This window comes from Methylobacterium sp. D54C (genome assembly GCF_053345595.1).
In genome coordinates this window covers 55,694-111,201 of the sequence record NZ_JBKFAK010000003.1, presented here as the reverse complement: position 1 = coordinate 111,201, position 55,508 = coordinate 55,694, and the positions used below count along the sequence as shown (strand labels likewise).

Below are 55,508 nucleotides of genomic sequence, written 5' to 3'. Positions count from 1 at the left end.
CATCCTCAAGACCGTGGCCCAGGCCCGCGACCTCGTCAAGGACGTGGAGTGGTCGGCCATGGACGCGACCCGCACGCCGCTCGACTACCTGTGCCGCTGCGTCGAGGCGGCGATCAAGGCCGGCGCCACGACCATCAACCTCCCCGATACAGTCGGCTACGCCACGCCTTCGGAGTACCGCGACATGTTCGCGAACGTCCGCGCGCGCGTGCCGAACGCCGACAAGGCCGTGTTCTCGGTCCATTGCCACAACGACCTGGGCCTCGCGATCGCCAATTCCCTGGCGGGCATCGAGGGTGGCGCCCGGCAGGTCGAGTGCACGATCAACGGCATCGGCGAGCGGGCCGGCAACGCGGCGCTCGAGGAGATCGTGATGGCGCTGCGCACCCGCGCCGACGTGCTGCCCTACGAGACCGGCGTGGAGTCGACGATGCTGACCCGCGCCTCCAAGCTCGTGAGCCACGCCACCAACTTCCCGGTGCAGTTCAACAAGGCAATCGTCGGCCGCAACGCCTTCGCGCACGAGAGCGGGATTCACCAGGACGGCATGCTGAAGAACGCCGAGACCTACGAGATCATGACGCCGGCCTCCGTGGGGCTGACCAAGACCTCCTTGGTCATGGGCAAACATTCCGGCCGGGCGGCGTTCCGCTCCAAGCTGGAGGACCTCGGCCTGCACCTGTCGGACAACCAGTTCCAGGACGCCTTCGACCGGTTCAAGGCCTTGGCCGACCGGAAGAAGCACGTCTACGACGAGGATATCGAGGCGCTGGTCGACGAGAACCTCGCCACGGCCCACGACCGCATCCGGCTGGTCTCGCTGTCGGTCATCGCCGGCACCCGCGGACCGCAGCGCGCCACGCTGCGGATCGCCGACGAGACCGGAACGCGGATCGAGGAGGCGGACGGCAACGGGCCGGTGGACGCGGTGTTCAACGCGATCTCGGCGCTGGTCCCGCATCAGGCGCAGCTGGAACTCTATCAGGTCCATGCCGTGACCGGCGGGACGGACGCGCAGGCCGAGGTCTCGGTGCGCCTACGGGACGGCGAGCGCAGCGTCACCGCGCGCGGCGCCGATCCGGACACGCTCGTGGCATCGGCGAAGGCGTATCTGTCGGCGCTGAACAAGCTGTCGGCTCATTCCGTGCGCGTGCATGCACAGCATGCGGCGGCGGAATGAGAAAAAGCGGCGGCCGGGGGTGGACAGGCCCCGGCCGCGTTGGTATCAGCCCGCCACCCCGGACGGACTTGGTGGCCACCGGGCGGTCGCAGAAGCGATCGGGCGCATAGCTCAGTTGGTAGAGCAGCTGACTCTTAATCAGCGGGTCCTAGGTTCGAACCCTAGTGCGCCCACCAAGACTTAGCCTACTTCCTGCGGACCGGATCTCAATCCCGGTGAGCGAAGGGTAAGAAGGCGAAGCGACCAACAATCTTCATTGCAGCGTTGAACCGCTCTGCGTTCGCCGAACTGCGACGGGCGAGCCAAGTCCGCGGAAGCCTCGCTTCATGGCCGAGGGCTACGATTCGGTTCGCCAAGCCATCGCAGCGCTTCGAGATTGAGTTCTGACGGTCGGCTTCGAAAATACGCGTCGATGGAGGGGACTGGCTCACGATCGTCACCGTCGCACGATTGCGCCTCGCCCACATTCCCCTCCGTCCGCGCAAGCCGCCGAAAAAGCCCCGCGCGGCGGTGCCGGTGGGGCTGAGGGTGGGCTCCGGATGTCCCGATCGACGCTACGCGGCCAACAGCGCAATCCAAGCCCCTGCCGCATCCATCCGCTTGGCGCACATCAAGAGGCCATCGGCCGAGCGACGCACTTCGACACGATGATGAACGTGTGGAGCGAGGCGTACATGCACACCGAGGTCGAAGCCGCATCGCCCGTCGCCGAAGCCGGCCGCGGCCAGGTCCGACCGGAACTCGGCCGTCACCGCGAACGCGACGACGGCACCGTCCACCAACACGTCCAGGCACAGCGGGATGTCGGGATGCGCCTCGTCGCGCGCCCAGCCCCCGACGTGCAGCAGGCCATCGCCCGTCACGCCGCATCGGTCCAGCCACGCTCGCACCGGGCCCGGCTCTGCAGCACCGTCGAACGAGACAGCGCGGAGGGCTAAGCGCCCGCGCAGCGCGGCCAAGTCGGGGCCGAGTTCGGCGCGGGGAGCGTAGGGCATGCGCCCGGTGCCGACGTCGAGGGCCTGCGCGCCATCGAAGCCCCCGCGCACGCCGGGCGCCGCCAGGAAGCTCTCCGCCGGAGCATTCTCCGCGAGCAGCAGGTCGTGGGTGTCCAACTCGACGTGCCAGTATGTGAGATCCGCCACCGCCTCGCCACGCGTGATGCTCGAGCCGTTGACCAGATGTCCCGCGGCCGCGAGCAGCCCGTCCAGCCACAGGCAGTGATCTGGAGAGACAAACAGGTCGCGGGCGGGCACGCCCTCGCCCAGCGCGTCGGCCCGGATGCGGACGGGGCGCTCGGCCGGGGGAACCATCGATCCCCGGTACGCGCGGGTGCCGATCCAACGGATCGGGCGCGGCGTACCGGCAGCCGTGATGGCGAGATCGCCCACCGCGAGCTGCTCCACCGGCACGTCCGAGATGACCCGATCGCGCAGGACACGGATCCGCGTCCCGGTCACGTAGCAGGGTGCAGGGTTGGCCGGCTGAGATGGGTTCGTGGGGTTCGGGGCCGTAGCGGCGCGCACGATCGTGCCGCCTTGGCCGTCCGAAACCGCCGCGAAGCTGGTCGTGCGGGGGGCCGACAGCACGAAGTTCTCGCTCACCTGCCCGCCACCGGAGCGGGTGCCGGTGATGGTGATCGAGCTGTTCGCACTGTTGTAGCTGACGCTGGAGTTGGTCAGGCCGGCGAGCGCGATCTCGTTGCCCGAACCGAAATTGGAGATGGTGTTGGCGAAGGTGCCACCATTGGTCGGCTGAGCCGCCACGTTGAGCCCGAGGCGCGCTGTCGCCGTGCCCGACATCGTGCCGAAGGTGATCGTCCCCGTGCCGGCCGAGGTCGGACCGCCGAGCTGAAGGGTGCTCGACACCGCGCCGCCGTTCGAACCGATCGAGGTGTCGCCGGAGTAGGTGCTGACCCCTGTCAGCGTCTGCGTGCCACCGGTGACCGCCACGCCGCCAGTACCGGAGATCGCGCCGCTGTAGCTGGTCGAACCGTTGGTGATGGTCAGGGCCTGCGCACCGAGCGTCGTCCCGCCGGTGCCCGAGAGCGTGGTGATCGAGGCACCGGCCGTCGTCCCCGAGATGTCGAACGTGCCGGCGTTGGCTACGGACCCGAGATTGTTGGGAGCGTTGCCGAGGACGCGCAATGTCGTGGCGCCGCCGGCGATCCCGAGGCCGCCGTTCAGCGTTCCCGTGCTGGGGGTCAGGCTGTTGGTGCCGCCCGTGACGTTGATAGCGACGGCCCGGACGGTTGTGCTGCCGCCGGTGAAGCCGCCCGAGATCGTGCCGGTGTTGGTGATGGCGATGTTCGCGCCGGACAGACCGGCTCCCCCCTGGCCCGCGACGCCCGCCGTCCCGCCGTTCGCGGCTCCGCCCAGGCCGCCGTTTCCGCCCGTGATCTGGCCGGTGTTGGTGCCCGTGCTCCCGTAGAGGAAAAGTCCGATGCCGCCGTCACCGCCGGAACCGCCGGAAGCGCCGGGACCGCCGGCGGCACCGCCGGCACCGCCGTTCCCGCCGGTGATCTGAGCGCTCGCGATGAAGGATCCGGGGCCGGGCTCCACGAAGCCGTAACCACCGCTGCCGCCGCCACCACCTCCGCCCGTCCCGTTGCCGGCACCCCCCGCTCCACCGGTGCCGCCTGTCCGCGAAAAGGTGAAGCCTACGCCATTCCCGGTGTTGGAGAGGTACTGGCCGTGGCTGCCGCCGCCGCCGCCGCCGCCGCCGTCGCCGGGATTCGGACCGGCGAGGCCAGCCCCGCCAGCCCCCCCGAAAAAGCTGGAGCCCGTGTTGGTCGAGTAGGCGCCACCCGTTCCCGACGTGTTGGTGACAGTTCCACCAGCCGCCGCGCCCCCGTTGCCGCCGGCGCCTCCGACCGAGCCCGCGGCACCGCCCGCACCTCCGCCGCTCCCCTGGGCAGAAGCGCCGCCGTTTCCACCGGCCGCGCCGGTGCCGTTCGCCACCTCGTCCGCCCCGGGCTGACCGCCGGTGCCGTTGACCGGATCTGCGCCGCTCCCGCCCTGACCGCCCGACATCGCCGCGTTCCCAACCATCCGTATCGACCCGCCATCCGCAATCTTGCGCGGGCGGGTGCTTGCCGTCAGCGTGACGCCTGTAGGCCCTCGGAGTCGAGGATGCAGCGTCGCCTAATCGGTGATCGCCGGGCTCGAGACAGCGCTTTTTGATCCGTTGTGCTCTCTCCGCGACAGGAGGTCAGACTGATCTGGCACGGAAACTGATTTGATGGCCTTTCATGCCCCTCTGCTGGGAAGAATAGTTATCAACAAGTCGACAGGTTGGTTCGCACGCCACTCTTGCGCCCCAGCGCAGGGGTCGATCCAGATGTGGCCCGTCCGCAGTGCGACATATCTCAGAATGGATTCGGCGAAGCCCCGCGCGACGAATGCCGGCGGGGCTGAGGTCGGCTCAGGGTCGGGAGCTTAGTCTGCGCGCGGGCGGCGCCTCTCCTTCCTATGTCTCGATCGCGCCGATTTCCGAATTGGGCTCGGCCATGCCGTTCCCGATCAGCTACGCATAGAAGGCCAGAGCGTGGCCCGCGCCCGATTCGCCGCGTCAGGCCCGCTCGCCTTCGAGATCACCCCGAGGGGCTTGGCGACTGTCACCCGGGTCAAAGAGAGAAGCGCCTCATTGTGCAGCGGCTTCCAAGTGGCTGCTCGGTCTTCGATCCGAACGTCACGACGGCCCGCGCCTCGGCGAAATGCTCCTCGTCGTGCGGATCCTACCCGAGCTAAGCCAGCACCAACCGCTCGCTCGCCGCTCGCCGGGCATTCGTCGGCGAGAGCAGCACGCCCCGGCCGAAGGTGTCCCGTTTGGTCTGACCGATGGCGCTGCGGTACTGGACGATCCGCTGCCGCGAGCCGCCCGCGCCGGTGCGCAGGCCGAAGACAGGGAGGTCGTCGAACACCACGAGGCGATCTTTTCCGACCGCGAGTTCGCGGCGGCAGCGGTCTGTTCGGCGAGGCGACTTCCGGCAAGCAGGCAGAGCGTCTTCAGCGGTGCCCCGCGTTGGACAATCGGCGGGTCCATCGATTTCAAGAGCGCGCTCAAGCTGTCGGCGACGCCGGCAAGCAGAACATGCGCGTCTCGGCGCCCGGAGCGTCGTCCTCTTACGCAGCGGGTCCCAGGTTCGAACCCCAGCGCGCCCACCGAGCCTTCGAGGACCATGGCCGAACCGCTCGGCAGCGTGCTCCGCCAACCTTTCTTGCCTTCGGCGCGTCCTACGAAGGTGCGGCGCGTTTTCCGATCTCGACGTGGGGGCGCCGTCCCGGTTAGCTGGTGTGGCACGGATCGGAGGGTCAGGAGGGAGCTGTGACAGGAGTTCGGCTGCGCGTGTCCGCCCCAAGGTGTCGTGCCCGCGCCGGTCGCGTCGGCGTAAAGCCCTGCATGTCCGGCGGAGAGCGGGATCGGGAGGGGACATGACGTCCACCGCTCTCGCCGTGATGATGGCCGGCGTGCTGGGGGCCTTCTGCACGATCGTGTTCGCGGTCGACTGGGTACCGGGCTCCGTCGTTGGATTGCCGAACCTGCCGAGCCGGCGCGTGATCGGCCTGTGGGTCTACAACGGCGTTCTCTGCCTCGCCCTGGCTGCTTGGTTGGTGTGCACGTATTTCTGCACCGTCGACGGCTACGACGACATTCCCGCGGTGCGCGACAGCTACTGCAGGCCGCACGCGACCGTGGGCGCGTGACCGGCGCTTCTCCGGGCTCGGCGGGGCGCTGTGGCCCGCACGGGGGGGCCACCCTGAAAGTCGGGTCCGCGGCGGCGCATACGGGTCAGGGCCTGACCAACCGTCCGCCGCGCGGCACGCCGACGGCGCTGGATCGGCCGGCGACGTCCGGCCGGAATGCCCGGCGTGGATCCCTTAGCTGAGCTTGTCGTCGGGCTCCGTGGGCTCCACGCTCGTGCCCAGCGCACCGCCCGCGGGCGGATCGGTCCGACCGCGCTGGTCCCGGCCCGAGACTCCGTCCGTCTCGCCCGCCCGCTGCCCATGCGGGTGCAGCGCGTGACGGTCGGCGCGGGCCATCTCCTTGTGGGTCGGGATGGACCGCCACGGCGCCGAAGCGGTTCCCAGGCGAAGCGTTGAAGGGGACCGCGTGAGGAACACCGCGAGCAGCACCCACGGAATGACGAACACGGCGAACGCGGTGAGGCCCATGGCGACTCTCCGGAGAATTCAGCAGTAACGGTTGAAACTCCGGCAGCTCAGTACTGATCCCGCAGACCTCACTTTAATCGATACTGCACCGCAGCGCGTTCTCCGGCGCGCAAGACGCGGAACACGATCGACCCGTCAGACCGTCGGACCAGTGCCGGCAACCCGGCGCGTGACGCGTGCGCGCGGCACGCCTTCGTCCTCCGAGCCCTGTGCCGGCCGCGGTGGGTGACCTCAGCCCGGCGGCCGCGTGCGGACCGTCGCGAGTTCCTCGCGCAGATAGGGCGACGTGCGGCCGGCCGCGGCCGCGGCGACGATCTCGGGCCGGCCGGCGGCCACGACGGTGCCGCCCTGGTCGCCGCCGCCGGGGCCCATGTCGATCACGTGGTCGGCCCGGGCGACGACGCGCATGTCGTGCTCGACCATGACGACGGTGTTGCCCGCGTCGACCAGACCGTTGAGCTGGACCATGAGGCGGTCGACGTCGGTCGGGTGCAGGCCGGTCGTCGGCTCGTCGAGGACGTAGAGCGTGCCGCCGCGTTGCCCGCGCTGCAGCTCGGTGGCGAGCTTGATGCGCTGGGCCTCTCCACCGGAGAGTTCGGTCGCCGGCTGGCCGAGCCGCAGGTAGCCGAGGCCGAGATCGCGCAGCACGGTGAGCGGCCGCAGCACGGACGGCTCGTCCGCGAAGGCCGCGCAGGCCCGGTCGACGGTTAGCGCGAGCACGTCCGCGATGCTCAGCCCGTTCCACGTCACCGCCAGCGTCTCCGGCGCGTAGCGCGTGCCGTGGCAGGTCGGGCAGGGGGCGTAGACGCTCGGCATGAACAGCAGCTCGACGCTGACGAAGCCCTCGCCCTCGCAGGCCGGGCAGCGCCCCTTGGCCACGTTGAAGGAGAAGCGGCCCGCATCGTAGCGGCGCCGCCGAGCCTCCGGGGTCGCGGCGAACAGCTTGCGGACGGCGTCGAACAGTCCTGTGTAGGTGGCGAGGTTCGAGCGCGGCGTGCGCCCGATGGGCTTCTGGTCGACCTGCACCAGGCGCCCGATCCCGTCCATGCCGCCGGCGATGCGGCCCTCCGACGGGCCCGGCACCTCGTCCAGGGGATCGTCCGGCTCGTCCTCGGTCTTCACCGGCCGGCCGAGACGCTCGCCGACCAGCTCGAGCAGGGCCTGACTGACCAAGCTCGACTTCCCGGAGCCCGAGACGCCGGTCACGGCGGTGAGACACCCGATCGGGAAGGGGACCGAGACGCCCTTCAGGTTGTTGCGAACGATGCCTTCGAGGCGCAGCCACCCCGCGGGCTCCCGCGACGGCCGCGGGGGCGCCTCCACCAGCCCGAACAGGTAGAGCCGCGTCCGGGACGCCGCGACGTCACGCAGGCCCTCCGGCGGCCCGCTGTAGAGGATCGTGCCGCCGTTCTCGCCCGCTTCCGGCCCGACGTCGACCAGCCAGTCGGCGCGGCGCATGGTGCCGATGTCGTGCTCGACGACGAAGAGCGAATTGCCCGCGGCGCGCAGCTCGGCCAGCGCGTCGTGCATGGCGTCCCCGTCGGCGGGGTGCAGACCGGCCGTGGGCTCGTCGAGCACGTAGACGACGCCGAACAGCTGTGAGCGCAGCTGGGTCGCGAGGCGGAGGCGCTGCAGCTCACCCGACGACAGGGTCGTGGTGACACGGTCCAGCGAGAGGTAGCCCAGGCCCAGATCCGCGAGCGTCCCGATGCGCGCGATGAGGTCCGAGGCCAGGCGCTGGGCGGCGAGGCGCTTCTCGATCGACAGGTTCGGCGTGACGCGCACGTCCGGCGCGCCCGCATGGGCCGAGCCACCGGACGCGGCACGCTCGGCGCGGTCCTTCCGGCCCACCGCGCGGTCGAGGGTGGCGGGTGCGGCGTCGGCCTCGGGCTGCCGGTCCTCGGCCGCCGGCCTCAGGGCCTCGGCGAGCGCCGAGAGCGGCATGCGTGAGAGCGCGCCGATATCCAGCCCGGCGAACGTGACCGAGAGCGCCTCGGGCTTCAGCCGCTTGCCGTGGCAGGCCGGGCAATCCTCGCTCACGAGGTAGCGCGCGGCGCGGCGGCGCATCAGCGCGCTCTGCGAGTTGGTGAAGGTGCCGAGCACGTGGCGGCGGGCGCTGGTGAAGGTGCCCATGTAACTCGGCTCCAGGCCGCGGCGGCGGGCGAGCCGCGTCTGCTCCGGGGTGAGGCCGGCATAGACCGGCTCCTGCGGCTGCTCGTCCGTGAACAGGATCCAGTCCCGGAGCGTCCGGGGCAGCGCTTTCCAGGGCGTGTCGACGTCGACGCCCCGGCTGACAAGGATGTCCCGCAGGTTCTGGCCGCCCCAGGCCTGCGGCCAGGCCGCGACGGCCCGCTCGCGGATCGTCAGGGACGGGTCCGGCACCATCGAGGCTTCCGTCGCCTGGTAGACCCGCCCGAGGCCGCCGCAGGATGGGCAGGCGCCCTGCGGCGTGTTGGGCGAGAAGTCCTCGGCGTAGAGCATCGGCTGGCCGGGCGGGTAGGTGCCGGCGCGCGAGTACATCAGGCGCACGAGGCTCGACAGGGTCGTGACGCTGCCGACCGAGGAACGCGCGCTTGGGGTGCCGCGCTGCTGCTGGAGCGCGACAGCGGGCGGGAGGCCCTCGATCGCGTCGACGTCGGGGACGCCGACCTGGTCGATCATCCGCCGCGCGTAGGGCGCGACCGATTCGAAGTAGCGGCGCTGCGCCTCCGCGTAGAGGGTGCCGAAGGCCAGCGAGGACTTGCCGGATCCGGAGACGCCCGTGAACACGACGAGCGCGTCGCGCGGCATCTCCACGTCGATGTCGCGCAGGTTGTGCTCCCGCGCGCCCCGGACCGTGACGTAGCCCGTCCGCCCCGCACCCGCCCGCGCGATCGTCGTGTCGCGCCGGGGTTTCGCTTGGTCCATGAGCAGCCTTCTCGAAGGAGGCCGGCGCCCCCGCGGATCGTGAAATCGGGAGACCGGAGACCGGAGACCGGCGCGGGCGACGGGGCCGTCACCGCGCGGGCCGCCGTGGCGACCCGTATACCGTCCGGCCCACAAACCGAAGCCGGACCGCGCCGGGAACGCGTCAGACAGCTGGCTTCGCGGCGGAGCGACCGGGATAGCACGGTCGCAGGCGTGGACCGTCGCCGCAGCACCACCGGACCGGATCAGGTCACGGGCCTTCTCCTCGCTCCTGGCGATCGGCGGCCCGAGACGTGGGGTGCGGTCGACGGCCTGGCGATTTTCCGAAGGCGGGCGCAGAACGTGTGGGCGCCCCGTCGAGGAACCGAGCATGGTCAACGAGCACGTCGCGATCCGGACCGAGGACGGCGTATGCGGGACGCACGTCGTCGCGCCGGACGGCGCGGGGCCCTGGCCGGCCGTGATCCTGTACATGGATGCCGGCGGTATCCGACCGGCCCTCGTCGACATGGCGCGGCGGCTCGCGACCGGCGGCTATCTCGTTCTGTTACCGGACCTCTTCTACCGCTACGGGCCCTATGGCCCCTTCGTCCCCGCGGACGTGTTCAAAGGCGATTTCCGAGCGATCCTCGGCCCGCTGATGGCGACGACGGACAATCTCAAGGCCGCGACCGATACAGCGGCGCTCCTCGCCTATATCGACACGCGCGACGACGTCGCGGGGCGTGCGGTTGGGGCGGTAGGCTTCTGCATGGGCGGCCGCATGGCTATCACGGCGGCCGGCACGTATCCGGACCGGTTCGCCGCCGTCGCCAGCTTCCACGGCGGCAATCTCGCGACCGAGGAACCCGCGAGCCCGCATCATCTGGCGCCCGCGCTGAGGGCCGAGGTGTATATCGCGGCCGCCGAGAACGACGGAAGCTACCCGTCCGCGATGGCCGAGCGGCTGGAGACGGCGCTTTCGCGAGCCGGTGTCCGGTATGCGGCGGAGACCTATCCCGCCGCGCACGGCTGGATGATGCCGGACTTCCCCGTCCACGATCGCGCGGCCGCGGAGCGCGGCTTGGCGGCGATGGGCGCCTTGTTCGACCGCGCCCTGCGCAGCACGGGCTGAGCGCGGCCGCGTCGCTAAGCGGCCACCGGCAGCCGCAGCACGTCGTCCATCGTGATCGGCCGGCCGGCCTCGCAGCAGAGATGGAGCAGTGTGGACTGGCGGAACCGCAGGTCGCCGGTCACCTCCTCGCCGAGCCAAGCGGGCTTGCTGAAGGACTGATCGGCCCGCGCGAGCTCGACCTCGGCCAGGACCATCCCGGCCAGCGAACCCTGGAAGACGTCGACCTCCCAGGTCAGTCCGTCGTGCGGCACGCAGTAGCGGATCTTCTCGATCACGTTGCCGGTGCACACCTGATCGACCATGGCGGCGCCGTCGGCATGCGGGATCTCGTACTCGAACTCCGCGCGGGCGATGCCTTCGCGCGCGCCCTTGACCGTCAGCCAGGCACGCTCGCCGTCGAGCCGCACCCGGACCTTCCCGCGCGCGAAATGACCGACCAAGCCGTCCTTCAGGTGCCGAATGGATGTGGCCGCGTCGCGCCAGCCCGCGCCTGCCACGAGGAACTTCCGCTCGATCTCTAACCGCATTCACGCGTCCATTGCTTCGGCCGGACGCCTCGTAGCCCATCGGGGCCGCCGAGTCAGGCGGACTGGGGCATCCGGTGCGGACGCGCGGGAACGGGACTCGGCCTCGACGCAGATGTGCCGCTCACCGTTACGGCAGAACGATCGTCAGCCTCTCGGATCGCCGTCGATCCGGCGACGTCGTGCCCGGGCGCGAACCGTGCCGTCGGCGTGACCGAGTCGATGATCGCGGGAGCGTAAGAACAAGCGGCGGCGCCGCGAACGATGGGCCTGCAAAGGAACGCGGCCGTTCCTGCACAATATGTTCTCATCGCTGTCTAAATCGGTACCAATGCTGCAGTGCATTGTGAATTCATGACGGTAAAATTCCGGACGTGTCGTCTTCCCGCCAGAAAGCGTCGCAGAAAGGCAAGCCCGTGAGGGGCCCGCCGGTAGCTTTTCATTGTCATTGATATAAGGCTCGCTCAGCTCAGGGTAATAATCGACGACTGTAAAATGCAATAGATCGCAGAGATCGTAACCACATGGGTCGTATTACCTTAGCGGTCGTGAGCTAGATCTTCGGCTGGAGCTGCGCGAGGGCCTCGCGACCCGGGACCGAGATGATGCACGTCTTCCGGGCCGAGAAGGGCTACATCATCGTCAGTCAGGAGACGGACGGGACCGTCACCCCGGATGCTGTCGGGCTGGCCGGCATGATCGCCAAGGCGAAGACGGATTTCGTCGGCAAGCGCTCGCTCGCCCGGCCCGACGGGGTCGCCTCCGGCCGCAAGCAGCTGATCGGGCTCGTCACCGACGACCCGCGATGCGTCCTCGACGAGGGCGCCCAGGTCGTCGCCGACCCGAACCAGCCGATCCCGATGCGGATGCTCGGCCACGTCACCTCAAGCTACTGGAGCACGAATTGCGAGCGCTCCATCGCGCTGGCCCTCGTGGCGGGCGGGCGCGACCTGCTTGGCCAGACCCTCCACGTCACGACCCCGGACGGCTTCACCACCGCCACCGTGGCCGAGCCGGTGTCCTTCGATCCCAAGGGGGAGCGCATCCATGCTTGAGGCACGCTACCGCACCGCCCGGGCGCTCCCGCTCGGCCGCACCGAAGCGCCCGCGCCGGTCGGCGCCGGCCTCCTGATCCGGCCGGCCGCGGCCGAGGCGCGCTTCTCCCTGCGCCTGCGCGGTTCCCTCGGGTTGGCGGCCGGTTTCCCCCTCGACCGCCCGATCAACACCCTGTCGGGCGACGAGACCCGGTGGATCGCCCGCCTCGGCCCCGACGAGTGGCGGATCGGCGCGCCCGAGACCGATGCCGACATCCTGGCCGCCGCCGCGACCGCCGACCTCGCCGGCCGGGCGCACGCCCTCGTGGACGTGTCGCACCGCAACGTCGAAATCGACGTCCGCGGGGACGCGGCCGCGATCGCCCTCAACGCCGGATGCCCCCTCGACCTCGGCGACGCCGCCTTCCCGGCGGGCAGCGCCACCCGCACGCTCCTCGCCAAGGCCGAGATCGTGCTGATCCGTCGCCCCGGCCCGGTCCCGATATACCGGGTTGCGTGCTGGCGGTCCTTCGCGACCTACGTGTATGGCTTGCTGAAGGAAGCCGCCTTCGGGGCCGGCCCGCTGGAGAGAGCCGCCGCGCGATGATCAGCGCCTTCGATCTGTTCAAGATCGGGATCGGCCCGTCGAGTTCCCACACGATCGGGCCCATGGTGGCCGCGCGCCGCTTCCGCGACCGCATCGCCGGCCGGTCCGGCGTCGCGCGGGTGTCCGCGGAGATCTTCGGCTCCCTCGCCTGGACCGGGCGCGGCCACGGCACCGACGTGGCGATCTTCCTCGGCCTGCTCGGCCACGAGCCCGCGACCGTCGATCCGGACGCCGTGGCGGGCTACACGCGGGACCTGGCCGAGACCGGCGCCATCGGCCTGCCGAGCGTCGCCTTCGACCCGACGAAGGACCTGGTCTTCAACTTCACCGAGGTGCTGCCCCGCCACACGAACGGCATGCGCTTCCGCGCCCATGACGCCGACGGCGCCGTGCTGGACGAGGTGGTCTGCTACTCGGTCGGCGGCGGCTTCGTCGAGGAGGAGGGGGCGGGGGAGACCGGCGGCCCCGGCGCCGTCGCGGTGCCCCACCCGTTCGAGAGCGGTGCCGACCTGCTGCAGATCTGCGCCGAGACCGGCCTCACCATCCCGCAGGTCCAGATGGCCAACGAGCGTGCCCTGCGCACCGAGGCGGAGATCGAGGCCGGGCTCGACGCCGTCCGCGACGCCATGCTGGCCTGCATCAGTCGTGGCCTGCGCATGGACGGCGAGCTGCCCGGCGGCCTCAGGGTCCGGCGGCGCGCGAAGCGCCTGCACGAGACCCTCGAGGCGACCCGCCTCACGAACAGCCGGCCGGCCCACGAGATCATGGACTGGATCAGCCTGTTCGCCCTGGCGGTGAACGAGGAGAACGCGTCCGGCGGCCGGATCGTCACGGCGCCGACCAACGGCGCGGCCGGGATCGTGCCGGCGGTGCTGCGCTACATCGTCGACTTCTATCCCGGCTGGAGCGAGGCGCGCGGCCGCGATTACCTCCTCGCCGCCGCGGCGATCGGCGGCCTGATCAAGCGCCGGGCCTCGATCTCGGGCGCCGAGGTCGGCTGCCAGGGGGAGGTCGGCTCCGCGGCCGCCATGGCGGCCGCCGGGCTCGCGTCCGTCCTCGGGGGCGACGCGCGGCAGGTCGCCAACGCCGCCGAGATCGCCATGGAGCACCATCTGGGCATGACCTGCGACCCGATCGGCGGGCTCGTCCAGATCCCCTGCATCGAGCGCAACGCCTTCGGCGCCAACAAGGCGGTGGCGGCCGCATCCCTCGCCCTCCACGGCGACGGGGTGCATTTCGTCAGCCTCGATCAGGTCATCGAGACGATGCGCCAGACCGGCCACGACATGCAGGCCAAGTACAAGGAAACCTCCCTCGGCGGCCTTGCGGTCAACGTGGCCGCCTGCTGAGCGCGACGTCCCGCGCGGCCTCGCAGGGGACCGTGTCAGGCCACCTGCGACGCCCCCGGCAGCGCGAACGGCTCCGGCGCGTGACCCTCCGCGCGGAGCGCGGCCAGCAGGTCGTCGGGCGCGAGGTTGAGGGTGCGCGTGCTCACCAGGGGATGGACGTTGATCCGCGCCTCCGCGAGCAGGCTGTCCTGGACGAAGATCCGCACGCTGTCCGGCGCGGCATTCAGGGCGGCGAGCGGCGAGACCGCGCCGCTCGCGACGCCGAGCTGCTCGCCGAGCGCCTCGGCACTGGCGAAGGACAGGCCGCCCCGCGCGCCGAGGACGGCCCGGAACGCCTTCAGGTCCACCTGGGCGTCGTGACGGAGCGTGACGAGGAAGTACGTCTTCTTGCCGTCGCGAAGGAACAGGTTCTTGGTGTGCGCGCCGACGATGTCGCCGCAGGCCGCCATCATCGCCTCGACGGTCAGGACCGGCGCGTGCTCGTTGAGCTTGTAGGTGACCCCGAGCGCGCGCAGCCGGGCCAGGAGATCGTCGGAGGTCATAGCCATCGGGTTCCTCATCGGGATTCGCGGGCCGGCGGACCGAGGACGCCGATCCGGCGCAGGTGAGCCAGAATCTCCCGGGCGGCCTCTCCGGTCGCCGCCCTCAGCCGCTCCGCCGCCGAGCCGCCGGACGGCGCACCTTTCACGATTTTCGGCCGGCGGCGATAGGGGCGCTCCTCGAAGACCGGGACGGGGGCCGCCGCCGCGGCCGGGTCGCCCGCAACGGTCTCGATCACGCCGTGCGGCGCCTGCCCGTAGGCGAAGGGGAGCGGCGCGGGCGCGTCGGGATGGATCGTGGCCAGGACCGGACCGCGCAGGCGCACGCGGCGGCGGGCACCGCGGCCGAGGGTCTGGTCGAGGGACAATTCGCCCGCGTCGCCGGGCGCGAGGGCGACGATATCGGGGATCAGGAGGCAGTCGAGGGCCTCCGCGACCGCGTAGGGAACCATCCCGGTCTCGTCGCCCCCTGGCCGCGACGGCCCGCGAGGATCAGGCCGGGCGCCATCCCCGCGAGGCGCGCGGAGAGGGCCGGCACCGGATCTGCCCCCGCCGGCACGCGGACGTGGACGATCCGGGACAGGCCGTGGCCCAGCGCGTCCGCGACGGCGGCCGCGGCCGGCCCGGCGTGGAGGCCCACGGCCTCGCCGAGGCCCGTCGCGAGACGGATCGCCTGGGCCTCCAGCCGCGGCAGGGCCGTCGCGCCCGAGACCGGATGCCGTCCCGCGGAGAGGAGCACGACGCTGGTCACGGGCTGCCCACCGGGCACGCGGCTTCCTCGGCCAGGAGCCGCAGCAGGGCGGGCATGACCGCCTGCGCGTCCTGCACGATGGCGAGGCCCGCCCGCTCGATCATCGCCGCGTGCAGGTCGGTGTTGATCGCCACGACGTGCTCGCAGCCCGCGATACCCTGCAGGTGCTGCGGCGCCCCCGTGATGCCGAGGGCGAGGTAGCAGGTCGCCGCCAGGACGATGCCGGAGGCGCCGACCTGGGTTCGGCGCGGCATCTGCCCGGAATCGCACAGGACCCGGCTTGCGCCCGGGGTCGCGCGGAGCGCCGCGACGAGCTGCCGGAACGCGTCGAGGTCGGTCACCCCGTTCCCCGCGGCGGTGACGAACGCGGCGAGCGCGAGCGGCACCCTGGCCGGATCGGCCTGGACGTGCCGCACCGAGAGGACCGCCGTCCCGGCGAGCGCGGGCTTCGCCACCGCGACCGCCAGCGGCCGAGCCTCCCAGGGCGGCCCAGCATACTCGGCCACCGCGTCTGGGGCGACGGTGGCGAGCAGGCCCGGCGCGGCCCGCTGCTCGACGCTGCGGCCCCGCGCCGGGCGGACCAGCCCGGAGGCGGAGACGCCCTCGGCCTGGGTGAACAGCAGCGCGCCGAGCCGGACCGCGACCCGGCGGGCGACGTCGCCGCCGTCGATGGATTCCGGGAACAGGACGTGCCGCGGATCGAGCGCCGTCAGGGCCGCGGCGATCCGGGCGGCCCGGCCGGCGGGATCGTAGGCGCTATCGTGGAAGGCCCGCACGGCGCCGTCGTCGTCCCGGACGATCGCCACCGAGGTCTTGCCGATGTCGACGACCATGACGTCGCCGGCCTCCGGCACGTCGGGCTCGACGCCGACGTAGATCCAGTGGCGGCCGAAGATGACCGCCATGTCGGCCTTGAAGACTTCGGGGCTCAGGTAGAACTCGGCCGGCAGGCTGTAGCCGCGACGGCGCTCGCACCAGAGACGCTGCAGAGGGGTCGGCGTCACGTCGAGCATGGGACCTCCGGAGCCATTCAGGCCCCGAAACTATCGTCGCCGGACCGGCCGCCCGCTGCCACGCCAGCGACACTCGCTTGGTCAACGGCGACGTGGCGTGGACCGGCCCGTGCCGGGGGCCGGGGCGCCGCTACTCGGCGGCCGACCGCGTGACGGTCTCCGCCCCGTCGTCCACGCCGAAGCGCGCGATGCTGTCCTCCAGCCGCAGCGCGGCGTTGATCAGGGCCATGTGGGAGAAGCCCTGCGGCGTGTTCCCACGCTGCGCCCCGGTGGCCGGGTCGATCTCCTCGGCGAGCAGCCCGACATCGTTGCACCGGGCGATCAGGCGCTCGAAGGCGGCCCTGGCCTCGCTGGTCCGCCCGTCGAGGGCGAGGCAGCCGACCCGCCAGAACGCGCAGGCCGTGAACGTGCCCTCGTCGCCCTCCAGCCCGTCCTCCATGCGGTAGCGGTAGATCAGGTCGCCGACGCCCAGTTCGCGCTCGACCGCCGCCAGGGTCGCGCGCATGCGCGGCTCCCGCGGGTCGAGGGCCCCGAACAGGGCGACGCGCAGGACCGCGGCGTCGAGGTGGTGCGAATCGTAGGCGCCGACATAGGCCCGCTTCTCGGCGTTCCAGCCCTTCTCCAGGTATTCCGACCGGATCTCGGCGGCGATCCGATCCCACTCGGCGATCGTCGCCTCCGGCACGCCCGCGATGTTGCGGGCGATCCGGGCCGCGTCCCGCAGGGCGACCCAGATCATCGCCTTGGTGTGGACCTGCTGGCGCGGCCCGGTGCGCAGCTCCCAGATGCCGTTATCCGCGTCGTGGCGGTGGCGGATGGCGCGGGCGGTGAGATTGTCCAGCACCTCCGGCAGCCGATCGTTGACCTTCTCGGGCGGGTCGTAATCGACCGCCTCGAGGAAGACGCACAGCGCCCGGATCAGCTCGCCGTAGATGTCGTGCTGGTCCTGGCACTCGGCGATGTTGCCGATCACCACCGGCCCCACCCCGTTCCAGCCGGCGAGGTGGCTCAAGGCCTCCTCCGGCGGCATGTCGCCGGCGATGCCGTACATGAGCCGAGTCTCCCGCCCGAAGGTGCCGTCGCGCTCCCGCAGGAAGCGCAGGAACTCGGACGCCTCGCGGACGTAGCCCAGCATCACGAAGGCGGTGACCGTGAAGGCGGCGTCCCGCATCCAGGTGAAGCGGTAATCGTAGTTGCGGTTGCCCGGAACCGCCTCGGGCAGGCCGGCCGTGGCCGCCGCGACGATCCCGCCCGAGGGCGAGTAGGTCAGCAGCTTCAGGCACAGGGCGGACCGCATCACCGCGTCCCGGTAGGCGCCGCGATAGGTGCTCCGGGCGCACCAGCGGCGCCAGTAATCGGCGGTCGACTCCAGCCGCCTTTGAGCGCCGGCGAAATCCTCGATGCAGGCCTCGTCCTGATCCTCGCCGTGGGTCAGGACCAGGTAGGCGGTCTCGCCCTCCGCGAGGTCGAAGTGGACCTCGGCCGCGTCGCCCGCGAGGGTCGGGCACGCGTGCGCGTTGACCCGGACGCGCCAGTCCCCGGCCTCGAACAGGACCGACCCGCCCTCGACCAGCGGCGTGCAGGGGCGACGGGCGTAGTCGAAAGTCGGACGGACCCGGAACACGCCCGAGACCCGGCCCTGCTCGCAGGTCAGCAGCCGGATCAGGCGGCTCTCGCTCTCGCCGTCCGGCCCCTCGTCGGGCTCCGGGCTCGGCGGGTTGACGGGCATCAGGTCGACGAGGCGCGCCCGGCCGGTCTCCGTGGTGAAGGTCGTCTCCAGGATGTTGGTGTCGGGCAGGTAGCGGCGCGCGCTCCCGGTCGGGCCGTCGAGGGCGAGGCTGCACGATCCGCCCTTCTCGTCGTCGAGGAGCTTCACGAACAGCGCCGGCGAATCGTGGCGCGGCCAGCACAGCCAGTCGATGGAGCCGTCCCGGGCGATCAGCGCGCAGGAATGGGTGTCACCGATGAGGGCGTAATCGCTGATGGGCTTCGACACGGGGCTTCCGGATGGCGGCACCCGGTCCGCCGGGCAGGACAGAGTCCTGAGGTAGCAGGGCGGCGCCGGGCGGGGAGTCCCGATCGACGATTCGCCGCACGGCCGCGCGCGATCGCTCCCGGTCGGTCAGGCCCCGGGCCGCGGCAGCATACGGTCGCTGATGATCCGCCGCTGGATCTCGCTCGTGCCCTCGAAGATCGTCGTCAGCCGCGCGTCGCGCCAGTAGCGCTCGACCCGGCGCTCGGTGGTGTAGCCGTTGCCGCCGTGGAGTTGCATCGCCTGGTTGGTGACCCGCACCGCCATCTCGGTGGCCAAGAGCTTCACCATCGCCGACTCGCTTTCGGCGGCCTCGCCCTGGTCGAGGAGGTGGGCGACCTGATGCCAGAAGGCCCGCGCCTGCGCGACCTCGGCGGCCATGTCGGCCAGCGCGAAGCGCAGCGCCTGGAAGTCGCCGATCGGGTGTCCGAACTGGACGCGCTCCTGCAGGTAGCTCTGGCAATCCTCGACCGCCGCGCGGGCGACCCCGACGGCCCGCGCCGCCGTGTGCACCCGGGCGATGTTGAGGCCGCGCTGGACGGCGGCGAACCCGCCGGAATCCGCGTCCGCCCCCTGGTCGCCGTAGAGCCCGGTGAGCCGGTCGCTCTCGGGCACGCACACGTCCTCCAGGCTCAGCTCGAAGGTCTGGAAGCCGTGATAGCCGATCTTGTCGATCACCCGGCCGGTCACGCCGGGCGGGAAGCTGTCGCGCTCCTTGAGCACGAGGAACGGCTCGAGGCCGGCCGAGCGCGACTCGCCCGGCTCCGGGTCGCGGGTCCGGGCCAGGACCTCGATGAAGTCGGCGCCCTTGGCGAACCCCGCCCAGCGCTTGGTCCCGGTGATCCGCCACCGGTCGCCGTCGCGCACCGCCCGGGTCTGCACGCCGGCGAGGTCGGACCCGGCATCGGGTTCCGACAGCGAGATCGAGCCGATCCACTGCCCCCGGGCCGAGCGCCGGATCAGCTCCGCCCGGCGGTCCGGGTCGAGGGTCTGGGTGCCGAGGCCCTGGCCGCGGGCCAGGATGCTGCCCACCGAGAGCCAGGCCCGGGCCAGCTCCTCCGAGACGAGGCAGTACTCGAACACGCCGAGCCCGAGGCCGCCGTGCTCCGCCGGGATCGTGATGCCGAACCAGCCCTTCTCCGCCATGGCGTCGATGAGCGAACGCGGCATCTCGGCCTTGTGACGGTCGAGCTCGTCGGCGAGCGGCAGGACGGTGTCGCGGGCGAAGGCGCGGGCCTCGTCCTGCAGCGCTGCCCGCGCCTCGGTGTGCCAGGGCGAGGCGAGTTCCGGCGGCCGCGGCGCGATCAGGTCCTTCCGATCCTCGGTTCCGGTCATCGTTCCCCCCTGTGATGTGACGCCGTGCGGCAACTCAGTTCAGGTCCGTGCGGGAAACACGCGCTTACAAAATGGTTCCGTGCCCCATCTTCGAATAATCGGCGGACGGGGTCATAATAGCTTGATGATGCAGGCCGAACCGCAGACCGACTCCTTCGCGATGAGCGCACCCGCAACACCCCACATCCTCGTCGTCGAGGACGATCGGGAGATCTCGGCGCTGATCGCGCGCTACCTGCGCGGCAACGATTGTCGCGTCACGCTGGCCGGCGACGGCGCCGACATGGACCGGGTCCTGGCGGAAGCGCGGATCGACCTCATCGTGCTCGACCTGATGCTTCCCGGCGAGGACGGCCTGAGCCTGTGCAGGCGCCTGCGCGGCACCTCGCAGATCCCGATCCTGATCCTGACCGCGAAATCCGAGGACGTGGACCGGATCCTCGGCCTCGAACTCGGCGCCGACGACTACCTCGCCAAGCCGTTCAACCCGCGGGAACTGCTCGCCCGCATCCGTGCCATCCTGCGCCGGGTCGCCGCCGAGGCGCCGGACGCCGACGAGCGGCGGCGCCTGCACTTCTCGGGCTGGACGCTGGACGTCTCCCTGCGTCAGGTTCTCTCGCCCGAGGGTGCGCGGATCTCGATCACCGGTGCGGAGTTCGACCTCCTCCACGCCCTCTGCCTCCGGCCGGGGCGGGTGCTGTCGCGGGACCAGCTCCTCGACCTCACCCAGGGCCGGGCCGCGGGCCCGTTCGAGCGGAGCATCGACGTGCTGATCTCCCGGATCCGCCAGAAGATCGAGCGCGACACCCGCAACCCCGAGTTCATCCGCACGATCCGGTCCGGGGGCTACCTGTTCACGCCCGAGGTCACGCGGTCATGAGCGGTCTGGGGCGCCTCCGCGCGCGGCTGCGTCCGAAGACCATCGCGGGCCAGATCGCGCTCCTCGTGGTCGCCGGCATCGCCGTGGCGCACGTGGTCGCCACCGCGGCGTTCCTGATGCTGCACGAGTCGCAGAATCCCGACACGCTGCCGGGCGTGGCCGCGAGCCGCCTCGGCGTTCTGGTGAGACTCATGGACGCCGCCGACCCGGCGGCGCGACCGGCGCTGCTGGCGAGCGGCCGCAGCCTGCCGCTGATCCAAGTCGAGCCCTGGGACGGGACGGTGCCGTCGGGGGCGAAGCCGGCTCCTGACCTGCCGGTGATCCGCAAGCTGCGCTACGGCGCCGGCCGGCCGGTGACGATCACCGACCTCGCCGCGGCCGACCCGGCGCGCGACAAGTCGGACGGCCGCCTCCATATCGGCATCGTCACGCCGGCGGGTGTGCGGGTCCAGGCGACGCTGCCGAACGATCCTCTGCGGGGACCCCGCCAGGGGGCGCTGATCTTCACCGTGGTGTTCCTGGCGCTGACGCTGGCGCTGCTCTGCGTCTGGGCCACGCGCGCCCTCACGGCGCCGCTGAAGCGGCTCGCAGGCGCGGCGGAAGCCTTCGGCGCCCGCGACGACCACGTGGCGCTGCCGGAGGCGGGGCCGCGCGAGGTGCTCGCCGTGTCGCGGGCGCTGGACCGGATGCGGTCGCGCGTCCGCCGCCTGATCGACGACCGGACGCAGATGCTGGCGGCGATCAGCCACGACCTGCGGACGCCGATCACCCGGCTGCGCCTGCGCGCCGAGTTCATCGAGGACGAGAACGCCCGGGCCTCGACCCTGCGCGACCTCGACCAGATGAACGGCCTCGTCGAGGCGGCGCTCTCCTTCGTGCGCGACGGCCAGATCCGCGACGCGAACAGCCACAGCCTCGTGGATCTCGCCTCGGTGGTGCAGACGGTCTGCGACGACTTCTCGGATTTCGGCGCCCCGGTCAGCGTCAGCCGCAGCCGGCACGTCCTGGTCCAGGGCCGGCCCGAGGAACTCCAGCGGGCGGTGACCAACCTCGTGGACAACGCCGTGAAGTACGGCGGCCGGGCCGACGTGCAGATGGAGGCCTCCGAGCGCGGCGTCCGGGTCTGCATCCTGGACAACGGCCCGGGGATCCCGGAGGCGGAGCGCGAGGCGATGCTCCAGCCCTTCGTGCGCGGCGACCGGGCGCGCAATCTCAACGAGGCCAGCGGCTTCGGCCTGGGCCTCTCGATCGTGCAGGCCATCGTCGAGGCCCATAACGGGCGCCTGCGGCTGGAGAACCGCCCCGAGGGCGGCCTCTGCGCGGCGATCGAGCTGCCCCTGGCCGCCCAGGCCTTCGCGGGGCGCGCGGCGCAGAAGCCCGTGCCGCTCCCGGCCGAGGCGGCCTGAGGCCGCCTCGAGTCCCGTCCGCTTCTACGCCGCCCGCACGTTGCGGAGGAACTGCGCCACCTCGGCGCGCAGCTGCTCCGAGCGGGTCGCCAGCGAGTCGGACGCCTGCGCGACCGAGTCCGCGGCCTCGCCGGCATCGCCAGCGACCCGCGCGACCTCGGCGATCTCGAGGGTCATCGTGCCGGTGCCGGCCGACGCCTGCCCCATGCTGCGCACGATGTCCTGCGTGGTGACGCCCTGCTGGTCCACCGCGGCGGCGATGCTGGTCGACACTTGGTTCATCGCCTCAATTTGGGCGGTGATGCCCTGGATCGCCCCGGCCGCGTCGCCCGTGACCGTCTGGATCGAGGCGACCTGACGGCTGATCTCCTCGGTGGCGCGGGTGGTCTGGGCGGCGAGCTCCTTGACCTCGGCGGCGACCACCGCGAAGCCGCGGCCCGCCTCGCCGGCGCGGGCGGCCTCGATCGTGGCGTTGAGCGCCAGCAGGTTCGTCTGCCCGGCGATGGTCGAGACCATGCCGACCACGTCGCCGATGCGCGTCGCGGCGGCGGCGAGGTCGGTCATGGTCTGCTCGGCCCGGCGGGCCTCGCCGACGGCGGTGGCGGACATGCCGGCGGCCTGCTCGACCTGCCGGCCGATCTCCTGGACGGTCGCGCCGAGTTCCTCGGCCGCGGCCGCCACGGTGTTGACGTTGTCGGAGGTCTGCTGCGCGGCCCCGGCGACGCTGGTCGAGCGCTCGGAGGTGCTGGAGACCGCGGCGCGCATCGTGTCCGAGGCGCCCTGGAGCTCCGTGACGGCGCCGGTCAGGCCCTCGACGATGCCGCCGACCGAGTGCTCGAAGCCGTCGGCCAGCTGCTTGAGCATGGCGCGCCGGCTCTGCTCCTCGCGCAGGCGCGCGGCCTCGGTGGTCTGGAGCTGCTGGGTGGCCTCCTCCAGCGACATGTCGCGGATCGTGACCACGGCGCGGGCGATGTCGCCGATCTCGTCCCGCCGCGCGCTGCCCGGCACGTCGGTCAGCGCTTGGCGATCGGCGAGGGCCTTGAGGGCGCGGGTGAGGGCACCGAGCGGCGCCACGATCGAGCGGGCGAGCAGCAGGCCGAGCAGGGCCGTTCCGGCGAGCACGAACAGGCCGGTCAGGATCAGCGTGCGCGACAGGGCCTGGACCGCGTCGATCGCCTCCGCCTGGGTCTGCTCCGCCACCACCGTCCAGGGCGCGCCCAGGACAGTCACCGGCGAGGCGGCCGCCATGTGGGTGCCGTTCTCCGCCGCGAAGTCGACGGGACCGCCGGCCTTGACCCGGTCGGCGGCGAGGCCGATCCCGGCGAGGCCCGCGCCGGCACGCATGCCGGGGTTCAGCGGCGGGTTACTGCGCAGAAGGCCGTCCGCGCCGACCGCCAGGATCTGGCCCGTGTCGCCGAGCCCGGTCCGCTTCGACAGCGTCTGGTCGAACAGGGCCGGCGTGACCCGCATGACGATGAAGCCGATCCGCTCGGCCGCCTGCGCGGTGCCCATGGCGACGTTGGCCCGCTTGATCATGGCGCGGCCGAGGAAGGCGGCCGGGACCCCGTCCACCGGGTAGGCGGCGAAATCCTCGTACAGGACCGCGCCCGGGTCGGCGGATTTCAGGCGCTCGACGAGGCGCGCGAGCGCCGTCCCCGCCAAGCCGTCCTCCGTGACCGCTTTGCCGAAATCGGCGCCCTTCGTCGTGGTGTAGTCGATCCGGCCGTTGTCATCGATGAACATCAGGTCGGCGTAGCCCGGCTGGGCGACGAGCTTGCGCGCCACCTCCTGAACCTTGACGTGCCGGCGGGCATACATCGACGACATGCCGCTGCCGTCGAGGGCGACCCGCGCCTCGGCGGTCTGCGGCGCGCGGAACGCCGCGATGACGCTCTCGGTGTCGGGCTTCGCCGGGTCGAGGTTCTCGAGCAGGTCGGGGAAGTTCGAGACGATCTGCGGGTGGGCCGCCACCGCCAGGAAGTCGGCCTGCGCCCGATCCGCCACCAGCTCGATCGCGTCCCGGCGCGCCGCCGCGGCGAGTTCGAGGCGCTCGTGGGCCGCGGTCATCAGGCCCGCCCGCGCCGAGTACCAGCTGAATCCGCCCATGGCGGTGGCGCTCAGGAGCGCCAGGCCGACGGTCGTCGCGGGAAGGCGCGTGCTCAGCCGCGATAGCGAGATCATGATGCCCCTGTATTCTTTGGTAGATTGGTTTGACGTGAACCAATCGTCCAATCCTTATAAAAATCTCGTAAACACCGATACACCGCTCAAAACTTGAGCGCATGCGGAACATACAACTTAAAGAACAGTCTTGGCACCATGATTCCAAGTTGTGAATGGTCGAGCGCCCGTTCCGGCAAGATTTCGCCGCGCGGGTCGTCACGGACGCCCGCGCGGCATTGAGGGATGCGCGGCATCCGGCCAAGTTTCGGCCAGCCCGTTTCGGGCAGCCCGTCGTCCCGCGGCCGCCCCGGACACACCGTCACGGATCTTGCTGGCCGATCCCGTCTCGCGGTCGGCGTCATCGGCCGTTTATGAGTCCGGGTGGTAGAGCGACCGCGGAGCACGGGCGCTTCGCGACGGCGATGGAGGTGGGATGAGCGGCGAAGACCAGCCGGACCGGGCGCGCAGCATCGCGCTGATCGGGGCCCCGATCGAGGTCGGGACCAGCGAGGCCGGCGCCCTCATGGGCCCGGCGGCCCTGCGCACGGCCGGGCTGGTGCGGGCGCTCGCCGAACTCGGCCACGCGATCGCGGATCGCGGCGACGTCGCCCCGGACGGGCCCGCCGGGACGCGCGGGCTGGACGGTGTCGCCGCCTGGACGCGCGCCCTGTCCCGCGCCGTGGAGGACGCCCTCGACGCGGGGGCGCTGCCGCTGACCGCCGGCGGCGACCACAGCCTGTCCCTGGGCTCCGTCGACGGGGTGATGCGGCACTGCGCGCGGCGCGGCCAGCCCGTCTTCGTCCTCTGGCTCGACGCCCACGCCGACTTCAACACGCCGGCGACCTCGCCCTCCGGAAACGTCCACGGCATGCCGCTCGCCGCCCTGTGCGGCGAGCCGGGCTTCCCGCCGCTCTTCGCCGAGCCAGCGCCGGCGCCCCTGCCGCCCGCCGACGTCCACCTGTTCGGCCTCCGGTCGATCGATGCCGGCGAGCGCGCCCTCGTGACGGCGCGCCGGGTCGGCGTCACCGACATGCGCACGATCGACGAGTTCGGCGTCGTGGCGCCCCTGCGGCGGGTGCTCGACCGCGTCGCCGCGCGGGGCGCGCACCTCCATGTCAGCCTCGACATCGACTTCCTCGATCCGTCGATCGCCCCGGCCGTGGGCACCACCGTTCCGGGCGGCGCCACCTTCCGGGAGGCCCATCTGATCATGGAGATGCTCCACGATTCCGGTCTGGTCCGCTCCCTCGACGTGGTGGAGCTCAACCCCTTCCTCGACGAGCGCGGCCGCAGCGCCCGGGTGCTGGTCGAGCTGGTGGCCAGCCTGTTCGGCCGGCGCATCCTCGACCGGCCGACCCTGCCGATCGAGGCCGTGCCGGCAGAGCCGGCCGGGCGCGCCTGATGCACTGCCCTCTCGCGCCCTCATCCGCGCCCGAGATGACCGCGCCCGCGCGCCAGCGCTCGGACGGGCGCGTCCACCTGCGTGTCGGACTGGCCCGTCCGGGTGGCGGGACGCGCATCCTGGATCTGGCGGAAGCCGGGCCGTCGCGGCTGCGCTTCCCCCGGGGGACCGGCGCGCCGGAGGCGGTCCTCGTCAACACGGCGGGCGGCGTCGCCTGCGGCGACACCTTCGCCATCGACCTCACGCTCGAACCGGGGGCCGAGCTGGTTCTGACCACGACGGCGGCCGAGAAGATCTATCGCTCGGACGGCCCCGTGAGCCGCATCGTCAACACGCTGCATCTGGGGGAGGGGGCCGGCCTCGCCTGGTTGCCGCAGGAGACGATCCTGTTCGATCGGGCCCGGGTGCGGCGGCGCTTCGTGGCAGATCTCGCCGAGGGGGCCGCGCTGCTCGCCGTGGAGGTCGTGGCGTTCGGCCGCGCCGCCCGGGGCGAGCGGATCGCCGACGGGCTGTTCGCGGATTCCTGGCGGATCCGCCGGGGCGGGCGCCTCGCCTACGCGGACGACCTCCTGCTGGAGGGGCCGATCAGCGACCACCTCGCCCGCCCGGCCATCGGCGGCGGCGCCCGCGCCTGCGCGACGATCCTCGACCTCTCCGCCGGGGCGGAGGCGCGCCTCGAGGAGGCGCGGACCAGGCTGGCCGAGGCCGCGTCGCCCGGGACGACGGCGGCGGCGAGCGCCTGGAACGGCCATCTGGCGGTCCGCGCGCTGGGCGACGCGGTCGGGCCCCTGCGCGGGCTCGTCGCCCGCTTCCTCGCGGGCTACCGCGGCCTGCCGATGCCGCGGGTCTGGCAGAGCTGACGCGGTCCGCGCGATCCGGGCCTCGGGGCCGTTGCCTGCGACCGCCGACCTCTGCTAGAGACGCGCACCCGGAGCTGTCCGCCAAGCTCCGGACGGGACGGCAGCGCCGTTCGGGAAGGCCTCGTGGCGGAGTGGTTACGCAGAGGACTGCAAATCCTTGCACCCCGGTTCGATTCCGGGCGAGGCCTCCATCCTTCCCAGACAGATTGTGCCGGCCGTGACGGGCCGGTGCGCGCCCGTCAGGCGCCGTGGACCTCCACCATGAAGGTCTCGATCGCCCGCTGCAGGCTGTGGGTCCCGGCATTGACCCGGGCGGCACTGCCGCGCACCTGCCCGGCCTGCGCCTCGTTGGACGCGGCCGCGGCCTGAACGCCCGCCACGCTCTCGGAGACCTGCCGGGCCTCCGCGGCCGCGCCGAAGATCGCCCGCGCGATCTCCTGGCTGGCCTGCCCCTGCTGGTCGGTGGCGTCCGCGACCTCGGAGGCGATCAGGCTCATCCGGGCGATGGTCTCGCCGATCGTGCCGATGGCGCCGACCGTGCGCCCGGCGGCCCCCTGGATCGCCCCGACCTGCCCGGTGATGCGGTCGGTGGCGAGCGCCGTCTGGCCGGCCAGCGCCTTCACCTCCGCGGCGACCACCGCGAAGCCCCGCCCCGCGGCGCCCGCCCGGGCCGCCTCGATCGTGGCGTTGAGCGCGAGGAGGTTCGTCTGCTCGGCCACCTCGCGGATCAGCGTGACCACGGCGCCGATCTCCTCGGCCGCCTGCGAGAGGCTCATCACCGTCTCCTTGAGCCCCTGCGTGTCGGAGAGGGCCGAGGTGGCGATCGCGCTGGTGTGACGGACCCGCGCCTCGATCTCCCGCGCCGAGGCCGAGAGCTCCTCGGCCGCGCTGGCGATGCTGTCGACGAGGCCCGCGCTCTGCTGCGACGCTCCGGCGACGACGGCCGACTCGGCCGCCATCGCGCCCGCGTTGCCCGAGAGCGTGTCGGCCGCCGCCTGCATCGCCTCGGCCGAGTCGGCGAGATCGGTGACGGCGCGGTGCGTCTCGGCCTCGAAGGTGCGGGTGGCCGCAGCCAGGGCCTCCGCCCGGCTGCGGTCGCGGTCGCGCCGCGCCTGCGCCTCGGCGTCGAGGTCGCGCTTCTCGATCAGCGCCGTCTGGAACGCCGCGATGGCGGCGGCCATCTCGCCGATCTCGTCCCGGCGATGCGTGAACGGGATCGCGCGGCCGAGATCGTTGGCGGCGAGCGCCGTCATCCCGTCCTTGAGCCGATGCAGCGGCCGCCGCACCTGGCTCACGATGATCCAGATCGCCGCGAGGAGGCCGAACGCCAGTGCCGCGGCCGGCACGGCCACAAGGGTGATCCGCGCCCGACGGCGGTCGGCCGCGTCCGCGGCGCGGCGGGCGTTCAGGCGGTTCAGTACCTCCCGTCCGAGAATGCCGATCTCGGCGACCATGCGCTCGCGGTTCTTCACGGTCGCCTCGTCGGTCGCCTGGATCAGCGCGGCCTTGGGCGAGACCGTGAGGCCGAGTTCGGCCGTATCGGTCTGGTAGGCGATGAATTCCTTGACGAAGAGGTCGAACCGCCGCCGTCGATCGGCGGGGAGCTGATCCTCCATGGCCTTGAGGAAGGGCGCCCGCACCTGCTCCACGGTGGCGAGGGCGTCGTGGAGCGCCGACAGCCGTGTGCGCGCCTCCGTCGTGTCCTCCGCGGTGTAGAGGGCCGTGGCCTGCACCACCGCGTGCTCGATCGCCTGCCCCAGGGCGCCCGCCTGAAGGCCGGCGTTCCAGATCCGGTCGGTGGCGGCCGCCCGCTCCTGCTCCCAGTTCGATTGTCGAACCGCGAAGGCAGCGATGCCGATCGCCACCAGGGCCAGCAGCCCGATCACCGCGGAGAGCTTCAGGCCGAGTGAGATGCGCATGGCGACGAGCCGCTTCTGGCCGGAGATTCGTGTGACCGCAGCTATATCGAAGCAAATCTTTTTGAACAGGTAAATATAGCCGGCAAAAACATTTATCTTATACTCCGAAGCTCCGAGATTTTTGCCATCGCGCAGCCCGGCTCAACCTCAGCATCCAGGGGCACATCGGAGGAAGAATTCGCGGATCTCGGCCGGTGCCGGATTGTCAGTTCAGTCTCGCGAGCGCTGTCGGCAGATTCGCCGGCAGGCAGGAGGACTGTTTCGCCCGGACGAAGCTGGATCGCCGCGCGCCCGACCGCGCGGGACACGGGTCGGCGATCACGGCAGGCGGATCTCGGTCCGACCTGGGATGCACGGCTCCGGAAGCGGTAGGGCGGCCACGATCTCGCGACGGAGATCGTCGCGCTGGGCCTCCACGAGGTCGGGGAGGATATCGGCCTCGTGCTCGTCCAGGGCCGCGATCAGGCGGGGATGGTCGGCGCTCCACTCGAAGGCGACGCGCACCTCGCGTTCGGCGTAGGGGTCCTGTGGGTCGAGGCAGCGATGGGTCGGCATAGCGGCAGGGTCGTCACACCGGCGCGCCGGCAGGCGGTTCCCGTAGGAGCGGGAGACGACAGACGGATGACTTCCACCGGCCGCGGACCGGCAGAGCCGGCGACGGGCCTCGGCGACGATGTTGCCGATCAGTCACATTCCGGGCTTCCCGACCTCCGCGGGAGGCGCCACGCGCTGTGTCGGGGGGCGCAGCGCGTCGGTTTGGACGCGGATCGTGCATCGAGGCCCTTGCGTCCCGCCATCCCGGTGTGTAGAGACCCCCTCGTGATCCCCGATAGCTCAGTTGGTAGAGCAGGCGACTGTTAATCGCCTTGTCGCAGGTTCGAGTCCTGCTCGGGGAGCCATCCACTTACCAACATCTTGATCGAACTGAGTTTTCGGCTCTCTCACCCGTCTCGGGTTCTGAGGTTCGGGAACAGCGTTGCCGTTCCGGCATCCGTCAATACGTGCGACGTGCCGTGTTCGACTGGCGCGATGCGGGCGTGCCGGCGCCTCTGCCGACCGGTGCCGTCGCAGATCGATCCTCCACACTCCCCGCGGGATCCGGCGCGCGGTGGCGCCGACGGATGGCGGGATGTTTCGCGCGCTTTCGAACGTCTACGTCGTGCGCCCGCGCCGCCCGCCCCGATGCGGCGCGGCGCGCTGAGCCACGACGACAGGCAAGGCGGTGATCCCGATGTCGGGCGGCATGCTCGGTTCCCTGGCCCTGGCGGCCGTCTTCACGCTGGGGTGCTTCGGCATCCACAGCGCGCGCCGGCATCCGGACGCGGTGACCATCGGCCTGTTCCTCCTGCTCGGCCTGCTCGCGTCCCTGTATGTCGGCCGGCACGTCGGACCGGACGCGCACCATCCCACGTGGCAGCACGAGGCCCTGTACCGCGAGAGCGCGCCGACGTCGCATCCGACGATGTGACGGATGCGGCATGGCGCTGTCGGAGCGCGCGGCGACATCGACCTCGATTGACCGCGACGGCCGTCACGTGTGGCCGATGGCCTCGCGGTGACCTAGTTCCCGGAGCCCTCCTGCGAGAGACCGGCCATGGCTTTCCCCGATGCGAACGAACCCAGCGCCACGTCGATCAGCGCCCTCGAGCTGGTCAATACCCTGATCGAGCGCAAGGAGAGCGGCGAGCCGGTCGACGCCGATATCCTGTCTTTCCTGACCGACATGGAACGGCTCGGGCTCACCGACACCGATGCTTATGCGACGCTCGACGCGTATCGGCCTGGGCCCGCACTGGGTGCGACCGGTGGGGATGACGCGAGCGAGGCGGACGCCTAGCGCCGGCGATACGCCGCGCCGATCCGGCCGGTCGTGATGATGGCACCTTCATCCCCGCCGACGCCGTGGCGTCGGCGGGGATGGTCCGAGCCGGATGCGGCCGTCGTCAGGACGGTCGCGGCTCACCGGCAGCGGTGGCGACGTCCATCCCGGCCGAGATAGGTTCCGCTCTGCGGGTCGTAGGATCGGAACCGGCGCGCGCAGTAACGGTCGTCGTCCGCGACGCGGTAGGTCTCGGTGTCGGCGTAGCCGTACGTGACGGGCGCGTAACCGCCGTAGTACCCGGTGTCGTAGCCGTATCCCGGATAACCGTAGCCGCCGTACAGACCGCCCACGGCGACGCCGAGGCCGAGGCCGCCGAGCCCGTATCCGCCCCGTCCGTAGCCGTAGCCATAGGGGCGGCCGTAGTAGCCGCGGTTGTAGCCGTAATGGCGATGATGACCGTAGCCCCGGTGGGCGCCGAGTCCGTGCCCGAACCCGGGATTGGCGAATCCGCCGCCGACAGCCGGTCGGCCGAAATTGTGGTTGCCGAAGCCGTTATTGGCGAAGCTACCCCCTCCGGCACCGGCAGCCGGCCCGAAGGCGTGATTGCCGAAGCCCCGGTTGGCGAAGCCGCCGCCCGCGGCGCCAGCCCCGACACCGGGACTGCTGAAGCCGCCGCCGCCGACGGCCGCGGCTCCGAAATTGTGGTTGCCGAAGCCGTGGTTGGCGAAGCTGCCCGCCTGCGCCTGGGCTCCGGTCGGCGCCCCGAGAAGAGCGCCGGCAAGGATTGCCGACGCGATCGCTGTGACTGTCGTGTTCATGGTCGCCACTCAGGCTGTGTTGCGTCTACTGTGATCAACGTCGCGCCCGAGACGGCCAATCCCGCTTCCTTTTGTCCCGCGACAGATCGGAGAGCGGCGCGCCGCGCCGCTCGTGAGCCGGAGACCTACGAGTGCTGCTGGGCCTTGAGGCTACTCCGCGCCCCGGACTCGTCCGTCGTCGGGTTCGCGAGGCCGCTCGTGTTGCCGTCGGTGTCGGCGCCCGTCTCGGCAACCACCTGCCGGTTGCCGGCGTGGTCCCGGTACTGCTCGGTCTGGACGTTCTTGCTGTCCAGACCGCGCTCGTCGCTGTGCCGCGACTTGTCGCGGTTGCTGAGCACCATGTTCTCCGGCAGCACGCCTTCGGGCAGGTCCGACATGGCCCCGGATCCGGTTCCCTTGCCCTGAGCGCCGGGACCGACTTTGTGCCGACTGGCATTCGCCATGATCATTCTCCGATGCGGATCATCACGTCTCGGGCACGGCGGCTCGCGGTGCCCGCGCGGATCGGGCGGTCAGCGATCCTGCTGATAGCCCTGGTTGGTGGTGTTCACCTTGGAGTTTCCGGCTTGGCCGACCTTATCCGGATCCTTGGTCTGGGATCCGGCGCGCCCCTGCGTGAGCGGCGCTTCCGTGGCGCTGCCGGGGCCCTTGTCGGACCGGTTGGCCGGCGGAACGGGCGGTGGCTTGGTCGTCATGTGCACCTCGTGGTGACCAGTACGGAGCCAACCCGACAGGGTCCTCATCGTTCCGGGCGCAGTTGTTCCGGCCACGCTCGAGAGCTGAGCCGTGGCGCGCGAATAGAACAACAGACGCACCTCCGCTCATCGCGACCGCGATGGAGCAATTGGTCTACTGTTCTACTTCAGACAATCGCGCGACGACGGCGGCACGTCGCGGCTGTTCGGGAACCGCACGAGACGATGCGAACGGGCCCGGATCTCCGTGGCGGCGACGGCGACACCGCCCGAGAACCGCGCCGTCGCGACGACCGGCGCGCGACCCGACCGGATCCGTGCCGATGCGGAATCTGTCGGCCGGCGCGGCCGGCAGATTCTGCCGCTCGGCCGATCCTGCCGGCCGAGAGCCCGGACCCGCCGCTGAAATCATTGGGAAAATTCTGGAACGACCCGTGCCTGACCACCGTGAGGGCGGTCGCGGAGGCGTACCATGTCGGTCAACACGGTTTCGGGCAGTTCACTCCAGCGGGATCTCGTCAGCGCCCTCAGACAGGCGCGGGCGGCGAACGCCGCCCGCCTCGATGTCGGCACCGCCGCGACGGCGAACCAGGAGACCGGCAAGCAGGCGGCCGCGGACGATACCGCGCCGTCGACCGGGACGACCTCGACTCCGACCCTGTCGAACGACCTGATGGCGTCGCTCCTCCAGCTGCAGTCGGACTTCAGCCAGATGGGGCTGCAGAACGGCGTCACGGCGCCCGCGGAAGCCGCGGCCAACGCCGACGACACGTCGACGACCGGCACCGCCTCCGGTACGGCGCCCGGTCAGGCCGCGGGCGGCACGTCCGCCGTCCATCACCATCGCGGCCATCACGGCCACCGGCCGGTGTCGGATGCCGAGCAGAGCGAGGGTGCGGCCCAGGCCGGCACCGCGACCGACGCGTCCGCGGCCTCATCCGCGGTCTCGTCCGCGAGCACGTCCACCAGCACGTCCGCCACCGCGACCGCCGATCCCGCGACGGCGACCGGCAGCGGCAGCGGCAGCGACCTGCAATCCTTCCTGCAGCAGGTGACCAAGGCGGTGACCGCCTACGCGGCCGGCGGACCGCTCGGCATCGCGGCCGCGCTGACCAGCACCACCAAGGTCTGACGATCCCGGGCTTGGCCCGCGGCTGGAGCGGCGCGGCCGCCTCTGGCATGATCGGGGCAACCGGAGAGCGCCATGGCCCTGACCGTCCCCGTGATCCTCGGCAGCGTTCGGACCGACCGCATCGGCATCCGCGCCGCGCGCTTCCTGATCGCGCAGCTGGAGTCCCGCGGCCACGCCGCCCCCCTGGTCGATCCGGCCGAGCTGGCGCTCCCGCTCCTCGATAGGATGTACAAGGAATACCCGGCCGGGACGGCGCCGGAGCCCCTGCAGCGCTGCGCCGACCTCTTCCGCCGCGCCGACGCCTTCCTGGTCGTCACGGCGGAGTACAACCACGGTGTGCCGCCGGCACTGTCCAACACGCTCGATCACTTCCTCAAGGAGTATTTCTGGCGGCCCTCGGCCATCTGCTGCTACTCGGCCGGCCAGTTCGGCGGCGTCCGGGCCGCGATGCCGCTGCGGGCCATGCTCGCCGAGATGGGCATGTCCAGCATCCCCTCCCTTCTGCCGATCCCGCGACTCCAGAAGGTCATCGACCCGCAGGGCGTCCCCGCCGAGCCCTGGCTCTCGGCGGCGGCCGGCCGCTTCCTCGACGAGCTGGAATGGCACGCCGAGGCCCTGCGGGACCGGCGCCGGGGCGGCACGCCGTACTGACCCGCGGAACACCCTCCGGACGCCGCCGCCCCGGGTCGGACGGTGGCTCGAGCGGTGCGGCCCCCAGCATCGCCCCTGCCGGAGCGGAGGTATTCGGACGGCGAACCGGGCCTCCACGCGGGCGTTTCTGTGCGCTGAATCTGTCGAGACGGCGCATTCGATTCTGGAAATGCCCAAATACTCGGCACACGATTGTAGAACAACTGTGCCGGATCGGGCCCGCGAGACGTTGAACCCGCGGAGCGCTCATGTCGCGAGACAGTATTGCGCTGTTGCAAAAAGGTGGCTGCACACAGGTCCAAAGTATGAGAGCTTGGCCGTGTTCCCGAACCCGGACCGATTCCGATGAAGATCGACGAGAGGGCGCTCCTGCAGGAGCGCGTGCGGACGCTTGTCCTGCGCCACGCCCTGGAAGCCGTTTTGGACCGCCTCGCGTCTGTGGCGCGCGAAGCGGGGAAGGACGCCGAGACGGAGTTCCTGAGCCTGGAGCAGTCGCTCGTCACGGCCGCGCGCGGCCTCGCCGATCGGGCCACCGCCCAGAAACTGGCGGTGCTGGTCGCCGTCGAGGATGCGGGCACGACGATCCGGGCCGCGTTCGACAACGCCCATGACCGCCTCGAGGCGCTGCGGCCGGCCCACCTCACCCTCGTCGCGCCGACTGCGGCCGTCGCCGCCTAGCTGCGCGCGGTCTCGGGCTGAGCCCGGAGCGCCCGGCGCGGACGGGATGTCGGTGCGGCCGCGCCTCGGGCTGAGACGCACCGCCGCCGGATCGTCGAGGACAGCGGGGATCTGGAACGCAGAGACCGGAATCCGGGACCGAACGTCCCACCGCGCAACCGATACAGGCGGCGTCTCCTGCCGCACCGCTCGAAGATCCGGTCCCCGACTCGCCGTGGCTCACCGAACACGTCCGCGAGGCTCCGCTCCGGCACGGCCGGGGCTGGCGGAAGCCCGGATCGGGCGGGCGCGTCCGCGACGCGCCCGCCAGCTCACTGCCAGCTCACTGCTTGGCGCGGTTGATGATCGCCCAGAGCGCGTGGGCGACGGGCTCGGTGACGGTGCGACGGTACTTGCGGTGAACCAGTTGCCCGTTGTGGTAGACGTCCTGCTCCACGTAGAGCCGCTCGCCGTCCCAGCGGACGATGTTGTCGGACTCGGTGGTCTCCTCGACGCCGAGATCGCCTCGGAGAATCGAGTTGCCTGTCTGGGTCAGCATACGCGCGTCCTCGTTCACGCAGTCGGTTCTACCCGGGAAGCGCCGCCGCGGCCCGTGCAGCGCGATCCCAGGCAGCCCCCGATGTGAGCAGCATAGGAGGGCATCGGCGGACTTGCCAGCGAGGTGACGGACGCAAGCGCCCGACCGTCACGTCGTCCCCGCCGGCCCCGCGATCCGGGCACGACCTTAACGTTACCCATGTGCGCTTCGGCACGTCCAGCTCGGCCGTAAGGTGCGATCCTTCACAGGCGCACCCAGTCTGTCCGCACGACGCGGGCGGGATCGGCGGCGCGACGGAGGCGTCCATGCTCGCTCGCCCGTTCCGCCTGTTCGCCCCGGCGCTCGCGGCCCTCGGCCTCGTGGCCCTGCGCCTCGCGAGCCCGTTCATCGGGCCGGTGTCGCCCGCGCAACCGGGCGCGACCGACGACGCGGGCGTCGTCTTCCGGCACTATTTCTGACGCTCAACCCCGGCGGCTCAGCACGGGAGCGGCGGCCGGTAGCGGGCAAGACGCGCCGGCCGCGGGCCCGAGGATGATGTCGCCCTGGCGCGGGTTGTTGACGGTGAACGGGGCCGTCTCCTGGAGACCGATGAAGCCGCGCCCGATCTGCGGCACGAACAGGTCGCCCCCGAACCGGACGAAGCAGCGGTCGAGCACCGCCTCGTAATCGAAGGTCCGCTGGGTGACCGGGGTTCCGCCTGCGCCCGGCGCACCGCAATAGGCCGCGATGTCGATCTGGCCCGGCCGCGCCAGCCGCACCGGGAGCGACTGGCCGGGCAGCAGCGTGGCGGGCGGGCCGCCGTCCTGACGGGCGACCAGAACGAGGTTCGACCGGTTGTAGACCCGGCGCAGGCAATCCGCCGACGCGCCGGAGACGACCGAGACCGACCCGACGATGCCGAGCACGAGGCCGGCCCATGCGCACGCTACACGCTTCGTCACCGCAATTCCTCCGCCGGCCGGGCGCTCGACCGGCCGAGGCCGTCGATGGTGCCGTCCATGACTTGAACAGCGGCCAGCTTGGCCGCGCAAGACGAACGCGGCAAGACCCGCCGCGTTCACGCGCGCATCGTAAATTCCCGCGCGCGCCTCGGGATCAGCGGCGCTCGTAGAGGAGGCGGGCCCGGATCGTGCCCGGGATGGCGCGGATCTCGGTGAGCAGCGCCTCGGCATCCGCGTCGGTGGCGTCGGTCTCCAGCACCACGTAACCGACCTCGCCGTCGGTCTGGTAGAACTGCGCGGCGATGTTGACGTGGCCGCGGGAGAACACGTCGTTGAGCCGCCCGAGCATGCCGGGCAGGTTGCGCTGGACGTGGATGAACCGCGTCCCGGTCGGACGGGCCGGGAGCTGCACCTGCGGGAAGTTCACCGCGCCAACCGTCGAGCCGATATCGGAATAGTCCACGAGCTTGCGCGCCACTTCGGAGCCGATCCGCTCCTGCGCCTCCTCGGTGGACCCGCCGATATGCGGGGTGAGGATCACGTTCTCGAGGCCCTGGAGCGGGCTCACGAACGCTTCGGCGTTCGAGCCGGGCTCCACCGGGAAGACGTCGACGGCCGCGCCCTTGAGATGGCCGTCGCGCAGGGCCGCGGCCAGCGCCTCGAGATCGACCACGGTGCCCCGGGCGTTGTTGATCAGGAAGGCGCCGGGCTTCATCGCCCGGATCTCGGCGGCGCCGATCATGTTGGCGGTGGCGTCGGTCTCCGGCACGTGCAGCGAGACGACGTCGCTCTGCGCCAGCAGGGCGTGCAGCGTCTCGACCGGCTCGGTGTTGCCGTGGCGCAGCTTGTCGGTGTGGTCGTAGAACAGCACCCGCATGCCCATGGCCTCGGCCAGGGTCGAGAGTTGCGTGCCGATGTTGCCGTAGCCGACGATGCCCAGCGTCTTGCCGCGCACCTCCAGCGAGCCCACCGCCGACTTGTCCCAGCGGCCCGCGTGGGCGCCCACCGAGCGCGGAACGATCCGGCGCAGCAGCATCACGATCTCGCCGATCGTCAGCTCCGCCACCGAGCGGGTGTTGGAGAAGGGCGCGTTGAAGACGGGGATGCCCCGGTGGCGCGCCGCGTCCAGGTCGACCTGGTTGGTGCCGACCGAGAAGCAGCCCACGGCCAGGAGCCGGTCCGCCGCCTCGAAGGCGGCCGCGTCGAGCTGCGTGCGCGAGCGGATGCCCACCATGTGCACGCCCTGGAGCGCCTTATGCAGGGCCTCCCGGTCCAGCGCCTTCGGCAGGCGGGTCAGGTTGGTGTAGCCGGCCGCCCGCATCAGCGCCACGGCGCTGTCGTTGATGCCCTCGAGCAGCAGGACGCGGATCTTGTCCTTCGGCAGGGAAAGCTTGTCGGGCGTCATGGGCGTCGATCGTCTGGCAGCAGGCCGGGCCGGGCGGTGCCGGCAGGCCCTGGAGTCGAGCGGCCTGGGATAAGAGGGCGCCGTGTGCGTTGCAACATGACGCGGTGACGGACTGCCCCGCTTGACCGCAGCCCCGCCCGCTGCCTGCCGCATGGCTCCCGCATGGGTCATGGAATACCGGCCGGTCCAGGCGCGGCACGAACGGCGCGGGCACCACTCTGCCAAATATTCGGGCAGTTCAAACCGGCTTGAACTGACCTGATCGACGGAACTCGACCCCGGCTCGCGGCTTATTGGGCCCTGTACTGTAACGACCCGCCTGCCGCTCCATCGGCCGGCGTCCTTCCTCACGGTCCCCGACGATGCATATCCGCACCGGCTTCTCGATCGCCTTCGACACGTTCGGCCCCACGCCGATGAACCTGCTCCTCAACGTGCGCCCGGAGCGGCGGGGCGACCTCCTGACGCCGGAGGTGATCGCCTTCGATCCGCCGGTCGCGGCGTCCCAGCACGTCGACGCCTTCGGCAATGTCTGCACGCGCATCGTCGCGCCGGGCGGCCGGATCACCATGGCGGCCGATTTCACGATCGCCGACAGCGGGCTGCCGGACGATCAGGCCCCCGGCGCCCGGCAGATCGCCGTTCAGGACCTGCCCGACGAGGTCGTGCCGTACCTGCTCGGCTCCCGCTACTGCGACACCGACAAGCTGTCGGGCATCGCGTGGTCCCTGTTCGGCGGCACGCGGGAGGGCTGGGCCCGCGTCCAGGCGATCGTCGACTTCGCCCATACCCGCCTTAGCTTCGACTACCAGCAGGCCGACGCGACCCGCACCGCCTTCGACGGCTACACGCAGGGCGTCGGCGTGTGCCGGGACTTCGCGCATCTGGCGATCACCCTGTGCCGGTGCATGAACATCCCGGCGCGCTACGCCACCGGATACCTCGGCGATATCGGCGTGCCGAAGGACCCGGCGCCGATGGACTTCTCGGCGTGGTTCGAGGTCTTCCTCGAAGGGCCCGAGGGGCCGCGCTGGTACACGTTCGACGCCCGCCACAACCGGCCCCGCATCGGCCGCATCGTCATGGCCCGCGGCCGCGACGCCACCGACTGCGCCCTGACGACGAGCTTCGGTGCCGCCCATCTGGTCCGGTTCGACGTCCACACCGACGCGGTGACCGAGGCGCCGGAGACCCTGGCCCGGGCCGCCTGAGGCGCGCGCCCGCCGCGTCACCCGGCCCCACCCGCTACATCGCCTCGGCGGTCTCTCGGGCCGGCGCCGGGTTGTTCGCCAGGTGCAGGAACGTCTGGTCGAACTCGGCGACCTCCGTCAGCGCGTCCCAATCCTCGATGGTCAGGATGCCGCCGCTCAGCGTGACGAGCCCGCGTCCACGCAGAGTGCGCAGGACCCGGTTGAGATGGACGCTGGTCAGGCCGAGCGCGTCGGCGAGTTCGGACTGCTTGGGCACCAGCGGGCAGCTCAGGCCGCGCGCGAGCCCGACCGCCCTCTGCCGCAGGTACAGCTCGCAGAACAGGTGGGCCACGCGGCCCAGCGCCTGCCGCCGCCCAAGGCTGGTGATCCGCTCGCGGTAATGGGCGGCGTCGATGAGGCTGTCGCGCCAGAGGGTGCCGGCGAGCCCCGGATTGCGCAGGAGGACCGCGCGCAGGTCGTCGTGCGCGATCAGCGCTACCACGCAGGACGTCAGGGTGGCGAGGTTGTGATCCATCCGGTGCAGATGAAGGCTCTGAAGATCCGGCACGTCGCCCGCGATGTAGAACGACAGGATCTGCCGCCCGCCCTCGGCGAGGGCGGCGTAGCGGTAGACCCATCCCTGCAGGACGAGGCAGCTTTGGGTCGGCCGGTCGCCGAACCGGACGATGTCGTGGCGGGCCGGCAGGTTCCGGACCGTGTGCGGCAGATCAAGGAGCGCCGCGCGGTCGGAATCGGCGAGCCGCGCGATGCTTTCGAGCTTGCGCGCCAGCATCTCCATCGGGGTGTTGTACCCGTTCGGCATCGGGGGCTCAGGCCCCGGATCGCGCGGAGCGCGCGGTGCCGCCGCGCCGACGGCCGGCAGCCCGAGAGTCGAGATCAGGACAACCCACGCTTCATCCCCCCTTACGCCCCGGATCGCCGACCGGCGCGGACCTCGGTCGAGCGGGATTGCCCCGTCGGCCGGCGGAAGCGCGACCGCAAACGTTCGACGGCGGACAAGTTTGCCGGATCTGCGGCCAGCGGCAAGACCACCGATATCACCCGGCCCCCGCGGACCGTCCTCCGCCCCGCGAGCCTAAAACCCTAATCGGTTGAAGTCGCAAGGCCGATGCTGTAAGGGACGCGCGTCCTCCCGGATCCGCCCTCGCGCGCTCGTCTTCTGGCGCGCCCGCCGGGCCGCCGGACGGACCGCCCTCGTCATCCGTATCGACGCGTCGGCAAACCGGGTCCCGCGGGACCGGTCGCCTCTCCCGAAAGACTCCGGGAAGGCCGCGGCGAACGGGGGCGCCTGCAACGCGAGCCGCCGACGCAACGGGCCTCCGCCGGGGGCCGTTCAGGAGACAGAATGACCGCAGGTACCGCTCTGGGGCGTGGCCCGAGCCGCGAGGATTTCGCAGCCCTCCTCGAGGAGAGCTTCCTCGAACACGAGATCACCGAAGGCTCCGTCGTCAAGGGTCGCGTCGTCGCGATCGAGAAGGACGTGGCCGTCATCGACATCGGCGCCAAGACGGAAGGCCGTGTCGCGCTCAAGGAATTCACCGGTCCCGGCCGCGAGGGCGAGCTGAAGGTCGGCGACGAGGTCGAGGTCTACGTCGACCGGATCGAGAACGCGCTCGGCGAGGCCGTCATCTCGCGCGACAAGGCGCGCCGCGAGGAGAGCTGGGTCAAGCTCGAGAAGTCGTTCGAGAACAACGACCGCGTCACCGGCACGATCTTCAACCAGGTCAAGGGCGGCTACACGGTCGACCTCGACGGCGCCGTGGCGTTCCTGCCGCGCTCGCAGGTCGACATCCGCCCGGTCCGCGACGTCACCCCGCTGCTGGGCACCCCGCAGCCGTTCCAGATCCTCAAGATGGATCGCCGCCGCGGCAACATCGTCGTGTCGCGCCGGACCGTCCTCGAGGAGAGCCGCGCCGAGCAGCGCTCCGAGCTGGTGGCCAACCTCGAGGAAGGTCAGGTCATCGACGGCGTCGTCAAGAACATCACCGAGTACGGCGCGTTCGTCGACCTCGGCGGGATCGACGGCCTGCTGCACGTCACCGACATGGCGTGGCGCCGCGTGAACCACCCGTCCGAGGTGGTCACGATCGGTCAGACCGTGAAGGTCAAGATCATCAAGATCAACCACGAGACGCACCGCATCTCGCTCGGCATCAAGCAGCTGCTCGCCGATCCGTGGGAGGGCATCGCCGCCCGCTACCCGGAGGGCGCCAAGCTCAAGGGCCGCGTGACCAACATCACCGATTACGGCGCCTTCGTGGAGCTGGAGCCGGGGATCGAGGGCCTGATCCACGTCTCCGAGATGAGCTGGACCAAGAAGAACGTCCATCCGGGCAAGATCGTCTCCACCTCCCAGGAGGTCGAGGTTCAGATCCTGGAGGTCGATCCGGTCAAGCGCCGCATCTCGCTGGGCCTCAAGCAGACCCTGCAGAACCCCTGGGAGGCCTTCGCCGAGAAGCACCCGGTCGGTTCCGAGGTCGAGGGCGAGGTCAAGAACAAGACCGAGTTCGGCCTGTTCATCGGCCTCGAGGGCGACGTCGACGGCATGGTCCACCTGTCGGATCTCGACTGGAACCGTCCCGGCGAGCAGGTCATCGAGGAGTTCAAGAAGGGCGACATGGTCCGCGCCCAGGTTCTCGACGTCGACGTCGAGAAGGAGCGGATCTCGCTGGGCGTGAAGCAGCTCGGCGGTGACCCCTTCGCCGAGGCCGGCGAGATCAAGAAGGGTCAGATCGTCACCTGTGAGGTGGTCGAGGTGAAGGATGCCGGCGTCGAGGTGAAGATCGTCGACACCGACATGCAGACCTTCATCCGCCGGGCTGAACTCGCCCGCGACCGCGGCGACCAGCGCCCCGAGCGCTTCGCCACCGGCGAGAAGTTCGACGCCCGCGTCGTCCAGTTCGACCGGAAGGCCCGCCGCGTGCAGGTCTCGATCAAGGCCCTCGAGGTCGCCGAGGAGAAGGAGGCCATGGCCCAGTTCGGCTCCGCCGATTCGGGTGCCTCCCTCGGCGACATCCTCGGTGCCGCCTTCAACAAGAAGCGCTCCGACGACGAGTGAGACACCGGCTCTGCCGCCCAGCCTGTCCGGGCGGCGGAGCCGACGGTTGAGACCCGCGCGGGACCCCGGTCCCGCGCGGGTTTTTCTTTGGGCGCCGGCAATCCAAGGTTGCCAGGAGCGCGCGGCCGGTCCGGTCGTGCCGCCCGACGCGACAGCGACGGGCGGCCCCGTCATTTTCTTCGCGCGCCCCGTATCCAGGCCCGCGGAAAATGCTCTAGAACACCGGCCTCGCTCGGCTCGGGCCGGGCGAGCCGAAGGAAACCAAGGACTTGCCCGGCGCGGGGGTACGCCTCCCGCACCCCGTCGAGGGGCCGGTCGGGGTGCTTTAGGGGAAGCGACAGCATGGCAGCCGATGCCGAACTGCTGATTGACCGGCGGCGCCTGCGCCGCAGGTTGTCCCTCTGGCGCGTGCTCGGCGTCGGCGGCCTCATCGTGGCGGTCGGGGCCCTCGGGTACCGGGTGCGGACGGGCGCGGACGGCGCCTTCGCGGTGCAGCCCCAGATCGCCCGCATCTCCGTCTCGGGCTTCATCGCCGGGAGCGAGGCCACCGCCAAGCTGATGAAGCGGGTCGGCGATTCGGACGCCGTGAAGGGCGTGATCGTCTCGATCAACTCGCCGGGCGGCACGACTACGGGCTCGGAGGAGATCTTCCGCAACCTCCGAGCGCTCGCCGCCAAGAAGCCGATCGTGGCCTTCGTGGACGGCACCGCCGCGTCCGGCGCCTACATCACCGCGATCGCGGCCGATCACATCGTCGCGCGCGAGACCAGCCTGGTCGGCTCGATCGGCGTGCTGTTCCAGTACCCCGACTTCTCGGGCCTGCTGGACAAGGTCGGCGTCAAGGTCGAGTCGGTGAAGTCGTCGCCGCTCAAGGCCGAGCCCTCGGGCTTCACCCCGACCTCGCCGGAGGCGCGCGCCGCGCTGGCCTCCGTGGTGGGCGACACCTACGCGTGGTTCAAGGGCCTCGTCGCTGAGCGCCGCGGCATGGATCCGGCCCAGCTCAGCACCGTCTCGGACGGACGGGTGTTCAGCGGGCGCCAGAGCGTGCCGCTGAAGCTCGTCGACGAGCTCGGCGGCGAGCGGCAGGCGGTGGCGTGGCTGGAGAGCGCCCGCGGCGTCCAGACGAACCTGCCGATCAAGGACTGGAAGCCCGCCTCGGAGAGCCGGTTCTCCCTGTGGTCGGCCGCCGGGATCGGCGCCGACCTCCTCGGCCTGGAAGGCCTCGCGGCGCGGCTGCGGTCCGTCGGCGCCGAGGCCGAGGCCGCCCGGGGCGGGATGCTCGCCCTCTGGCGCCCGGAACCCTGAACGACCGCCGCCGCGCAGCCCGCCCCGATCCCGCGAGAAGATCCCACGCCATGATCAAGTCGGAGCTCGTCCTCAAGATCGCCGAGCAGAACCCGCATCTCTACCAGCGCGACGTGGAGATCCTGGTCAACGCGATCCTCGACACCATTTCCGACGCGCTGGCCCGCGGCGACCGGGTCGAGTTGCGCGGCTTCGGCGCCTTCTCGGTCAAGCGCCGGGAGGCGCGCCGGGGACGCAACCCGCGCACGGGTGCCGCCGTTGCCGTGTCCGAGAAGGCGATCCCCGTGTTCAAGACCGGCAAGGAGATGCGCCAGCGCCTGAACGCCGCCGGGATCGGCGAGAATGCCTCGGCCGCCGAGTAGGAAGGACCTGTGAGCGCGATGATCCGTTTCCTGAAGAGCCTCGTGCTGCTGCCGATCGCCGCCCTGGTGATCCTCCTGGCGGTGGCCAATCGCGCGCCGGTGCGGCTCTCCTTCGATCCGTTCAACGTGGACGCGCCGGTCTTCAGCGTCGATCTCCCGCTCTACGCGATCCTGTTCGGCGCGGTGGCCCTGGGCATCGTGGTGGGCGGCATCTTCACGTGGCTCGGCCAGGGCAAGACCCGCGCGCGGGCGCGCTATCACCGCCGCGAGGCCGTCCGGCACGAGCGCGAGGCGACCCGCCTGCGGGCCTACGCGCCGGAGACCGAGACCTCGGGCGTCTACACGGTCCCGAATACCGGCCGGACGGCCCTGCCGGCCCCGCGCTGAGGCGGCCCCCTCAGCGCCGGCCGCGCGCGGCCGCCACGAAGGCCGCGATCTTCGCCGGATCCTTCACCCCGGGCGCCGTCTCGACCCCCGACGAGACGTCGACGGCGCCGATCCCCGTGCGTGCGAGGGCGTCGGCCACGTTTCCGGCATCCAGTCCGCCCGACAGCATGGTCCCGGGCGGGAGCGCGGCGCCGCGCAGGATCTCCCAATCGAAGCGCCGGCCGTTGCCGCCCGGCAGGGCGGCGTCCGGCGGCGCCTTGGCGTCCAGCAGGATCCGGTCGGCGACCGCCGCGTAGGCCGGCAGGGCCGCGAGATCCGCCGACGTCGCGATGCCGAGCGCCTTCATCACCGGCCGCCCGGTCCGGGCACGGATCGCCGCGACGCGCTCCGGGCTCTCCCGGCCGTGGAGCTGGACCAGATCCGGATCCACCGCCTCGACGGACGCGGCGAGAAGCGCGTCGTCCGGATCGACGAGCAGGATGACCCGCTCGGCCCGGCCGCGGGCCAGGGCCGACAGCGCGGCGGCCCCCGCCAGCGCCACGTGCCGGGGACTGCGGGGGAAGTGCACGAGGCCGATCCAGTCCGCCCCGGCCTCCAGAGCGGCGGTCAGGGTCGCTTCGGTGCTGAGCCCGCAGATCTTCACGCGGGTCGGGGACGGGGAGGAGGCCATCGGCCTCCTATAGCCGATCCCGCACCGACGAGCAGGCCCGCGGCGCGCCGAGCGGTCATACCGGTCGCGCCCGCACCGCCCACCCGGCAGTGCCGGCCGGCAGGGCCGCTCGCCTAGTACAGGGCCGGCACGTAGACGTTCGGGATCGGGAAGCCGCTGAAGACGAGCTTGCCGTCGACGAGCCGCAGGGGCGGGAGCGCCTTCAGCGGCGTCCCGTCGGCCGGCGCGTCCGGGCCGGGGCGCTGGGCCAGCCCCAGGAGCCCGCCGACCAGCTGGCCTACCAGGGCGCCCCGGTCCGAGCCGAAGCGCTGGCCGACGATGCTGCCGACCAGCGCGTCGACGCCGGCCGCCCGCAGGTCGATCTGCCCGGCGGGCCGGTGGGCGGCGTCGAGGGCGAGCCTGCCCTTCGCCTGGACGCGCTGCGCCCCCTTGGCCAGCGACAGGGCCGTCAGGTCCAGGGCGCCGCCCGCCTGACGCCAGCGCTCCAGCTCGCGCGCCACCGTCCCGGTGCGCAGCACGGTCGCCTGCGTCAGGGTCGCGTCCAGGGCCAGATCGGCCGGATCCTGCGTTCCAGTGACGGCGTCGAGCTGCGGTACCGCCGCCTGGTTCAGGCGCAGGCTGACATCCACGGCGCCGTCGGAGTCGAAGCGGCCCGGGCTCGGCCGGGCATGCAGCTCGAGATGCCGCCCCGAGACCGCGATCGGGCCGGGCTCGGCGCCCTTCACGGTGATGTCGGGCTTGTCGACGACCAGGGACGCGCGGCTGAAGCCCCCCGCGGCGCCGTGGAAGCTGCCCTGGAACGCGGTCCAGGACGCGTCGCCGGTCAGCGGGCCCTGCTCGACGTGGAACGGGCCCGCGCTCTCGAAGACGACCAGGCGGGGCTGGTAGATCTGCGCCACCGCCGTGCTCGGGCCGAGCCGGAAGCGCCCGTCGGCGCGCTCGAGGGTCACGGCGCTGCAGCGCAGCTCCAGGCGGAACGGGTAGCCGCCGAGGGATCGGTCCGCGCAGGTCCAGGTGCGTCCGGCGGTCGCCTCGCGGGCGATCCAGCCGTCGATCTCGCTGGCCGCGCGCTCCCGCATCCACAGCCAGCCGGCCGACCAGCCCACGACCACGAGGGCGAGCAGGATGTAGGGCAGGAACAGCCCCCGCCGGGATCGCCGCGCGCCCCGTACCGGAGCTGTCTCAGCGGCACCCTCCGGCCGCGTCCGATCCTGCACCATGCGTTCCGCTCCCCGACCCGTCCCCGCGGGGACATCGTGACCCCGGCTTGTGGCCACGCAAGGGGCGAAACTGGGGCAGCACCGCCACGGGTCGACCGCCGCGGACGCGATCCGTCCGCGCGCGGCGCGTTCCCGATCAGACCTGCGCCGGCTCGACGGTGTCGACCTGCAGATCCTCGACGATCGCCGTCCGCTCGGCCTCGTTCTCGGCGAGGCGGTGGACGTGCATCTCGGTGGCGCCCCGGCGGCGGACACGGTCGAGCCAGGTCCGGCGCAGATGGTCGCGCGGGCTCTCGCTGGAACTCGCCACCGAGACCATCTCGGCGATGCCGGCGTTGTCCCGGCGGACAGCGATCACCACGGCCTGCGCCATCTCGTCGAGGTCGAAGCCGCCGGCCGGGTGGACACCGACCACGTAGCGCCGGCCGGAGCGGCCGCGCCAGGCCGAGAGCGGGAGCGCGGGGGAGCCGCGCAGACCCGCGGTCGTCTTGAGGCGTTCTTCACGCACATCCTGCCTCCGGGTGCGATCGTCCTTCAGGTCGCGGAGCGCGGCCGACCAGGACAGGGCTCTTCTGTTCGCCATTTGTTCTAACCTAACGCGCGATATCCACAGGCGTCAAGGGCGACGTTCCTAGAGCGAGATGTGGCGACGATGCCCGTTATCCACAAGCCGCCGGGCGCCGGTCCGACGCGGAAAACCGCGCTCGCGAACGGCTCAGCGTCGGGCGTCTGCGGCGGCCGGCGCCTCGTCGGCCGGCACAGCGTGCCCCTCGGCCGCGAGGCCCTGGAGGCCGCCCTCGACGAGGGCGTTCGAGGCCGTCTCGAGCCGCTCCTGGGCCAGCGCCTGGAACTCCTGGCGGGGCAGGCCCGGCGGGATGGGCGGCAGGAACTCGATCACCGCCCGGCCCGGCCGGCGCACGAGGCTGTTGCGCGACCAGAACAGGCCGGTGTTCAGCGCCACGGGCAGGCAGGGCACGTTCAGGGCAGTGTAGAGGTGCGAGAGCCCCTGCTTGTAGGCGGGCGGCGCCCCGACCGGACGCCGGGTGCCCTCGGGGAAGATGATGAGCTGGCGGCCGTCCCGGATCGCCGCGCCGGCGGCGGCGTTCATCAGGCTCATGGCCCGGCTGCCCTTCGACCGGTCGATCGCCACCATGCCGCTGCGCGACAGGTACCAGCCGATCAGCGGGATGAGCAGCAGCTCCTTCTTCAGGATGTAGGCGAAGTTCGGCAGCACCGTGCAGAGGGCCAGCGTCTCCAGGGCCGACTGGTGCTTGGCCGCCACCAGCAGGGGGCCAGCCGGGATGTTCTCCAGCCCGCGGAACTCGACCCGCGTTCCCGCGACGACCCGCAGGAGCCACAGGGTGATCCGCCCCCAGGCGCGGGCGAGCCGCAGCACCGACCGGCCGGAGACCAGCATGGGCAGGCCGGCGAAGGCCAGGACCGTCGTGACGGCGTAGAAGCAGACGTTGAAGGCGAGAGAGCGGAGGGCGAGCATCGGGAACCGTGTCGTGGCGGCTCCCCTGTAGCGCGCCCGCGTGTCCGCGGCCAAGGGCGACGTGCCGGGCGGCGTCAGGTCCCCTCGGGGCGATGCCCGCCCCGGACGAGCCCCGCGCCGCGCCCGGCGACCAGCCAGTAGACCAGGCCGGCGCTGGCACCGACCGCGAACAGGATCAGCGTCAGGCGCGCCTCGCCCGCGAGGAGGGCGGCGTCGCGGGCGCCGCCGGACCGGAGCGCGCCGCGCGCCAGCCAGGGGAGGGCGGCGGTGAGCAGCCCGCAGCCGGCGCCGTACCACAGCAGGCCGCGGCGCCCGAGGATCTCACCACCGAGGCCGATCACGGCCGGGGGCACGAACAGCAGCGCGAACAGCGCCTTGGCGAGGCCGGCGAGGAGCAGGGCGAGCCCCTCCGGCGGCAGCCCGGCCGAGAGGTCCGACAGGGCCATGTCGAGTCCGGCGAGCGCCCCGCCGGACAGCCAGGCCTGCGCGGCCGGGTCGACGAGCAGCGCCAGGACCAGGACCGCGAGACCCGTCGGGACGGCGAGCAGGAGGGCGAAGGCCCCGAGAATCAGGCGACCGAGGGCGTGCATGCCGCGAGCCTCTACACCGGGCGCCCCCGCCCGTCGCGCGGAAGCCGCGCCCGATCCTCGCGGATCCGGCGCGGCTTCCATCGTTCCGCGACCCGGGGGGCGTGTGCCGTCAGCCGTGGGCCGGGGCCGCGCCGCCGGGATCGCCGTGCGTGTGCTTCTTCCGGAACCGGCCGAGCCAGATCGAGAAGTGGCGGATCACCACGTAGAAGACCGGGGTCAGGAACAGGCCGAAGAAGGTCGCGCCGATCATCCCGAAGAACACCGCGGTGCCGAGCGCCTGGCGCATCTCGGCGCCGGGGCCGGTCGCCACGACCAGCGGCAGGGTGCCGAGGATGAACGCGAAGGCGGTCATCAGGATCGGTCGCAGGCGGAGACGGCAGGCCTCGACCGCCGCCTCGACCGGGCCGCGATGCTCCCGCTGCTCGATGTCGTGCGCGAACTCGACGATCAGGATCGCGTTCTTCGCCGCGAGGCCGATGAGCACGATCAGGCCGATCTGGGTCAGGATGTTGTTGTCCTGCCCCCGGAACTGCACGCCCGCGAGCGCGGCGAGCACGCCGGTCGGCACCACCAGCAGGATCGCGAGCGGCAGCGCCCAGGATTCGTACTGCGCGGCCAGCACGAGGAAGACCAGCAGCACGCCGAGGGCGAAGACCGCGCCGGCCGTGCCGCTCGCCGCCTTCTGCTGGTAGGCGATCTCGGTCCAGTCGTACGAGTAGCCGTCGGGCAGCGCCTTCTTGGCGATCTCCTCCATGGCGGTGAGCGCCTGTCCGGTGGAGACGCCGGGCTTGGCCACGCCCTGCACCGGGACCGAGTAGTACAGGTTGAACCGCTGCACGATCTGCGGACCGGTCACGTCCCGCACCGAGGCGAGGGTGCCCATCGGCACCAGGGCGCCGGTGGAGGAGCGCACCTTGATCTGCGAGATGTCCTGCACCGACGTGCGGAACGCCGCGTCGCCCTGCAGGCGCACCTGGTAGATGCGGCCCAGGGTGTTGAAGTCGTTGACGTAGGTGCCGCCGAGATCCGCCTGGACCGACGAGAACACGTTGGCCAGCGGCACGTTCAGCATCCGCGCGATGGTGCGGTCGATGTCGAGGAAGAGCTGCGGCGTCGAGTTGTCGAAGGTCGTGAAGACGCGCTGCACGTCCGCGCTCTGGTTCGCCTGGGCGATCACCTCGCCGGCGGCGGCCATGAGCGGGCCGATATCCGAGGACTGGCGGCTCTCGATCTGCATCTTGAAGCCGCCGCCGTTGCCGAGACCGCGCACGGGCGGGGGCGGGATGACGATGACCCGCGCCTCCTGGATGTCCGAGGTGGCCTTCAGCACGTCGCCGGTGATGACGGCCGCGCTCCGACCCACTTCCGCGCGCTCCTTCGCCCCCTTGAGGGTCAGGAACATCACGCCGGCATTGGTCGTGTTGGTGAAGGTCGCGCCGTCGAAGCCCGCGATGATCACCGCGTTGGCCACGCCGTCGACCGTCCGGGCCTGCTTGGCGGCGCGCAGGCACACCTCCGTGGTGCGGTCGAGGGAGGAGCCGGAGGGGAGCTGGACGACGCCGATCAGGTAGCCCTGGTCCTGGTCCGGGATGAAGCCCGTGGGGGTCGTCTGCGCGAGGTGGAGCGTGCCAGCGATCACCGCGGCGTAGACCAGCAGCATCACGCCCAAGCCCACGATCCCGCCGGTGAGCACCCGGATCGTCCGGCCGTAGGCGTTCGACGTGGCGTCGAAGGCGCGATTGAAGCCGTTCGCCAGCCAGTTCACGAACCGGGTCAGGAAGAACTTCGGCTCCTTGCGGGCGTGGTGGGGCACCAGCAGCAGCTTGCAGAGCGCCGGCGACAGGGTCAGCGAGTTGAAGGCCGAGATCAGGGTCGAGGCCGCGATGGTGAGCGCGAACTGCTTGTAGAACTGGCCCGAGATGCCCGGGATGAACGCCGTCGGCACGAACACCGCGGCGAGCACCAGCGCGATGGCGATGACCGCGCCGCCGACCTCGTCCATGGTCTTGTGGGCGGCGTCGCCCGGCGACAGGCCCTCGGCCATGTTGCGCTCGACGTTCTCCACCACCACGATGGCGTCGTCGACCACGATGCCGATGGCGAGCACGAGCCCGAACAGGGTCAGGTTGTTCAGCGAGAAGCCGAAGGCCGCCATCGCCGCGAAGGTGCCGATCAGCGAGACCGGGATCGCGATCACCGGGATGATCGCGGTGCGCCAGCTCTGCAGGAACACCAGGACCACGATGACGACGAGGCCGACCGCCTCGAACAGCGTCTTGTAGACCTCGTGGATCGATTCCTCGATGAACTCCGTCGGGTTGTAGGCGATGCGGTACTCGACGTCCGGCGGGAAGTTCTTCTTGACCTCCTCCATCACCTTCTTGACCGACGCCGCCGCGTCGAGGGCGTTGGTGCCTGGCCTCTGGAAGGCGCCGATACCCACCGCGGGCGTGTCGTTGAGGAACGAGTTGGTCGTGTAGTCCTTCTGGCCCATCTCGACGCGGGCGATGTCCTTGACCCGGACGAGGCGCCCGTCCTGCGCCTTGATGATGACCTCGGCGAACTGCTCGGGCGTCTTGAACCGCGCCTGCGACTGCACGACGAGTTGGAACGCCTCGCCCTTGGCCGCCGGCGGGCCGTTCAGCTGGCCGGCGGCCACCTGCACGTTCTGCTCCTGAAGGGCCGCGGTGACGTCGGTGACCGAGAGGCCGTAGGCGGCGAGCTTGTTGGGATCGACCCAGACGCGCTCGGCGTACTCGTTACCGCCGAAGATCGTGATGTCGCCGACGCCGTCGAGGCGCAGCAGCTCGTCGCGGATGTTCAGGTAGATGTAGTTGGCGAGGTAGTTCTGGTCGTAGGTCCGGTTCGGCGAGAGCAGGTGCACGACCAGCATCAGGTCGGGCGAGGCCTTGCGGACCGTGACGCCGAGGTTGCGCACGTCCGGCGGCAGGCGCGGCTGCGCCACCGACAGCCGGTTCTGCACCAGCACGTTCGCGATATCGAGGTTGGTGCCGACCTTGAAGGTCACGGTCAGCAGCATGTTGCCGTCGTTGGTCGACAACGACGTCATGTAGAGCATGTTGTCGACGCCGTTGACCTCCTGCTCGATCGGCGTCGCGATCGTGGCGGCCACGGTCTCGGCGTTGGCACCCGGATAGGAGGCGCGCACCGTCACGGTCGGCGGCACGATCTCGGGGTACTGCGAGACCGGCAGGCTCTCGTAGGCCACGAAGCCGAGGATCAGGAAGACGATCGACGTGACGGACGCGAAGATCGGTCTGTCGACGAAGAAATGGGCGAAACGCATCGGTCAAACCTCTGAGGCCCGCCGGTCTCCCGGACAGGGCCCTGCGTCGTCGGTGCGGGGCGCGCCGCGCGGCGCGCACGAAGGCGTTCGTGTCGAGCCCCGGGGGCTCAGGTCTTGCTCGGGGGCAATTCGATCGTCTCGGGGGTGACCTTCGCGCCCGGACGGACACGGGACAGGCCGTTGACCACCACGGTCTCGTCGCCCTTCAGCCCTGACTGGATCACCCGGTAGCCGTCGACCTTCGGTCCCAGCACGACGTCCTTCTGCTGGATCACGTTCTCGGGCCCGACGATGTAGACGATCCGCTTGTCCTGATTGGCCGCCACGGCGTCGTCGGGCAGCAGGATGCCCTGGAACGGCTTGGTCGCCGGCATCGAGACGATGCCGAACAGGCCGGGCTTGATGAACAGGTCGGGGTTCGGGACGGTCGCGCGCAGCAGGATCGTACCGGTGGCGTTGTCGACGCGGTTGTCGACGAAGTCGAGCGTGCCCTTGCGGGTGGGCTTCGCCTCGCCGGACAGGGCGATCAGGATCGGCACGCCCTTGCCCTGCTGGGTCTGGCCCATGCCGATGCCGAGGCTGTTCTGGTACTTGAGGAACGACTTCTCATCGACGGTGTAGCTGAAATAGATCGGGTCGAGGGACACGATCGTCGTCAGCATGGTCTGGTCGGCGCTGACGATGTTGCCCTCGGTCACCAGGCGGCGGCTGATGCGGCCGTTGATCGGTGCCTTCACCTCGCTGAAGTCGTAGTTCAGCTGGGCGTTGTTGAGGGCGGCCTGGGCGCTGTCGACGTCGGCCTGGGCGGTCTGCGAGGCCTGCCGGCGCTGGTCGGTGACCTGCTCGGAGATGTTGCCGCTGCGGGACAGGGTCTGCGCGCGCTCCAGGTCCGTCTGCGAGAAGGACTGGCGCGCCTTGGCGGAGGCCAGGGCCGCCTGGGCCTGCTCGAGCGCCGCCTTGTAGGGGCGCCGGTCGATCACGAACAGGACGTCGCCCTTCTTCACCGTCTGGCCGTCGACGAAGTTGATCTTCTCAAGGTAGCCGGTGACGCGGGCGCGGACCTCGACGTAATCGATCGCGTCGAAGCGGCCGGTATACTGATCCTGCTCGACGATCTGGCGCACCACGGGCTTGGCCACGGTGACCTTGGGCGGCGGGCCGCCCGGCGCCTGCGCGCGGGCCGGAGTCGCGAGGGGGCCTGCCGCGAGAGCCGCGATCAGGCCTGACAAGACGGTGAGTAGGCTGGGAAGCCGGCTGCGCATCGGGTCCTGCTGTCCGTTGGCCGACCGTCCGGTCGCGCCGAGCTTGACGATTGTTCCGCCGCGGGTGCGCCGTAACCCGCGGTCGACGGTGTTGCTTGTGCGCGAACGCACATCACGGTCCCGCGAGCCGGATTGAAACGGCAGATCAGGCGACCGTTTCGCCCGCGCTGTACCAGTCCTTGAAACCGCCCTTGTAGTGTTCGGCGAGGTCGAGCCCGGCATTCTGCGCCGCCATGAGCGCATGGACCGAGCGGACGCCCGAGGCGCACGAGAACACCGCCCGCCGGCCGTCCTCGGCGACGAGGGCCGCGACCGCCTGCGGGTCGAAGCCGGAGAGCGGGTGCGAGACGGCGCCGGGGATGTGCCCGGCCTCGTACTCGTGCGGCTCACGGACGTCGATGATCAGCATCGAGCCGTCATCGAGCCCCTGCTTGACCGTCTCGCGATCGAGGTCGACCACCCGCATCGGCAGGATCTCCGTTCCGCCCGCTCTCGGCCAGGCTGGCTGACTGACGCTTTTCCTTATTCGTCAGACCCCGGCGGCGCAACGTGCGTCGTCGTCCCGCGACCGTCGCCCGCGACCGTCGGCCGGCGGGCAGGCGGCCGAGGAGGCCCGGCCCGGCGCGGATCGGGGGCCCTGTCAGAGCGCCGCGAGGGTCGGCGCCACGGCCGCGAAATGCGCGGGCCAGTCCGGCGGCCGGTACCCGGCCAGACGGCCGGCCAGTTCGGCGCGGAGCGACCCGTCGGGCCGCGCGAGCGCCTCGATCGCCTCGATCCAGCCCGGACCGTCCAGGGGATCGCGGAACAGCGCGAAGCCGTCGGCGATCTCGCGGTGGACGGCGATGTCGGAGGCGATCACCGGCAGCCCCGAGGCCGCGGCCTCGACGACGGGGATGCCGTAGCCCTCGGTGAAGGACGGCATCAGCAGGGCGGTGCAGCTGCGCATCAGCGCCGCCAGACCGTGGGTCGACAATCCCGAGGCCTCGATGACGTGGGCGCGCACGCCGGGGCAGCGCTCCAGCATGTCGATGGCGCTCTCCGCCTCCCAGCCCCGGCGCCCGACCACGACGAGCCGGGGTGCCGCCGCCCCGTGGCGCTCGGCCAGGAGCCGCCAGATCTGGAACAGCAGCAGGTGGTTCTTGCGCGACTCGATGGTGCCGCAGACCAGGAAGGTCGGCCGGTCGGGGGTGAATCGGGGCCCGGCGTGGCCGAAGGCGGCCTCGACCCCGAGATGGCCCACGGCCACCGGCGGCCGCCCGAACCCCTCGGCGGCGAGATGCGCGAGGGTGCGCCGGCCGGTATCCTCCGAGTTCACCAGGATGGCGGACGCGTGCCGCCCGATCGTGCGCAGGCGCGCCCGGTGCCGGTCAGCCTCACCGGACCGGCCGTATTCCGGGTGGGTGATCGGGATGAGGTCGTGGACGAAGAACGCCGCCCGCACGTCCCGCCGGGTATAGAGCCAGTCGAACCGCCGCGGGTCGTCGAGGCGCAGGTGCGAGGTGTGCAAATAGAGCGCGTCCCGGGGCAGGATCGCGACCGACCGGCCGCGCAGCGCGATGTCGACGGTCTTGCGCGCCTGGATCCGCCGCCGGTCGGTGGACCCGGCCTGTGGTGCGGTGACGGGCGGCGGCGCGGCGGCGGGATCGCCGCAGCGGGACGCGAGCCGCCGGTAGACCGGGTCCGACGCGGCGTCCCGATCCTCGACCCAGCCGGCCGCCACGGCCTCGACGATCTCCAGCGCCTGCGCGCGGTCGAGGATGCGCGGCCCGAACGCCGTGGAGACGACGCCGACGCCCGTCTCCGCCCGGCCGAGATAGGCGCGCGCGTAGGCGAGGTCGACGCGGTCGATGCCCGACGGGCTCGCGTGGCGCAGCCGCGTGACGAGGCGCGTGAGATCGAAGGCGATCGGTCGGTCCGTCATGATCCTCTGGCAATCGCGGGGGCGAGGCCTCCCCGTAGCGGGCCTGACCCGCGAGAGCCAGCACATCCGCGCGGCCCGCGCGCGCCGAAGGGCTTGCGCGGGCGCGGCGCGGAGGCTAAGAGCCGCGAGCCCTAGCGGCGTCGGAGTGTAGCGCAGCCCGGTTAGCGCACTAGTCTGGGGGACTAGGGGTCGTGGGTTCGAATCCCGCCACTCCGACCATTCAAGCCTTTGGGCAACAAGGCTCTGTCCTGGAACGATCGCTGGTCAGTCCGCGAGCAAAGGCGGAACGCGCGGTTCACGTGGGCACTATGGACCACCAGAGCCACCCACGGTCTGTTCTCGGTCGGTGCATTCTTGGCGGCGCAGGGTCGCCGAAGCCCATGGCCTCGAACCCGACCGTCTCGGCGCTTCACGAGGCCGCCGAGCTCTCTGACGAAGCGATCGACTTGGATCCCCAGCAGCGCGGCCGGCGGCGGAGGCGCGCCTCCCCGACTTTCAGCGCCCGCAGGTAGGCGCGGCCGTCCAGGCTTCGCCCTGCCTCGGCCAGATCGGATCATCCCACCACACGTCGACGAAGCGGTGCGGAACTGCGGGTGCTGTCGGTGTGCCTGGTGAGAACTCCCTTCCGCGCTGCCCAAACTCGCCATCGCGCGACGCAGCGCGGAGGGTCAGGATCGACGGCGCTGGCGCCCGGCCGATCTCAACCCCTGCACGCCGACACGCGCCGCATCCGCGACCTCTCCGGACTCGTCATCACGGGACCTGCGGGAGGCGCATCTCCTTGCGGAAGCTCTTGTCGAAGGCGGTGGCCGGCACGAAGCGGCGCAGCAGGCTGACCTGCCTCGCCTTGGGGCCCGCCGTGTAACGGCGCTTCGGGCTCGTCGCGGTGGCGGCTTCGACGATGACCTTCGCCACGACCTCGGGCGCATCGGCGGACTTCATGACCTCGCTCAGGAACCGGTCTCGACCGGCGCGCTCCGCCTCGTAGATGCCGAGCGGCGCGTCGGGGCGCACGAGGTTCCGGTCGAAGGCCGTCCGGGTGAAGGCGGGCTCGACGAGCACGATCCGGATCCCTTGCCCACGAACCTCGTGGTCCAGCGACTCGGAGTAGCCTTCGACGGCGTGCTTGCTGGCGCCGTAGAGCGCCATGTAGGGGGCCGGGATCAGGCCCTGAACAGAGCTGACGTTGACGATCCGGCCGCCCTTCTGCGCGCGCATCAGGGGAAGCACGGCGCGGGTCGTCCGGATGACGCCGAACAGGTTCACGTCGAACATGGCCTGAGCCTGCGAGACCGACGATTCCTCGGCCGCGCCGCTGATGCCGAAGCCGGCGTTGTTGACGAGGAGGTCGATCCTCCCCGTCTCGCCGAAGACGGTCTCGACCATCTCAGTGACCGATCTCTCATCGGTGACGTCACAGACGATGGTGGCCATCCCGCCGTCCACGGCCGGAGACGCCCTCCGGCTGGTCCCGAATACGCGGTAGCCCGCAGCCTGAAGGGCCTTCGCCGTCTCCAGCCCGATGCCGGACGAGGCGCCTGTGACCACCGCGGTCTTGATGCTGCCCTTGCTCATATCGCCCTCCGATCCACGCGGCACCTTGCCCGCTGCAACCCAATATAAATTATGATCATCATTTTTGAAAGCAAGCCAGATCCGAGGGCCTCGCCAATCCGGTCCAGGGTCTCGGAGGACTCATCGGCGATCTCCGTCACGGATCGCGAGCGCGGGTCGGTCGGTTCGAGGATCCTGCCGAACTGCTCCTCGGGTGCTCCCAGCACCGTCGCCTCGAGATGGGCGGGCGCCCCGCTCATCCCGAAGGAGACGCGGCCCCGGGACGCGGACGCCGTTCGC

The 55,508-nt window shown here is 71.3% G+C and carries 49 protein-coding genes, 4 tRNA genes and 2 pseudogenes (1 of these 55 cut by a window edge); 25 read left to right on the top strand and 30 right to left on the bottom strand.

All coding sequences use genetic code 11. The features are described from left to right. Positions 1–1,180: the 3' portion of a 2-isopropylmalate synthase gene (locus ACLBYB_RS09580; protein WP_447698632.1), read on the top strand. The gene continues 386 nt to the left of window position 1, outside the view; 1,180 of the gene's 1,566 nt are visible here — the last part of the coding sequence; its start codon lies off the left edge, out of view; the stop codon is at positions 1,178–1,180. A 100-nt stretch (positions 1,181–1,280) separates the two neighbouring features. Then, positions 1,281–1,356 (top strand) — tRNA-Lys (locus ACLBYB_RS09575). A 378-nt stretch (positions 1,357–1,734) separates the two neighbouring features. Here the strand turns inward: ACLBYB_RS09575 and ACLBYB_RS09570 are convergent. Further along, positions 1,735–4,209: a Hint domain-containing protein gene (locus ACLBYB_RS09570; protein ID WP_447698631.1), complete on the bottom strand. Its 2,475-nt coding sequence runs from the start codon at positions 4,207–4,209 to the stop codon at positions 1,735–1,737. A gap of 713 nt (positions 4,210–4,922) precedes the next feature. Next, positions 4,923–5,102, bottom strand: coding sequence for a hypothetical protein (locus ACLBYB_RS09565; protein WP_447698630.1), 180 nt, complete (start codon positions 5,100–5,102; stop codon positions 4,923–4,925). Between the two features lie 508 nt (positions 5,103–5,610). Between ACLBYB_RS09565 and ACLBYB_RS09560 the strand changes: the two genes are divergently transcribed. Further along, on the top strand, positions 5,611–5,883 hold the full coding sequence (locus ACLBYB_RS09560; RefSeq protein ID WP_020092139.1) for a hypothetical protein: 273 nt from the start codon (positions 5,611–5,613) through the stop codon (positions 5,881–5,883). Between the two features lie 174 nt (positions 5,884–6,057). Here the strand turns inward: ACLBYB_RS09560 and ACLBYB_RS09555 are convergent, their stop codons facing one another. After that, positions 6,058–6,351 carry a hypothetical protein gene (locus ACLBYB_RS09555; RefSeq protein ID WP_056527929.1) on the bottom strand — a complete coding sequence of 98 codons (294 nt, stop codon included), beginning with the start codon at positions 6,349–6,351 and terminating at the stop codon, positions 6,058–6,060. Between the two features lie 231 nt (positions 6,352–6,582). Beyond that, positions 6,583–9,258, bottom strand: coding sequence for an excinuclease ABC subunit A (locus ACLBYB_RS09550; RefSeq protein WP_447698629.1), 2,676 nt, complete (start codon positions 9,256–9,258; stop codon positions 6,583–6,585). Positions 9,259–9,556: 298 nt separating this feature from the next. Between ACLBYB_RS09550 and ACLBYB_RS09545 the strand changes: the two genes are divergently transcribed. Continuing rightward, positions 9,557–10,372: a dienelactone hydrolase family protein gene (locus tag ACLBYB_RS09545; RefSeq protein WP_447698628.1), complete on the top strand. Its 816-nt coding sequence runs from the start codon at positions 9,557–9,559 to the stop codon at positions 10,370–10,372. Positions 10,373–10,386: 14 nt separating this feature from the next. Here ACLBYB_RS09545 and ACLBYB_RS09540 read toward each other — a convergent pair whose 3' ends face one another. Further along, positions 10,387–10,899: a CYTH domain-containing protein gene (locus ACLBYB_RS09540; RefSeq protein WP_091677196.1), complete on the bottom strand. Its 513-nt coding sequence runs from the start codon at positions 10,897–10,899 to the stop codon at positions 10,387–10,389. Between the two features lie 590 nt (positions 10,900–11,489). Here ACLBYB_RS09540 and ACLBYB_RS09535 point away from each other — a divergent pair. The 3 genes and pseudogenes from ACLBYB_RS09535 to ACLBYB_RS09525 all read left to right on the top strand — a co-directional run. Then, positions 11,490–11,951, top strand: a pseudogene (locus ACLBYB_RS09535) (glycine cleavage T C-terminal barrel domain-containing protein); the annotation flags it as partial. Further along, positions 11,944–12,537 carry a sarcosine oxidase subunit gamma gene (locus tag ACLBYB_RS09530; RefSeq protein ID WP_447698627.1) on the top strand — a complete coding sequence of 198 codons (594 nt, stop codon included), beginning with the start codon at positions 11,944–11,946 and terminating at the stop codon, positions 12,535–12,537. The pseudogene ACLBYB_RS09535 and the gene ACLBYB_RS09530, both read left to right, overlap by 8 nt. Further along, complete coding sequence (locus tag ACLBYB_RS09525; protein ID WP_447698626.1) at positions 12,534–13,886, top strand: L-serine ammonia-lyase; 1,353 nt, start codon at positions 12,534–12,536, stop codon at positions 13,884–13,886. Before ACLBYB_RS09530 ends, ACLBYB_RS09525 begins: the two co-directional genes overlap by 4 nt. Before the next feature lie 35 nt (positions 13,887–13,921). Here ACLBYB_RS09525 and ACLBYB_RS09520 read toward each other — a convergent pair whose 3' ends face one another. From ACLBYB_RS09520 to ACLBYB_RS09500, 5 genes and pseudogenes are all read right to left on the bottom strand, one after another. Then, positions 13,922–14,434, bottom strand: a complete 513-nt coding sequence (locus tag ACLBYB_RS09520) for a prolyl-tRNA synthetase associated domain-containing protein (RefSeq protein ID WP_447698625.1) — start codon at positions 14,432–14,434, stop codon at positions 13,922–13,924. Between the two features lie 8 nt (positions 14,435–14,442). Then, a pseudogene (locus ACLBYB_RS09515) lies at positions 14,443–15,176 on the bottom strand (electron transfer flavoprotein subunit beta). Further along, positions 15,173–16,189, bottom strand: coding sequence for an FAD-binding protein (locus ACLBYB_RS09510; protein WP_447698624.1), 1,017 nt, complete (start codon positions 16,187–16,189; stop codon positions 15,173–15,175). The pseudogene ACLBYB_RS09515 and the gene ACLBYB_RS09510 overlap by 4 nt, the downstream one beginning before the upstream one ends. 130 nt (positions 16,190–16,319) lie before the next feature. After that, positions 16,320–18,185 carry a glycoside hydrolase family 15 protein gene (locus ACLBYB_RS09505; protein WP_447698623.1) on the bottom strand — a complete coding sequence of 622 codons (1,866 nt, stop codon included), beginning with the start codon at positions 18,183–18,185 and terminating at the stop codon, positions 16,320–16,322. 126 nt (positions 18,186–18,311) lie between these two features. Then, positions 18,312–19,556, bottom strand: a complete 1,245-nt coding sequence (locus tag ACLBYB_RS09500) for an acyl-CoA dehydrogenase family protein (RefSeq protein ID WP_447698622.1) — start codon at positions 19,554–19,556, stop codon at positions 18,312–18,314. 124 nt (positions 19,557–19,680) lie between these two features. Here ACLBYB_RS09500 and ACLBYB_RS09495 point away from each other — a divergent pair, with 124 nt between their 5' ends. Beyond that, the gene (locus ACLBYB_RS09495; protein ID WP_020092151.1) at positions 19,681–20,436 is read left to right on the top strand and encodes a response regulator; all 756 of its coding nucleotides are present in this window, start codon (positions 19,681–19,683) and stop codon (positions 20,434–20,436) included. Further along, the gene (locus ACLBYB_RS09490; protein WP_447681437.1) at positions 20,433–21,842 is read left to right on the top strand and encodes an ATP-binding protein; all 1,410 of its coding nucleotides are present in this window, start codon (positions 20,433–20,435) and stop codon (positions 21,840–21,842) included. Before ACLBYB_RS09495 ends, ACLBYB_RS09490 begins: the two co-directional genes overlap by 4 nt. A 24-nt stretch (positions 21,843–21,866) precedes the next feature. Here ACLBYB_RS09490 and ACLBYB_RS09485 read toward each other — a convergent pair whose 3' ends face one another. Next, positions 21,867–24,023 (bottom strand): methyl-accepting chemotaxis protein, encoded by a 2,157-nt coding sequence (locus ACLBYB_RS09485; RefSeq protein ID WP_447698621.1) that lies wholly within the window; start codon positions 24,021–24,023, stop codon positions 21,867–21,869. Positions 24,024–24,438: 415 nt separating this feature from the next. Between ACLBYB_RS09485 and rocF the strand changes: the two genes are divergently transcribed. The 3 genes from rocF to ACLBYB_RS09470 all read left to right on the top strand — a co-directional run bounded on the left by rocF (position 24,439) and on the right by ACLBYB_RS09470 (position 26,458). After that, the gene (gene rocF, locus ACLBYB_RS09480; RefSeq protein ID WP_056527896.1) at positions 24,439–25,407 is read left to right on the top strand and encodes an arginase; all 969 of its coding nucleotides are present in this window, start codon (positions 24,439–24,441) and stop codon (positions 25,405–25,407) included. Then, positions 25,407–26,267 (top strand): urease accessory protein UreD, encoded by an 861-nt coding sequence (locus ACLBYB_RS09475; RefSeq protein ID WP_447698620.1) that lies wholly within the window; start codon positions 25,407–25,409, stop codon positions 26,265–26,267. Before rocF ends, ACLBYB_RS09475 begins: the two co-directional genes overlap by 1 nt. A gap of 117 nt (positions 26,268–26,384) precedes the next feature. Continuing rightward, a tRNA-Cys gene (locus tag ACLBYB_RS09470) sits at positions 26,385–26,458 on the top strand. 48 nt (positions 26,459–26,506) lie between these two features. On the opposite strand, the gene ACLBYB_RS09465 is transcribed toward ACLBYB_RS09470, so the two are convergent. Both ACLBYB_RS09465 and ACLBYB_RS09460 read right to left on the bottom strand, forming a co-directional pair. Next, on the bottom strand, positions 26,507–28,186 hold the full coding sequence (locus ACLBYB_RS09465) for a methyl-accepting chemotaxis protein (RefSeq protein WP_447698619.1): 1,680 nt from the start codon (positions 28,184–28,186) through the stop codon (positions 26,507–26,509). 318 nt (positions 28,187–28,504) lie between these two features. Continuing rightward, entirely contained in the window at positions 28,505–28,741 is a 237-nt protein-coding gene (locus ACLBYB_RS09460; protein WP_056527886.1) for a hypothetical protein, read from the bottom strand. A gap of 268 nt (positions 28,742–29,009) precedes the next feature. Here ACLBYB_RS09460 and ACLBYB_RS09455 point away from each other — a divergent pair. From ACLBYB_RS09455 to ACLBYB_RS09445, 3 genes are all read left to right on the top strand, one after another. Beyond that, a tRNA-Asn gene (locus ACLBYB_RS09455) sits at positions 29,010–29,085 on the top strand. 344 nt (positions 29,086–29,429) lie between these two features. Beyond that, the gene (locus tag ACLBYB_RS09450; RefSeq protein WP_244526756.1) at positions 29,430–29,654 is read left to right on the top strand and encodes a hypothetical protein; all 225 of its coding nucleotides are present in this window, start codon (positions 29,430–29,432) and stop codon (positions 29,652–29,654) included. A gap of 126 nt (positions 29,655–29,780) precedes the next feature. Then, complete coding sequence (locus tag ACLBYB_RS09445) at positions 29,781–30,023, top strand: hypothetical protein (protein ID WP_056530108.1); 243 nt, start codon at positions 29,781–29,783, stop codon at positions 30,021–30,023. Between the two features lie 122 nt (positions 30,024–30,145). On the opposite strand, the gene ACLBYB_RS09440 is transcribed toward ACLBYB_RS09445, so the two are convergent. From ACLBYB_RS09440 to ACLBYB_RS09430, 3 genes are all read right to left on the bottom strand, one after another. Then, a complete protein-coding gene (locus ACLBYB_RS09440; protein ID WP_447698618.1) occupies positions 30,146–30,826 on the bottom strand; it encodes a BA14K family protein in 681 nt (226 codons plus the stop codon). A gap of 125 nt (positions 30,827–30,951) precedes the next feature. Beyond that, positions 30,952–31,269, bottom strand: a complete 318-nt coding sequence (locus ACLBYB_RS09435) for a hypothetical protein (protein WP_447698617.1) — start codon at positions 31,267–31,269, stop codon at positions 30,952–30,954. 69 nt (positions 31,270–31,338) lie between these two features. Next, positions 31,339–31,521 (bottom strand): hypothetical protein, encoded by a 183-nt coding sequence (locus ACLBYB_RS09430; RefSeq protein WP_012319429.1) that lies wholly within the window; start codon positions 31,519–31,521, stop codon positions 31,339–31,341. A gap of 472 nt (positions 31,522–31,993) precedes the next feature. On the opposite strand from ACLBYB_RS09430, the gene ACLBYB_RS09425 reads away from it, so the two are divergent. The 3 genes from ACLBYB_RS09425 (at position 31,994) to ACLBYB_RS09415 (ending at position 33,982) form a co-directional block, all read left to right on the top strand. Continuing rightward, positions 31,994–32,653 (top strand): cell wall anchor protein, encoded by a 660-nt coding sequence (locus ACLBYB_RS09425; protein ID WP_447698616.1) that lies wholly within the window; start codon positions 31,994–31,996, stop codon positions 32,651–32,653. 72 nt (positions 32,654–32,725) lie between these two features. Then, positions 32,726–33,304 (top strand): NADPH-dependent FMN reductase, encoded by a 579-nt coding sequence (locus tag ACLBYB_RS09420; protein ID WP_447698615.1) that lies wholly within the window; start codon positions 32,726–32,728, stop codon positions 33,302–33,304. Positions 33,305–33,649: 345 nt separating this feature from the next. Continuing rightward, entirely contained in the window at positions 33,650–33,982 is a 333-nt protein-coding gene (locus ACLBYB_RS09415) for a hypothetical protein (RefSeq protein WP_447698614.1), read from the top strand. A 322-nt stretch (positions 33,983–34,304) separates the two neighbouring features. Here the strand turns inward: ACLBYB_RS09415 and ACLBYB_RS09410 are convergent, their stop codons facing one another. After that, entirely contained in the window at positions 34,305–34,520 is a 216-nt protein-coding gene (locus ACLBYB_RS09410; RefSeq protein WP_020092165.1) for a hypothetical protein, read from the bottom strand. Positions 34,521–34,825: 305 nt separating this feature from the next. Between ACLBYB_RS09410 and ACLBYB_RS09405 the strand changes: the two genes are divergently transcribed. Beyond that, positions 34,826–34,978: a hypothetical protein gene (locus ACLBYB_RS09405; RefSeq protein ID WP_447698613.1), complete on the top strand. Its 153-nt coding sequence runs from the start codon at positions 34,826–34,828 to the stop codon at positions 34,976–34,978. 3 nt (positions 34,979–34,981) lie between these two features. On the opposite strand, the gene ACLBYB_RS09400 is transcribed toward ACLBYB_RS09405, so the two are convergent. After that, positions 34,982–35,461 (bottom strand): hypothetical protein, encoded by a 480-nt coding sequence (locus ACLBYB_RS09400; RefSeq protein ID WP_056530092.1) that lies wholly within the window; start codon positions 35,459–35,461, stop codon positions 34,982–34,984. Between the two features lie 154 nt (positions 35,462–35,615). Beyond that, positions 35,616–36,866: a phosphoglycerate dehydrogenase gene (gene serA, locus ACLBYB_RS09395; RefSeq protein ID WP_447698612.1), complete on the bottom strand. Its 1,251-nt coding sequence runs from the start codon at positions 36,864–36,866 to the stop codon at positions 35,616–35,618. Positions 36,867–37,228: 362 nt separating this feature from the next. Here serA and ACLBYB_RS09390 point away from each other — a divergent pair, with 362 nt between their 5' ends. Next, a complete protein-coding gene (locus ACLBYB_RS09390; protein ID WP_447698611.1) occupies positions 37,229–38,077 on the top strand; it encodes a transglutaminase-like domain-containing protein in 849 nt (282 codons plus the stop codon). 34 nt (positions 38,078–38,111) lie between these two features. On the opposite strand, the gene ACLBYB_RS09385 is transcribed toward ACLBYB_RS09390, so the two are convergent. Next, complete coding sequence (locus ACLBYB_RS09385; protein WP_447698610.1) at positions 38,112–38,879, bottom strand: Crp/Fnr family transcriptional regulator; 768 nt, start codon at positions 38,877–38,879, stop codon at positions 38,112–38,114. 543 nt (positions 38,880–39,422) lie between these two features. On the opposite strand from ACLBYB_RS09385, the gene rpsA reads away from it, so the two are divergent. The 4 genes from rpsA (at position 39,423) to ACLBYB_RS09365 (ending at position 43,189) form a co-directional block, all read left to right on the top strand. Next, positions 39,423–41,135 (top strand): 30S ribosomal protein S1, encoded by a 1,713-nt coding sequence (rpsA, locus tag ACLBYB_RS09380; RefSeq protein WP_010683172.1) that lies wholly within the window; start codon positions 39,423–39,425, stop codon positions 41,133–41,135. 342 nt (positions 41,136–41,477) lie between these two features. Further along, positions 41,478–42,440, top strand: coding sequence for a signal peptide peptidase SppA (sppA, locus tag ACLBYB_RS09375; protein WP_020092171.1), 963 nt, complete (start codon positions 41,478–41,480; stop codon positions 42,438–42,440). Between the two features lie 50 nt (positions 42,441–42,490). Then, positions 42,491–42,802 carry an integration host factor subunit beta gene (locus tag ACLBYB_RS09370; protein ID WP_012319412.1) on the top strand — a complete coding sequence of 104 codons (312 nt, stop codon included), beginning with the start codon at positions 42,491–42,493 and terminating at the stop codon, positions 42,800–42,802. 18 nt (positions 42,803–42,820) lie between these two features. Next, positions 42,821–43,189: a LapA family protein gene (locus ACLBYB_RS09365; RefSeq protein WP_026604778.1), complete on the top strand. Its 369-nt coding sequence runs from the start codon at positions 42,821–42,823 to the stop codon at positions 43,187–43,189. Positions 43,190–43,199: 10 nt separating this feature from the next. Here ACLBYB_RS09365 and ACLBYB_RS09360 read toward each other — a convergent pair whose 3' ends face one another. From ACLBYB_RS09360 to ACLBYB_RS09320, 9 genes are all read right to left on the bottom strand, one after another. Continuing rightward, complete coding sequence (locus tag ACLBYB_RS09360) at positions 43,200–43,859, bottom strand: phosphoribosylanthranilate isomerase (protein WP_447698609.1); 660 nt, start codon at positions 43,857–43,859, stop codon at positions 43,200–43,202. Positions 43,860–43,972: 113 nt separating this feature from the next. Continuing rightward, complete coding sequence (locus ACLBYB_RS09355) at positions 43,973–45,079, bottom strand: DUF2125 domain-containing protein (RefSeq protein WP_447698608.1); 1,107 nt, start codon at positions 45,077–45,079, stop codon at positions 43,973–43,975. 136 nt (positions 45,080–45,215) lie between these two features. After that, entirely contained in the window at positions 45,216–45,662 is a 447-nt protein-coding gene (locus ACLBYB_RS09350) for a hypothetical protein (RefSeq protein WP_012319408.1), read from the bottom strand. Between the two features lie 132 nt (positions 45,663–45,794). After that, positions 45,795–46,574, bottom strand: a complete 780-nt coding sequence (locus ACLBYB_RS09345; RefSeq protein ID WP_091976381.1) for a lysophospholipid acyltransferase family protein — start codon at positions 46,572–46,574, stop codon at positions 45,795–45,797. A gap of 74 nt (positions 46,575–46,648) precedes the next feature. Beyond that, positions 46,649–47,164 (bottom strand): hypothetical protein, encoded by a 516-nt coding sequence (locus ACLBYB_RS09340; RefSeq protein WP_447698607.1) that lies wholly within the window; start codon positions 47,162–47,164, stop codon positions 46,649–46,651. Positions 47,165–47,273: 109 nt separating this feature from the next. Further along, the gene (locus tag ACLBYB_RS09335; protein WP_447693507.1) at positions 47,274–50,471 is read right to left on the bottom strand and encodes an efflux RND transporter permease subunit; all 3,198 of its coding nucleotides are present in this window, start codon (positions 50,469–50,471) and stop codon (positions 47,274–47,276) included. A 107-nt stretch (positions 50,472–50,578) separates the two neighbouring features. Then, positions 50,579–51,733, bottom strand: a complete 1,155-nt coding sequence (locus ACLBYB_RS09330) for an efflux RND transporter periplasmic adaptor subunit (RefSeq protein WP_091676637.1) — start codon at positions 51,731–51,733, stop codon at positions 50,579–50,581. A 145-nt stretch (positions 51,734–51,878) separates the two neighbouring features. Next, positions 51,879–52,199 carry a rhodanese-like domain-containing protein gene (locus tag ACLBYB_RS09325; RefSeq protein WP_427509070.1) on the bottom strand — a complete coding sequence of 107 codons (321 nt, stop codon included), beginning with the start codon at positions 52,197–52,199 and terminating at the stop codon, positions 51,879–51,881. A gap of 174 nt (positions 52,200–52,373) precedes the next feature. Next, on the bottom strand, positions 52,374–53,654 hold the full coding sequence (locus tag ACLBYB_RS09320; RefSeq protein ID WP_447698606.1) for a glycosyltransferase family 4 protein: 1,281 nt from the start codon (positions 53,652–53,654) through the stop codon (positions 52,374–52,376). Between the two features lie 141 nt (positions 53,655–53,795). Between ACLBYB_RS09320 and ACLBYB_RS09315 the strand changes: the two genes are divergently transcribed. Beyond that, a tRNA-Pro gene (locus ACLBYB_RS09315) sits at positions 53,796–53,873 on the top strand. A gap of 534 nt (positions 53,874–54,407) precedes the next feature. Here the strand turns inward: ACLBYB_RS09315 and ACLBYB_RS09310 are convergent. Next, a complete protein-coding gene (locus tag ACLBYB_RS09310; RefSeq protein ID WP_427509048.1) occupies positions 54,408–55,229 on the bottom strand; it encodes an oxidoreductase in 822 nt (273 codons plus the stop codon). Between the last annotated feature and the right edge of the window lie 279 nt (positions 55,230–55,508).

Bases quoted from the DNA above. Each gene is read 5' to 3' on its own strand.
- ACLBYB_RS09570 (WP_447698631.1), bottom strand. From the start codon at position 4,209: ATGTCGGGCGGTCAGGGCGGGAGCGGCGCAGATCCGGTCAACGGCACC.
- ACLBYB_RS09560 (WP_020092139.1), top strand. From the start codon at position 5,611: ATGACGTCCACCGCTCTCGCCGTGATGATGGCCGGCGTGCTGGGGGCC.
- ACLBYB_RS09555 (WP_056527929.1), bottom strand. From the start codon at position 6,351: ATGGGCCTCACCGCGTTCGCCGTGTTCGTCATTCCGTGGGTGCTGCTC.
- ACLBYB_RS09550 (WP_447698629.1), bottom strand. From the start codon at position 9,258: ATGGACCAAGCGAAACCCCGGCGCGACACGACGATCGCGCGGGCGGGT.
- ACLBYB_RS09540 (WP_091677196.1), bottom strand. From the start codon at position 10,899: ATGCGGTTAGAGATCGAGCGGAAGTTCCTCGTGGCAGGCGCGGGCTGG.
- ACLBYB_RS09530 (WP_447698627.1), top strand. From the start codon at position 11,944: ATGCTTGAGGCACGCTACCGCACCGCCCGGGCGCTCCCGCTCGGCCGC.
- ACLBYB_RS09525 (WP_447698626.1), top strand. From the start codon at position 12,534: ATGATCAGCGCCTTCGATCTGTTCAAGATCGGGATCGGCCCGTCGAGT.
- ACLBYB_RS09520 (WP_447698625.1), bottom strand. From the start codon at position 14,434: ATGGCTATGACCTCCGACGATCTCCTGGCCCGGCTGCGCGCGCTCGGG.
- ACLBYB_RS09510 (WP_447698624.1), bottom strand. From the start codon at position 16,189: ATGCTCGACGTGACGCCGACCCCTCTGCAGCGTCTCTGGTGCGAGCGC.
- ACLBYB_RS09500 (WP_447698622.1), bottom strand. From the start codon at position 19,556: ATGACCGGAACCGAGGATCGGAAGGACCTGATCGCGCCGCGGCCGCCG.
- ACLBYB_RS09495 (WP_020092151.1), top strand. From the start codon at position 19,681: ATGATGCAGGCCGAACCGCAGACCGACTCCTTCGCGATGAGCGCACCC.
- ACLBYB_RS09490 (WP_447681437.1), top strand. From the start codon at position 20,433: ATGAGCGGTCTGGGGCGCCTCCGCGCGCGGCTGCGTCCGAAGACCATC.
- ACLBYB_RS09485 (WP_447698621.1), bottom strand. From the start codon at position 24,023: ATGATCTCGCTATCGCGGCTGAGCACGCGCCTTCCCGCGACGACCGTC.
- rocF (WP_056527896.1), top strand. From the start codon at position 24,439: ATGAGCGGCGAAGACCAGCCGGACCGGGCGCGCAGCATCGCGCTGATC.
- ACLBYB_RS09475 (WP_447698620.1), top strand. From the start codon at position 25,407: ATGCACTGCCCTCTCGCGCCCTCATCCGCGCCCGAGATGACCGCGCCC.
- ACLBYB_RS09465 (WP_447698619.1), bottom strand. From the start codon at position 28,186: ATGCGCATCTCACTCGGCCTGAAGCTCTCCGCGGTGATCGGGCTGCTG.
- ACLBYB_RS09460 (WP_056527886.1), bottom strand. From the start codon at position 28,741: ATGCCGACCCATCGCTGCCTCGACCCACAGGACCCCTACGCCGAACGC.
- ACLBYB_RS09450 (WP_244526756.1), top strand. From the start codon at position 29,430: ATGCTCGGTTCCCTGGCCCTGGCGGCCGTCTTCACGCTGGGGTGCTTC.
- ACLBYB_RS09445 (WP_056530108.1), top strand. From the start codon at position 29,781: ATGGCTTTCCCCGATGCGAACGAACCCAGCGCCACGTCGATCAGCGCC.
- ACLBYB_RS09440 (WP_447698618.1), bottom strand. From the start codon at position 30,826: ATGAACACGACAGTCACAGCGATCGCGTCGGCAATCCTTGCCGGCGCT.
- ACLBYB_RS09435 (WP_447698617.1), bottom strand. From the start codon at position 31,269: ATGGCGAATGCCAGTCGGCACAAAGTCGGTCCCGGCGCTCAGGGCAAG.
- ACLBYB_RS09430 (WP_012319429.1), bottom strand. From the start codon at position 31,521: ATGACGACCAAGCCACCGCCCGTTCCGCCGGCCAACCGGTCCGACAAG.
- ACLBYB_RS09425 (WP_447698616.1), top strand. From the start codon at position 31,994: ATGTCGGTCAACACGGTTTCGGGCAGTTCACTCCAGCGGGATCTCGTC.
- ACLBYB_RS09420 (WP_447698615.1), top strand. From the start codon at position 32,726: ATGGCCCTGACCGTCCCCGTGATCCTCGGCAGCGTTCGGACCGACCGC.
- ACLBYB_RS09415 (WP_447698614.1), top strand. From the start codon at position 33,650: ATGAAGATCGACGAGAGGGCGCTCCTGCAGGAGCGCGTGCGGACGCTT.
- ACLBYB_RS09410 (WP_020092165.1), bottom strand. From the start codon at position 34,520: ATGCTGACCCAGACAGGCAACTCGATTCTCCGAGGCGATCTCGGCGTC.
- ACLBYB_RS09405 (WP_447698613.1), top strand. From the start codon at position 34,826: ATGCTCGCTCGCCCGTTCCGCCTGTTCGCCCCGGCGCTCGCGGCCCTC.
- serA (WP_447698612.1), bottom strand. From the start codon at position 36,866: ATGACGCCCGACAAGCTTTCCCTGCCGAAGGACAAGATCCGCGTCCTG.
- ACLBYB_RS09390 (WP_447698611.1), top strand. From the start codon at position 37,229: ATGCATATCCGCACCGGCTTCTCGATCGCCTTCGACACGTTCGGCCCC.
- ACLBYB_RS09385 (WP_447698610.1), bottom strand. From the start codon at position 38,879: ATGCCGAACGGGTACAACACCCCGATGGAGATGCTGGCGCGCAAGCTC.
- rpsA (WP_010683172.1), top strand. From the start codon at position 39,423: ATGACCGCAGGTACCGCTCTGGGGCGTGGCCCGAGCCGCGAGGATTTC.
- sppA (WP_020092171.1), top strand. From the start codon at position 41,478: ATGGCAGCCGATGCCGAACTGCTGATTGACCGGCGGCGCCTGCGCCGC.
- ACLBYB_RS09370 (WP_012319412.1), top strand. From the start codon at position 42,491: ATGATCAAGTCGGAGCTCGTCCTCAAGATCGCCGAGCAGAACCCGCAT.
- ACLBYB_RS09365 (WP_026604778.1), top strand. From the start codon at position 42,821: ATGATCCGTTTCCTGAAGAGCCTCGTGCTGCTGCCGATCGCCGCCCTG.
- ACLBYB_RS09360 (WP_447698609.1), bottom strand. From the start codon at position 43,859: ATGGCCTCCTCCCCGTCCCCGACCCGCGTGAAGATCTGCGGGCTCAGC.
- ACLBYB_RS09355 (WP_447698608.1), bottom strand. From the start codon at position 45,079: ATGGTGCAGGATCGGACGCGGCCGGAGGGTGCCGCTGAGACAGCTCCG.
- ACLBYB_RS09350 (WP_012319408.1), bottom strand. From the start codon at position 45,662: ATGGCGAACAGAAGAGCCCTGTCCTGGTCGGCCGCGCTCCGCGACCTG.
- ACLBYB_RS09345 (WP_091976381.1), bottom strand. From the start codon at position 46,574: ATGCTCGCCCTCCGCTCTCTCGCCTTCAACGTCTGCTTCTACGCCGTC.
- ACLBYB_RS09340 (WP_447698607.1), bottom strand. From the start codon at position 47,164: ATGCACGCCCTCGGTCGCCTGATTCTCGGGGCCTTCGCCCTCCTGCTC.
- ACLBYB_RS09335 (WP_447693507.1), bottom strand. From the start codon at position 50,471: ATGCGTTTCGCCCATTTCTTCGTCGACAGACCGATCTTCGCGTCCGTC.
- ACLBYB_RS09330 (WP_091676637.1), bottom strand. From the start codon at position 51,733: ATGCGCAGCCGGCTTCCCAGCCTACTCACCGTCTTGTCAGGCCTGATC.
- ACLBYB_RS09325 (WP_427509070.1), bottom strand. From the start codon at position 52,199: ATGCGGGTGGTCGACCTCGATCGCGAGACGGTCAAGCAGGGGCTCGAT.
- ACLBYB_RS09320 (WP_447698606.1), bottom strand. From the start codon at position 53,654: ATGACGGACCGACCGATCGCCTTCGATCTCACGCGCCTCGTCACGCGG.
- ACLBYB_RS09310 (WP_427509048.1), bottom strand. From the start codon at position 55,229: ATGAGCAAGGGCAGCATCAAGACCGCGGTGGTCACAGGCGCCTCGTCC.